This is a genomic window from Mesomycoplasma ovipneumoniae, assembly GCF_030012565.1.
GTDB classification, from domain to species: domain Bacteria; phylum Bacillota_I; class Bacilli_A; order Mycoplasmatales; family Metamycoplasmataceae; genus Mesomycoplasma; species Mesomycoplasma ovipneumoniae_D.
This window is the reverse complement of sequence record NZ_CP124621.1, coordinates 230685-288355: the sequence shown is the minus strand read 5'-3', so window position 1 is coordinate 288355 and position 57671 is coordinate 230685. Positions and strand designations below refer to the sequence as shown.

Genomic DNA, 57671 nt, shown 5'->3' with positions numbered 1-57671 from the left:
AGTTTGTATTATTTTTAAAAAATGTTAAAATTGTATCTATAATTTAACTTAAATTTTATTTTAATAATTTTTTTTATAACACTGATACCGTTGTTATAACCCGAAAAAAACATTCATTTAAAGGAAAAAATGCCAACAATTTCTCAATTAGCAAAAGGATGTCGAGTTAAGAAAACTTGAAAGTCAAAAGTTCCTGCATTGAATATGTTATATAATTCATTGCACAAAAAAGAACTAAAAATTAGCTCGCCCTTTAAACGTGGAGTTTGCACAAGAGTTGCAACTATGACTCCTAAAAAACCTAACTCAGCATTGCGTAAATTTGCAAGGGTAAAACTTTCAAATGGAATTGAAGTTAATGCTTATATTCCCGGTGAAGGCCACAATTTACAAGAACACTCAATTGTTTTAATTCGTGGTGGAAAAGTTAAAGACTTACCAGGGATTCGTTATCACATTGTCCGTGGAACTCAAGATACAACTGGTGTTGCAAAAAGAGCCCAAGGTCGTTCCAAATACGGAGCAAAAAAACCTAAAACTTCAAAGTAAAAATCTGAAAAAAGCTATAAAATACGACATTTTTTAAAAGGAGACAATCATGTCACGAAAAAAACAAGCCCCAGTGCGCGACGTGCTTGCTGATCCAGTTTTTAACTCAAAACTGATCACAAAAGCAATAAATAGCGTTATGTTAGACGGGAAAAAAACTACTGCCCAAAACATTCTTTATTCATCATTTAAATTAGTTGAAGAAAAAACTCAAAAAAATGCTCTTGAAGTTTTTGAACAAGCTGTAAAAAATGTAACTCCCCTAACCGAAGTTCGTTCACGTCGTATCGGGGGAACAAACTATCAAGTTCCAATGGAAGTTCGTCTAAAACGTCAACAGACTCTTGCATTGCGTTGATTAATTCTTTTTGCCAGAAAACGTAACGAAAAAACAATGGTTGTTCGTCTTGCAAATGAAATAATTGATGCTTATAATAAAACAGGTGGGGCCTTCAAGAAAAAAGAAGATACTCACAAAATGGCTGAAGCAAACCGCGCTTTTGCACACTTTAAATGGTAGGAATTTAGAAATATGTCACGAAAATTTGAACTAAAAGATTACCGTAATATCGGAATTATGGCCCATATTGATGCCGGAAAAACAACAACAACCGAAAGAATTTTATTCCACACTGGTAAAATTCACAAAATTGGTGAAACTCATGACGGAGTTAGCCAAATGGACTGAATGGAACAAGAAAAAGAGCGTGGAATTACAATAACTTCTGCGGCAACAACTGCTTTTTGAAAAGGTAAAAGAATTAACATAATTGACACCCCAGGACACGTTGATTTTACCGTTGAGGTTGAACGTTCACTCCGGGTTCTTGATGGAGCAGTTGCTGTTCTTGATGCCCAATCAGGTGTTGAGCCTCAGACTGAAACTGTTTGAAGACAAGCAACAACTTATGGCGTTCCCCGTGTTGTTTATGTTAATAAAATGGATAAAGCTGGTGCTAATTTTGAGGCTTCAATTGAATCTGTGCGCACTAAATTAAATGGTAATGCCGTGGCAATTCAGTTAAATATTGGTGCTGAGTCTGATTTTAGCGGAATTATTGACCTTGTTGAAATGAAAGCTTACAACTACGATGGTCAAAAAGAAGAAGTTGAATATGAAATTCCAATTCCAAGTGAATTACAAGACAAAGCTGCCCTAATGCGCCTTGCACTAGCCGAAGCAGTTGCTGACTATGATGAAAATTTATTTAATGATCTTCTTGAAGAGAAAGAAATTTCAGTTGATCAACTAAAAGCAGCAATTCGTAAAGCAACAATTAGCGGTAATTTTTTCCCGGTTGTTTGTGGTTCATCTTTTAAAAACAAAGGTGTAAAGAAAATGATCGATGCTGTTATTGATTATTTACCTTCGCCACTTGATGTTCCGCCAGTTAGAGCTTTCCGCGATGATCAAGAAATTACAATTCAAGCTGATGACGGTGAAGAATTTTCTGCCTTAGCTTTCAAAATTATGAACGACCCTTTTGTTGGTTCACTAACTTTCTTCCGTGTTTATTCAGGAAGTCTGACAAAAGGAACTTACATAATTAACTCAACTAAAGGTAAAAAAGAACGTGTTGGCCGTATTTTAGCAATGCATGCTAATTCACGTGAAGAAATCAACGAAGTTCGTACCGGTGATATTGGTGCTTTTGTTGGGCTCAAAGACACAACAACAGGTGATACACTAATTTCTGAAAAGTCCAAAACTTTCGTGCTTGAAAAAATGAGTTTTCCTGAACCTGTTATTTCCCAGTCACTTGAACCATTTTCAAAAGCTGAAGTTGAAAAACTAGCTAATGCCCTCCAAAAACTTGCAAACGAAGATCCAACTTTCAAAACTTGAACTGACACTGAAACTGGACAGACAATTATTGCCGGAATGGGAGAATTACACCTTGATATTATTGTTGACCGGCTAAAACGTGAATTTAACGTGCAAGCGCGCGTTGGAAAACCACAAGTTTCTTACCGTGAAACAATTACAAAATCCGCTGAAGTTGAAGGAAAATACATCAAACAATCCGGTGGACGTGGGCAATATGGTCATGTTTGAATTAAATTTGAACCTAATCCAGAAGAAGGATTTGACTTTATTGATAAAATTGTCGGTGGAAAAATTCCAAAAGAATATATCAAATCAATTCAAAAAGGTCTTGAAGAAAAAATGCAAGCCGGAATTTTGGCCGGATATCCTTTAATTAATGTAAGGGCAACTTTATTTGACGGTTCTTTCCACGAAGTTGACTCTTCAGAAATGGCCTTTAAAATTGCGGCTTCAAAAGCGCTTTCACGTGCTCGTGATGCTGTTGGAACTGTTTTACTTGAGCCAATTATGGACGTTTCTGTTTTTGCCCCTGCTGAATATGCCGGAGACGTTATGGGTGACTTATCGCGTCGTCGGGGACTTGTTCGTGAACAAGAAACTAGATCTGATGGAGCAAATGTTATTCGTGGACATGTTCCTTTAGCGGAAATGTTTGGATATTCAACCCAATTACGTTCAATGACATCAGGACGAGGAACTTACCAAATGCAATTTGATCATTATGAAGTTGTTCCAAAAAATATTTCTGATGTAATTGTTAAACAACGGGCAATCAAATCTGACGACTAAAAGTTATTCCCGAGTTTGACAGTTTAATAAGATAATCTTAAAAAGTGTCCTGTTTTTTGGGCACTTTTTATTTTTTTGGTAAACTCAGGAATAATAACTATCAAAGCAAAGGTGCTAAATTTTAAATCTAACACTCATGAAAGAAAAATACAACTACTATTTAAACTCAATGCAAATAGAAAACTCGTTTTTATTTGCAGCGAGCCTAAAAAAACATATGAAGTTTTGAAAGAACAATAACCAAAGCCCTAAATTTATAGATTTCTAAACGGTTAAATTTAAGGCATTCCATCATATTTAAAAATATAATGGATAATTCGCACTATCTTATTTTATTATGACAAAAAACATAACTCATTCCTCCTTAATTCAATATCAAAAATTTATTAATTTATTCTTAAGTGATGCTAATTATAACATAACTTTATTTTAGACCAAGCATTTTTTTTTTTTTTTTTGCAAGGGGTCAATTTTAAAATAATAAAAATTAAGATTTTAACGACTAAAAAACCCGAATTTACGGGTATTTTTGCATATTTGTATTCACTAAAAAGTGAATTTTTGCATCAAACTAGGAAACTCAGGTAAAGTTAATCTCGAGTTTCCCTGTTTTGTAAGATAATCTTAAAAAGTGTCTGTTTTTGGGAACTTTTTTAATTTTTTTGGCAAAAGTTAATTACAATTTTTATTAGTGATTTATTAAGATATCAAAGTAAAAATCATACCTATTTCAAATATCTGGATCACTAGGAACGCCTTCACGATTTTTAAATATCATTTGCTGATCTAAAGTGTTAAATTCAACCCTTTGTCTTAATTTTTGCAACATCGTTACTAAACCAACCTCAGTTAATTGATTGTTTTCAAATAACTTGTTATCACTAATATGTTTGTTGATTTTAAAAATTATAGTTTTTAAAATAACTAGCGAGATAAAACACAAAAGAGTGTGAGCTAGGATATGCTCATCCATTTTTAAAAATACAGGCCGAATATTCAATAAACCTTTTAGACTTCTAAAATTAGCTTCAATATTTTTCTGTTTTTGGTATTTTTCAACTATGTCTAAGACATTCAAATTTAGCATATCTGTTTCATAAACGTAGTAACCATCAAATTGTTTGTCTTTATCAATTTTGCTTTGATCTAATTCAAATTTCATGTTTGAAATTTCCTTAAAATATTTAGGTTTTTTACCAAACAATTTGTTTACTTCAATAAAGCCATCTTTATTTTGTTTTTTAATAAAACTTTGGATTTGCTCTTCACGAGCTTTTCTGTCTTTTATTGCTCTTTTTGTGCTATAAGTAATAATTCTTCTTCTAATATTTTCGGTGAATCTTTTATTTTTATATGATGAATAAAATTCTTCTTTTTTATACTTAAAATCCGCACTTACATTAACATAATCGCTTGGATCTAGTAAATAATTTTTAAATTTTTGAGTCCCTACCTTTGCGCGATAAGAAATAATGAAATTATAGTTTCTAGATTCAAGAAATCGAATATTTGCAGCAGTTGACATGCCGCGATCAGCGATTATTGTCATATTTTTGATATTATATTTGGATTCAACATCTAAAACAAAGGGGATTAATGTACTAGAATCAGCGGTATTTCCTTTAAAAACTTTAATATGAAAAGGAATACCATTTTTATCACACGCTAAGCCAATGACAATTTGGTCTTCTTTGAATTTAGCATCTTTAGAATAACCAGGAATTCTTAATCCATTTCTTTCAAATGTCTCAAAATAGACTGTTGATGAGTCAAAATAAAATTCACTGTCCCTTTTTCCAAGTTCACTTGTTACCATTTTGTTGACACTATTTAAAAGTTGATTTTGTGACTCAAAGACAAGATCTAAGAGTCTATAAAAGCTATTTTTGGAAGCATTTATTTGATTTGAGTAGTCATCCTTTTTATCAAAAGCATTAATAATGCTGCCAGGATCAGTGATCCGTTTTGAAATTAAGTAGTTAAAAATTTCTTTCATATTTTTATGTCTACTTTTAGGAAGTGACTCAAAAATATTGTGCTTTTCAATAAGTTTTTCAATTAATTCCCCACCAACAAAAACCGAACCTTCGATTATTGCGGAATTTTTAATAGAATCAAGTAAAACAGCCTTAACTTTATCTTTGTCATCTAAATTTGAAAACAATTTCAATTTTTCTTTGATAATTTGAACAGCATTTGGATTAATTTTTTCCAAATTCCGCTCATTTCCTAAACTAAATCAACGTTTTGCACCTTTGCCATAACCTTGTGTTCAGCCAACATATTTATATGGTTTATCTTTTGAAGATCCTCAAACATTAAATAAAAACAAATTTTGCTTTTTCATAGTGTATAATTATATTATAAAATTTATTTAAAATGCAATTGATGTAGTTAATAAATTAGGGTTTTACGACAAAAAAACCTGGATTTATGGGTATTTTCCCTTATTTATATTCACTAAAAAGTGAATTTTTCCATCAAACTGAGAAACTCGGGAAAAGTTATTAAAAACTTTTCAACAAAAAAAACTACCGACTGGTAGTTTTTTTTGTTGAATTTAAAATTTAATTGAATAAATAATTTTTAAATTAGATTTTAATAAAAGGAGTAACATTTAAAAAATTAAATAAACTTGGTCTTGATCCTAGATTCATCACTGCTTGAGAAGCTGTTGCAACAGTAGCGGTAGTACCAGCACCTGTTCGCGCAGTTTGTATATTTTTTAATGCTTTTGAAAGTTCTTCAACAGATTGTAGCGCTTTTTGCAATTTTTCTGGCGCATCTTTTAATGCATCAATTTGTGTTTTAAGCGAATCTAGATCTAAATTTGCAAGTTTATCAAAACCTTCTTGAAATTTTTTAATTTGCTCAGAGTCCAATTTTGAAAAAGTTTTTTGAAATTCTTCAAATGACGCCTTGATTTTATCAATTTCAAAACTTTCAATTTGCTTTTTAAATAAAAAGTATAAAGTAGCAATTATTATTGCAAATAAGAGAATATTCCCAACAATAACAGCCAAAACTGTCGATACAAATCTTCCGATTTTACTCACTTAGGCCTCCATAAATTTGTAAATTAAATTTTAATTTTTGGTCTTTTTTTACGATTCACCATCCTTATTTTCATTTACTTCTTCATTAGTTTCATTTTGTTTCTCTGTTGTTTCAGTTTTTTCTTCTTCTATTTTTTCTTCAGTTTTTACTTCTGCTTTTTCTTCAGTTTTTTCGCTATTATATTCAATTAACTTGTCAACAACTTTTTTGTTTGTTATGTTAATTTGAATTTCGCTGTGAGGAATTGTTTCGTTCAATTCTTCGACAGATTTACCTGTGAATTTTGACAACAAGGCAATTTGCTCGTCATAATCTTGTTGGGTTGGAACTAATCCCTCAAGTTTTGCAATTTCGGCAAAAATAAAGGAATTTTTAAGTAATTTTCTTGCTTCGGCGTCTAGTTGATTATGAATATCTTGCTCAGTGAATTTTGTAATTCGGCAATATTCTTCAAGAGTAAATCCTTGTTGTTTTAAAGTTGAATTAAAAGTTTCATTTAAACGACTAACTTCTGCGTTAACTAATTTAGTTGCAAGTGGAATTTCAACTTGGTCAACAATTTCGACAAGTGCATTTTTTTGAAACTCAATTCGCGCTTTTTCAATATTTTCACGTTTTGTAAGATCTTCAAGATAAACTTCCAATTGGCTAATTGTTTCAACATTTGGAATTTTTAATGAAGCAACAAAATCATTAGTCAATTTAGCGGGTTGACTTTCTTTGATTCTGTTGATTTTTACATGAAATCTTGCCTTTTTACTTGCATAAGCTGGAACGTGGTAATCTTCAGGGAAAACCACATGAATATCGGCTTCTTTTTCAATTTCTAACCCAACTAGTTGTTCTTCAAAACCAGAAATAAAGCTATTTGAACCAATTCGAAGCTCAAAGTCTTGTGCTTCTCCACCTTCAAAAGGTTCATCATCAATAAAGCCTTTAAAATCAAAATTAATAATATCTCCCATTTTTACAGGACGATTTACATTAACAAATTTTCCTTTTGATTCTAAAAGTTTTTGTTTTTGGATTTCAATATCATCTTTTGTCACTTGTTTTACAGCGTATTTTGTCTTAAGATTTTGGTATTCAGGAAGCTTAATTTCAGGATAAACAGGGTAAAGAAACTCAATTTCTAAGGTGTTTTTGTCCATTTGAACAATATTAAAGACTGGCGATTCAATAACATTGTCACTATCCATTACATTAGAAAAAGCTTGTTTTTCAAGTTCGGGTAAGTACATTCTAAGTGCTAATTCAAAAACTGCTTGTGGATTTAAATATGGGCGAGCTTTTTCTAATGGCACTTTCCCTTTTCTAAAACCGCGTAATGACACTTTTGCAACTTGTCTTTTTTCAGCTTTATCGTAATATTCAACTCATTTTTGCGGATCAGCTACTAACTTAATTTTAAGTTCGGCACTATTAGGTAAAAATTCACGTGTTATCATTAATAATAATCCTTAAATTGTTATATAAAAATAAAATAAAACTAATTATAATTTAAATTATATAAATTTGTTTAAAATTTAAAAAAATAATAAAAAACTTAGCTTTTTCTCCTAGTATTTTAGACAAATGTATTTATTTAAAAACTAGGGCTAATAATTTATTATTATCTAGGTTTTCATTTTTACTTAAATTATAATTTATTATTGCAAAATTTAAAAAATTTTTATGTTGTTTTTTGAAATTTCTTTTATTTTTTCAATGGCAAAATCCAAACTTGCTTGTATAATTTCAGATCTGCTTCCGGTAAAATTCAGCTCTCAGACTTCATCATTAATCGCAATAAATACTTGTCCGAGCTCGCCGTCTTGAACTGTAGGACCAGCATTTCCGGTTAAGGCAATTGCATATTTGGTTTGAAAAAAATCAAGACCGTATTTAGCCATTTTTAAGGCTGTTTTGGCATTAGTTACACCGTTTTTTGTGTCAATACCAATTTTTTCCTTAATTTCATTTTGATAACAAACAAGTCCGCCAGCAAAAAACTTACTTGCGCCGGGCTTTTTTACAATTTCAGCAGCAAGCGCGCCTCCAGTTAAAGATTCAACCGTAGCAATACTAAATGGTTTATTGGCCATTAATCAGTCCTTTTTATTAAATTTTTGGCTAATTGAGCAAAAATTGCATTTAAATTCAATTTTTTTATATTTTTCAATTAAAAAATCAACATCTTCTTGAATTAAAAGTTTCAAATGTTCTTCAAAATTTGCTTTTTTACAGTTACAAATATAATCCCAATTTTGGAAGTCAACCTGATTAAAACTTGAATAAAAGCTCATGAAATCCGTCATTTTTTCATTTTCTAGTCAGCGTTCTACCTCTTGTATTTCTTCTTCAGAATGATTAGGCAAAAGCTGAATAATTAAGGATTGTGCTTTTGTTATTTTTGCATTTTCATCAAGTTGTATTAAATTTTTTACTACTGAATTAATTTGCTGAGATTGGTGAAAATAATACGCTAAATCACTTATAAAATCACCTTTTTGAAGTTTAACTTGTCCTGAATAATTAGTTTTTTTTGCAAATTGGTTAATTTTTAAAAAACCAGAAGTTCCAATATATGAACTTACAAGTAGGTTTGTGCTGTAATTTTTGAAAACATGAGCCGGAATTTCAAAATTATTTCCTGAAAAACTAGCACGAATTTGGCCTTTCTTATTTGTTTCAAGAACTAATGACTCAACAGTTTCAGAATTAATTTTAACAGAAAATCCAGTTGTTTTTTCCTTAATCAAAGTTGGGAGTGGTCCAAAAACATTAATAAAACTTGCTAAAATAAGCGAACTAATATTGCTTAACTTGTGAATATTAATCGCTTTATTAACAATTTCAGTCATTTCTGAGACAACTATCAGAATATTTTTGTGCAAATAAATCTTAGAATATGATGACATGATTATATTTTTTTATTTTGTTTAGATATTGAATTTGTTCATTTTTCTCAAAGTTGTTTTCACTCTTGTTCATTTTCGCAGCTTAAATACTCAAGAATTTGAGCATCAACTATAGGGTCAAAACTTGGCGAAATACCTAACTTTGTATAAAAATTATACCATTTTTTAATTTTTTCTATATCATCCATAACTTGAGATTCATTAACATCAAAAGTATAAGATTTTATATGTCTTTTTTTTATAGGAAATTCTTTGGGATTTTCGTAGTCATCTTCTTCTAAAAATGTTGCTACAATTGCATATTTTTCAGCATTTTTTAAAAATGCATATAATTGGGCTTGTTTTATGTATTTTTGCGGTAAATTTTCCCCTTTTTTACCTCACCTTTCAAAATTTTTCAGACCGGTTGTTTTAATTTCGATTATTATATTAGTTTTTTTGATAAAACCATCAGGAATTCCGCCAATAATTGGATCATCTCTAAAATAATCATAATTATATTTTTCAGGAGGAAAAGTTTCAATTTCTAGACCTAATTTTTCAGAAATAGCTTTAATGACAAGAGGTTCGATTGCAACTCCCGCGTCAATATATTTAGTGTCTAAAATTGGCATATCCAATTTTGAAATTTTGACAAAAGCTCGAAAAGGGGAGCTAAAACTATCAAGTCCGAGCACTTCTCCAATTAAAGTTCCACCAATTTTTTTAAAACCGGTGTTAAAACCAAACTTTTTGTTAAGTAATTTTTCATGAAAAGCAGGATTAAGAATTAAAACCCGCTTTTCATGGTCAATAAAATATTCTTTTTTATTATAAAATTTACGATTTGTATACATATTTGTCCTAAAGTCAAGGTTGTAAACTAATAAGTGAAAGTGAAACTCCGATAATAATTAACAGAAAAACATTTACCTTCCGTAAATACAAAATAAAAACTGTTATAGATCAAAAAATTGCAAATAAAATAAAAACTCAAAGTCTTCAACCGCTTATAAAATCACTTACTTCTTTTGTGACAAAATATCCATTATTAGAATTAAAAGCATAATTTACAAGTACTAAATTGATAAAAAGTTGAAAAGCAAGCGCTAAAATAATTCCAATAATTGCTGGTCGAAAAATTTGTGCTTTTTTTACAAAATTTGAGCCATTTTTTTGCGAAACTCTTTTTAAAGCCTTTAATCAAATTACAACTAAAAAAATTGCCGGCAATATAAATACCATTAAAAAAATAAATGAAAGAAATCAACCTAAAACTCCAAAATCTGCAATTAAAAATCCAGTAACTGCGGCCAATTTAATTGAAAAAACACCTGGTGTTGAATTTGCGACAGTGAAAATTTGATTAATTTTTTCTTGATCAATTTCAAGACCTAACTCTCCAAGTTGTAATCAAAACCAATTAAAAACAGGCATAAAAACTTGCCCGCCACCAAAGACAATTAAACTAATAACCGCTAGCCCCAAAATTGTTAAACTAATTAGTAAAATCACGTTTTTTCTTTCATTTTTTAAACAAAAATAAAACTGAATATATAAAGATAATTACTAAAATTGGGACAATCGCTAAATTATACGGGCTTGGAACAAACAAAGAATATGCAAAACTTAATAATAAAACGGTGTAATAAACTAATTTATTCATTGAATTTTTGTCTTTTTTTCAATAAATATAACAAAATCCAAGCAAAATTCCGATAATTGTTGAAAAAATTGCTAGGTTAAAAGTGACTAAATATCTTGAAGGTAAATTTTTTACTAAAATAAATAAAGTAAAAAATAATAAAACATGCGGGAAAATTCCCAAAACTGTTGCTATAACACCCCAAAAAGCGCCTAATTTTTTAATGCAAACTAATGCCATCATTTGAAGCGATGAAGGTCCGGGGAGCAAATTGGTCAAAATTAAACCTTGATCAAAATCACTTTTTGAAATTCATCCTTTTTTGACAACTGCCTGACTAAAAATAATAGGCATTAAAGAATTTCCTCCGCCAAAAGAAATTAAAGAAATTTTTACCACAAACCATAAAAGTGTTAAAAAATCTCTCATTTTCATATTTTTAATATTTTTTGTATTCATACTTAATAAAATAATATATTATTTTTTAAAAATGTGGTATAATTAAATCGGCTTAGAGGTGTAGTTCAATGGTAGAACAACGGGCTTCAACCCCGTATGTTGCGGGTTCGACTCCTGTCACCTCTGCCATTTTTTTTATTTTTTAAATTAAAAAATAAAAAAAATGGCAATAAATTCTAAGTTTTTGGCAAAAGTTAATTACCTATTTTAAAACACTGGCAAAAATCAATTTATGGATAAAATAACAAAAACCATAAAAAATAGAACTACTATTTAAACTCAATGCAAATAGAAAACTCTTTTTATTTAAATTGAGCCTAAAAAAACATATGAAGTTTTGAAAGAACAATAATTAAAAGCCTTAAATTTATAGATTTCTAAACGGTTAAATTTAAGGCATTCCATCATATTTAAAAATATAATGGATAATTCGCATTTTCTGATTTTTTTATGACAAAAACATAATTAATTCCCCTTAATTCTAATATCGATTTATTAATTATTCTTAAGTGAGTTTAATTATAACATAACTTTATTTTTGACCAAGCATTTTTTTTTTTTTTTTGCAAAAGGCTAAATTTAAAATAATAAAAATTAAGGTTTTGCGTCAAAAAACACGGATTTACCGGTATTTTTGCATATTTATATTCGATAAAAAGTGAATTTTTTCCATCAAAATGGCAAACTCGGGAAAAATAAAAAAAAAGCAAAAAATTCTAAACTTTTGATAAAAGATTTAGAATTTTTTAAAAGATATAATAAAAAAATTAGTCAAGATAATTTTTACCTTTTTGAACCTCAAAGCAAGACAGTCCGCTAAAATCAAGCTGGCGATAAATTTCGTATGCAACGATAACAACAGAATTTGCTAAATTAAGCGATCTAGCATGAGGTGACATTGGAATTCGCAAGCATTTTTCCTTGTTTGATTTTAGAATTTCAATTGGAATTCCAGTTGATTCTCTGCCAAAAATGAGGAAAATCTCGCTATTTTTGTTAAATTCGGTTTTAAAATCTATTTGCGAATAAACTTTTTGGCCATAACGGGTTATAAAATAAAGATTTTTTGTGCTATATTTTTTTTCAAAATTTTGCCAATCACTGTGAATTTCATGTTGAATTTCTGACAAAAGAATTCCAGCCGCTGGCCGTTTTAAGTGTTTTGGATCTAAATCAAATGCAATTGGCTTTATTATATGCAGTTTCATATTTAAAACAAAGCAAGAACGGATAATATTGCCTGTATTTGGACCTATTTCGGGCTGAAATAGCACAATGTTAATCATTTATAAACTCCAGAGTGGTAAGATATGTTGAAATTTTTGAATCTTCTGAGCCGTTATTTTTGAGAAAAAGGTCATATTCAATGTTAATAAATTCTGAATTTATTTCTAATTTTGTTAAAAGAGTATTGACTATAAGTTCCATTCCATTAGTAATAAACATATTTTCAACATAGTTATTTAATTCAAAAAATAAAGTGTTTTCGCCAGAAAATACTGTTAAATTTTTGTCAAAAATTTCAAATCTTATCATCATGTTATTTTCAGGATTTTGCGTTTCATAAACATCAGTTTCGGTGTTATTAATGATTTGCTTTGAAATGTAAATTGCGTTAATAAATTCGACCATTTTTTTGTCTTGGTCGTCAATAATAGTTCTAAGAGAAAATCTTACTTTCATTTTTTAAGCCTTTTTTGAATTATTTGCGGACCTAAAAGTCAAATTGCCCTTGCTAATTCAGGACCTGATTCAGCTCATGTTGTTGCCAGTCGTAAAGGCAACAATAAATTTTTACCTTTTATATTTAAGGTTTGGCCAATTTCCTTAATTAAATTTTCAATTTTTGAAAATTGCCAGTCATCATAGTCAATTTTTTGTGCAAAAAGTTGAATTGGTTGCTGATTTGATTGGTCCAGTAAATCGATTATTTTTTGGCTCATTGAGTCCTGAGGCTTTGTGAAAAAATCTAGATTTTCAAAAAAGTCGCTGTATTTTACAGCACTTTTTTGAAATGTTTCAACAAAAAAGCGATTTCATTCAGAGTTTGTTTCCAGATTTAGATGCGGTAAAATTTGGTCTGTTTCCATTTTTGAAATGTAAGATTTTGAAAACCAGTTTAATTTTTCAGTATCAAAATATGAAGGCGCTTTTGAAAGTCTCTTAAAATCAAATGCTTTGATTAATTCTTCGTGTTCAAAAAATTCACGAGAATCAGCGCTAGTTCAACCTAAAAGTGCTAAAAAATTAAAAACAGCATGACTATGATAACCTTGATTTTTATAGTCCTCAATAAATTGGAAAAGTGATGAGTCTCTTTTTGACAGTTTTTTGCCATTTTTATCGGTAATTATTGTAAGGTGACCAAATTCTGGCTTTTCAAATGAAAAGGCCTCATAAAGCGCAATTTGTTTTGGAGTGTTTGAAATATGCTCTTCTCCACGGAAAATATGAGTGATTTTCATATCATAATCATCGACAACAACAGCAAAATTATATGTTGGAAATCCGTCAGATTTTATAATAACTCAATCACTAATGGCAGAACCTTCAAAGCAAATTTTTCCTCGAACTAAATCATTTCAGCAATAATTTTTGTTTTTGTCAACGGCAAATCTGATAACAAACTCGTTATTTTCTAGACGTTTTTGCTTTTCTTGTTCAGAAATTTTAAGTCAGTTTTTGTCATAGCGAAAACTAAAAATACCTTGTTTTTCTTGCTCTTTTTTTTGCTCTTCAAGTTCGCTAGCATTGTCAAAAGCATAATATGCAAAGCCTTTTTGAACTAGTTCTTGGGCTAATTTTTGATAGCGGTCAATTTTTTCTGACTGACGGTATGGACCATATTCTGAAATTGTGCCTGGTTTTTCGTCTGGAAAAATTCCAAGCCATTCTAAATTTTCAACTTGGGAGCGCTCACCGTCTTTGATATTTCTTTGGGTGTCTGTGTCTTCGATTCGTAAAATAAAATCACCACCGTGATGTTTTGCAAAAAGGTAATTAATAAGCGCAGTCCGAGCTCCACCAATGTGCAAAAATCCAGTTGGCGAAGGGGCATAGCGTGTTCTAATTTTCATTTTTTCCTTTCAATTTTTAGATTGCAAAACTCAAATTATCCTATAAATTTATAGGATAATTTGAGTTTTTTTGCCAATAAGCAAATCTTGGTTTTTGATTTATATCATTTTCAATTTTGAATTCAGGGAAATTTTTTTTGAAAAAATCGACACTATCTTTGTCAATTTCAAAAAAAATTCAACCTTTATCATTAAGAAAATTATCGATTTTTTCCATTATTTTTTGATAAAATGAAAAAGGCTCGGGTTCAGAAAATAATGCACTCTGAGGTTCAAAATTAATAACTGACTCATCAAGTTTTTGCCTTTTAAGATAGGGAGGATTTGAGACAATAATATCAAATTTTTGGCCAATAATATTGCTAAAAAGATCAGATTTTACAGCACTTACATCTAAATTGTTGTATTTTGCGTTTAATTTTGTTTGCAAAATTGCCTCATCACTAATGTCAACCAAAGTAATTTTTGCGCCGCTAAATTTGGCAAGAGCAAGGCCAATAAATCCTGAACCACAACACAAATCAAGAACAAAACTGTCTTTTTTTATGACTTTTTTTACTTTTTGCAGTAATTCTTGTGTTTCATAACGGGGAATAAAAACTTTTTGATCCAAAAAAATTCGAACATCTTCCATTTCGATAAATCCGATGATTTTTTGGACTGGATAGTTCATTTCTAACTTTAAAAGTTCAAGTTTGGAGACTTCTAAGGGCAAATTATAGCGTTGTTTTTCCTTTAAAAGTTCCAATTTTCTACTATTTATCTCCATAGCTTTGCAAGATTAACTCAGCTCTTTCTTGAGATAATAAGGCTTCAATTATTGGATTTAGACTTCCTTGGATGACCGGTTTTAATGAACAAGAAAATCCTATTCGGTGGTCGGTGAGTCTATCTTGAGGGTAGTTATAAGTTCTAATTTTTTCAGAACGAGCCCCTGATCCGGCAAGTTTACGAAAATTAGCTTGTGTTTCAAGTCTTTTTTGCACTTCCAAGTTATAAATTTTTGACCTCAGAATTCCCATTGCTATTTCTTTGTTACCAATTTGGGATCTTTCATCTTGAGAGGTTACAACAATTCCGGTGGGAATATGGGTAATTCTAACCGCCGAATCGGTGGTATTTACAGACTGACCGCCAGCCCCTGAGGATCGATAAGTATCAATTTTAAGATCTGAAGGGTTAATTTCGACTTCAATTTTACTATCAATTTTTGGCATCACGGTAACTGTAGCAGTTGAGGTGTGAATTCTGCCCATTGTTTCAGTTTCAGGAACTCGTTGAACACGGTGGACGCCTGATTCAAATTTAAGTTTTGAGTATATATTTTGACCAGAAATTTGGAAAAAAATCTGTGAAAAACCGCCGGCAAGTGCAAGTGATGAGCTAAGAATTTTAACTTTTGCCCTTTGGGAATCAGCTCATTTTTGGTACATTCGAAAAAGATCGCCAACAAAAATATTAGCCTCGTCTCCCCCGGCAGCTCCGCGGATTTCAACAATTACGTCTTTATCGTCATTTTCGTCTTTTGGAAGCATTAAAATTAGGAGTTTTTCCTCAAGTGCTTCAATATTTTTATTGACAGTTGCAATTTCTGATTTTGCTAATTGTTGTAATTCTGGGTCTTTTTCTTGACTAAGAAGTATTTTTGCATCTTCAAGTGTTTGCTGGTTTTTTAAAAGTAAATCAAATGTCAAAGAAATTTCTTCAATTGAAGAAATTTCTTTTGCGATTTCTAAATATTTTTTTTGATTATTTATTACCTCATCAGTTAGTAAAAGCTGACTTAAGTCTTGATATTTTTTGTGAATTTTTTCTAAAGAGTCTAAAAATTTTTTTTCCATTGTTAGTCCACCTACGTTTTTATTTTTAAAATTTTAAATTTTTTTCTAAATTTTAAAAATAAAAGTTAAACATCGGCGGTTGCTTGAGGATTTTGATTGCTAGAAAATTTAAGCCAACGCGCTGAGTGAGCTAGTCTTTCAATTTGGGCTGGATCCTCAAGGGAAAAAACTTTTTCTGAAGTTTTGTCCAAATCAGTTTGAATGTCTTTTGTTTGAGCCAGTCATTTGGCTAAAACTGTTGGATTATTGTCAATTTTTACACCAATTGGGTCAAATTGGCCAATTCCTTTAACAAGTTGACTTCTCCCTGGAGTGGTCTGCGGGAAATATCCTCCCCAAAAAATACCGATAACTTGGTTATATTCATTTACAACGAGCGAACCAGACATTCCACGACCACCACGAAGTCCAGGAAGAGAAATTGAAGTCGCCCCTTGGAAAGATTTAGGTGAATTATCTTGTTTAAACTGATTTTCTTTTTTTAGCTCATCGACTGTAACAAATGAATTTTTATTGTCAGTAATTCAGGTAAATCCACCTAAAAAACCACCTAAATAAGCATGCAGTGGCAGTGCTGATTCAATTTTTGAGGTTTTAAGTTGGATTGCTTTTGTAAAAGTAGGAACAAATTTATTTGTTACTAAAACATCAAGTGGCGCTTCGTTGTAATGTCGAACAGCATCGGGAATATTTTTTATGTATGAATCTTCACCATCACCTAAAAAATCTAAAAAGGGAATACCAATATTAAATGGATTTTTTATCTGTTCATCATCAGGAAAAGTTACTTCAATTATTGCAATATCGCGAAATTCTCCCTTTACGGGCGTATCTAGACCAATTGGATTAATTTTTAAATTGTTTCAGAATTTTTTTGATTCAGAGTTTATATACTGAAATCCTTCAGGAGGTAAAAAATCTCTGTTTGCTTCAGTTTTTGAAATTCGATCAAAACGACGGAATAAATTAGTATCATCAAAACTAATCTCATTTAATTTTTGCAAATTTCCATCGAGTAAATAAGAAAATGAATAAATTTGATCCGGTTTGTTAATTAAATCTGAAACAACATGCAAATTTGTGGCAAGATAATAAGTGTTAGTAGGTAAAAATTTTCCTGGATTTTGAGGGTCAGGTTTTAATTTTCGATCAAAAACCCAAGCTGTTCCTGAGGTAATTCGGGTTGTATTTGAATTAGTTCTTGGGTCAAAAGCATTTGAACGTAACTGAATTACCATTGATCTTGAACGTAATGAGTCATTAATTATATTTTTTTCAAGAACTTTTGCACCAAAATCTTCAATAATATTTTTACTTTCATTAGTGTTGGTAAATTTTACGTTAATTTTGTAATAGTCTTGAACTGAATTACCAAAGTGAAATGAAACTCCTGACTCATCAATTTTAAAATCAGCTAATGAAGCAAAACTATAATTTAATTTTTCAAAATTACTTAATTCCCCAGTACTTTTAAAAAGCGTCGGTTCTGATAGTGTTTTTTTGATTGCTTGACCAAAAAGTGGCCATAAAAGTGCATCACTTGAGGAATTTAAACTTTGTGAAATATTTTTTAATTTTTCTGAAATATTTGTTGTAGTAGGTAATTTATATCAAGAATCAATAAAGTTAAAATTTATTTGACTTGTAAATTCGCTTGAGGCAAATATCTTATTATATGAGTTAAACCCTTCAACTTTAATAATTTGACCAGGGCTTGTTGGGCCTGAAGTTAAATCATTTTCTTTTGGAGTTAAAATTAGGTAAAAATCACCATTTTGATCATTTGAAAGTGAGGGAACCTTTTTGATGTGATACATTGAGTGATTTAAATTACCAAAATCGATATATTTAGATAATGTATCGCCTGAATTTTCAGAGGAATTTATTAAAAAAGATGGCAAAAAGTTAGAATACTCATCTTTAAGTTTGAAACTTTTAATTTCAGTTAATTTTTTTAGATTTTGATTTGGCTTAAGTTTTAGTTTTACAATTTTTGAAACAAAATTATGGTATGTATCATGATAAATCGACAAGACAACATCGACAGTTCCAGTTTGGGAATCGTATGAGTCTTTTAAAATTGTTGCTTTTAAATAATAGAAATTTTTAACCTTTAAACGATAAGGATTTTTGGCAATATTTTGAATGCTTGGGACTGCCTGTTGTTCACTTGGAACATCAAATTGATCTGAATTTCTAAGCGTAGTTATGTCAGTTTTTTCAAAATTTGACGGTAAATTGATATGTTCCCAAATATCTGAGTCAGATTTTAGTGAGTCAATATCAAAAGTGTTTTGATTTTTTAATTCTAAAGTTTCTATTTTTTCAAAAGCAGTTTGAATTCTTTCTTTATAAGCATAAATTCCGGTTTGATCGGTTTGAAAGCCGTTAACAACAAACTCTTTTGATTGAACCAAAGTTTTTGAGTCTTTATTATAAGAGTCAACCTTAACTTTAATTGAACCGTAAAAATCATTAGCAGAATTTGTAACTGGGGTAATTTTTAATTCAAATTTTGCATTTAAGTCAAAATTATCAACGCCTGGGATAAAAGTTCAAAGAATTGCTGAATCTAAAAATGAACTTCCTCTATTGAACATGCGGTGAGTTATTCCATTCAAATTATCATCTAAATCTAAGGTTGAATACTGTTTTAAAAAATCAGACGCCTTAAGGTTGTTACCTAAAGCAACTTTACCTGAAATTATTGAATCTAAAGGGTTCTTTAGATTTAGTTCTTGATCTCAAGGGTTTGATTGGCCAATTTCGAGTGTTCGCTTGAGAATTCCATTGACCGCACCAAGCGGTGTGCAAGAAGCGATAAAAAATGTAGTTGAAATTCCAACTAGCGGGAGAATTTTAATTAGTATTTTTTTCAAAGATTTATTTTGTTTTTTTGCCATGATTGATATAATTATATTATAATTATCTTTAAAACAATAAATTTTAAAAACTTTTTACGGCTCATTGGTGGAATGGTAGACACGGCAGACTCAAAACCTGCTGCAGCAATGCGTATCGGTTCGAGTCCGATATGAGCCACCAAATATAGTATACCTCATCATATTATAAAAATTTAATTATAAATAATTTAAAGAAAAGCACTCTGATTTGGAGTGCTTTTCTTTAAATTTGAACTGTTAAATTCAACCCTTTGTCTTAATTTTTGCCATTAAACTGCAAAACTCAGGAAAAATAACTATCAAAACAAAAACACTAAATTTTAAATCTAACACTCATGAAAGAAAAATCTACTTATTAATCAAATAAAGCAAACTAAAAAAGTTAAAATTTTAACTTAAAAAGCAAAATTATGAAATTTTTAAACACTACTTTTTTAGTTTAAAACACTGGCGAAAATCATAAAAAAACAACTACTATTTAGACTCAATGTAAAAAGAAAACTCGTTTTTATTTGCATCGAGCCTAAAAAAATATATGAAGTTTTGAAAGAACAATAACCAAAAGCCCTAAATTTATAGATTTCTAAACGGTTAAATTTAAGGCATTCCATCATATTTAAAAACATAATGGAAAAGTCGCACTATCTTATTTTTTTATGACAAAAAACATAATAATTCCCCCTTAATTCAATATCAAAATTTATTAATTCATTCTTAGTGATGGTTATTATAACATAATTTTTTCTTAGGCCAAGCATTTTTTTTTTTTTTTTTGTAAAAGCTTAAATTTAAAATAATAAAAATTAAGATTTTACCGTAAAAAACCGGATTTACCGGTATTTTTGCCATCAAACTGGCAAAACCCAGTATTTTAAAGAATTTAAAGAAAAGCACTCCGATTTGGAGTGCTTTTCTTTAAATTTTAAGTGTGTGACTTTGAAAACTAAAGATTTTTCATAGCGTCTTTGTAAATGGTATCGACAATTTCGACTGATTTTGCGAATTTTTCTTTTTCTTTATCATTGAGTGTAATTTCAATGATTTTTTCAATACCATTTGCACCAAGGACCGCTGGAACTCCAATATTTACGCCATCAAAGCCGTACTGACCACGTAAATTCGCACCGACAATTAGAATATTCTTTGTGTCGTTGATAATGTTGCTTACAATTCGCGCTAATGCAGCACCAATTCCGTAAAATGTTGCTCTTTTTCTGTTAATTATTTCATAAGCACGACGTGAAACTGGATATTCAAGCTCTTTTTCGTAATTTGAGCCGTTAATTCCGGTTAGTTCTGAAAAATGACAGAAGCATTCACCTGCAATTTTAATATTTGAATATGCAACAAAAGATGAATCACCATGCTCACCCATTACGTAAGCCTGAACTGAATTTGGGGCAATTTTTAATCTTTTGGCAATTTCAAACTGAAGTCTTGCAGTATCAAGAATTGTTCCTGATCCAATAACTTTTTGGTCAGAAAATCCTGAAGCATCACGGTAAGCGCGAGTAATAACATCAACAGGGTTTGAGGCAATAACAGTAATTCCGCTAAAGCCACTTTCTTTAACTTTAAAAGCAATATCACGGATAATTCGAATATTATCTGCAACTAATTCAAGACGAGTTTCACCTGGTTTTTGAGGTCTTCCTGCTGTAATTAAAATAAAATCTGCATCTTTTAGGTCGCTATACTCATAACGGCGAACTGAAAAAGGACGCAAAAGTGAAGCGGAGGCATCCTCAAAATCAAATGCATTTCCTTCTGCAAAATCAGGGTTTATATCGATAATTCCGTATTCAGATGCAAGACCTTGATTCATTGCTGCATAAAGAAATGAATTTCCAACATTTCCTGCGCCGATTAGAGCGATTTTGATTGGCTTCATATTGTATCTCCTAGTTTTTTAATAATGGTTATAACAAAAATATTAAATATCTATGTTACGTTTAAAATTTTAATACATTTTTGAATAAAAAACAAGCAAAAATATACTTTTGCTTGTTTTTTACAAATTAATTTAAAAAAATGAAATTTTTTTCAGTATTAAATACGTTCAATATCTGAGAGTTTACGGATTTTTAAGAGTTTCTTATAGTTTGGATGAGGTTCTTTTATAAAGGCAAGCCCAATTGCAGAAGCAACTGAAAATCCAATAATTACAATATAAGCGCCTAAGGCATATCCATCAACATTTTCGGCACTAACTGCTGTTTTTAGATCTACCCCTGGAGGCGTATTAATTAATGAAGTTATTATTGTTGCTAATGTAAAGGCAGTATACCCTAGTCCTCAAATAAGACCAAATTGGAATCCGACTCTTTTAGGATTTGAGCCTGGATATTCGTGAGGTAAATTAAGAATTACTCCTTGAATACCTCAGAGACAAATTCCCATAAAAAGACCAAAAATTAAAAATAATCAGGTTCAACCATCTTTGTAAGTTTGTGCACTGAGAGGGTCTTTTCCTACTTTTGTAACAAAAACAACGGTAGCAAGAACATAAAAAAGAACACCAAGGGAAATAACTGTTGTTATATATTTACGTCTTTGAAGTTTGTATTTTGAAAACAGTCCAACTGTAAATGGACCGACAAACATTCCTGATAAGAAAACAATTAGGAAAACTGAGATTTTTTGGCTAAAAGTATTGGCACTATCACCAATTAGACGAGCAAAAATTGGCTTAGAAAATGTAAAGGGGAAAACAACCGCAATAAGTCATGATCCATAAACAATTGTTCAATATCAAGTATCTTTTTGTTTAAAGAAGCTTGATAGAGTTAGTTTTTCTTGTTTAGCTTGATTTGCTAAAGCAGAAGGATACAGGTCAAATTTTGCTCCTAAAATTATGTAACCAATTAAAGGAATAAGTGTTAAAAGTCCAATTACTAGGAAAATTGTTTGTCAATGTGAACGAACAGAATCTTGAATTACATCATTCAATATAAAAGGAATAAGTGTAATTATTGTTCCAATTGGGTAAAAAAACGGTGAAAACTGTGAAATTACCGCTTTTTGACGTGGATTTAAATAATTTGAAACAACTGGTTGAATTAAAACAATTTGCATTGTTCCACCAATTGCAAAAATAGTTCTTAAAATTATAAACCCTGCATAAGTTGGTGAATAAGGCGCTGCTATTCCAAAAAGCATCAAAATAAGCGACAATACAACAGTATATTTATGTGAAATTTTTACAATAAATCAACCTACTAGAATCGATCCAATTCCACGACCGATTGTAATTCCTCAGTTAACTGCTTGATTAACTACAGTTCCAGGCGCAGCACTAGCATCTGGAAAAAAATGTCCTAAATATCCACTTACACCAGCTTTTCCGTTGAGTCCAGCTGATGCAAATCCTCAATTTATGACAAAAATCATATAAGCAAAAACAATTAACGCTCACAGAATTAGGCCGGTACTGAAAGTTAATTTTTTTTCTTTTATGTTTTTTGAAGCAAATTTTAAAATAAAATTATCATTCATATAATTTAGTTCCTAAATTTTAAAAATGTGATACAGAGTTAATAACTCTGCTTAAAATTATATATTAAAAATTTAAAAAAATATCAAACTGGAACATTTTGTTTAAAAATTTAAAAAAATTTCAGTTTTTTCTGTGTTTGCCTGTTTGATGAGATAATCTTAAAAAAGTATCCTTTTTTTGGGACTTTTTTAGCACCCATGAAGGAAAAATCTACTTATCAATCAAATAAAGCAAACTAAAAAAGCTAAAATTTTAACTTGAAAAGCGAAATTATAAAATTTTTAATTACCTTTTTTAGTTTAAAACATAGGCAAAAATCAATTTATTTTAAAATAACAAAAATCATAAAAAATACAACTGCTATTTAAACTCAATGCAAAAAGAAAACTCCTTTTTACTTACATTGAGCCTAAAAAAATATGTGAAGTTTTGAAAGAACAATAATTAAAAGCCATAAATTTGAAGATTTTTAAACGGTTAAATTTAAGGCATTCCATTATATTTAAAAACATAATGGATAATTCGCACTATCAGTGCACATTAGACAAAAAACATAACTAATTCCTCCCTAATTCAATATCAAAATTTATTAATTCATTCTTAGTGAATGTAATTATAACACAATTTTATTTTAGACCAAACATTTTTTTTTTTTTTTTTGCAAAAGGTTAATTTCAAAACTATAAAAATTAAGGTTTTAGCGTCAAAAAACACAGATTTACCGGTATTTTTGCATATTTGCATTTACTAAAAAGTCAATTTTTGCTATCAAACTGTCAAACTCAGAAAAAATTTCATTTTTTAATTTAAGACTAAAAAACAGCAAAGATTTTTTAACAGTCTTAATTATGACTATCAAAAAATCTTTGCTGAATTTAAAACAGTAGTAAAAATACTCAACTAAAAAAACAAAAATTAATTAAAAAGTGAAAATTTAATTAATTTTTGTTGCATCAAAACGGTCTGTTGTTTGTAAGATTTTAGTTGCTGAATACCAAAAATTAACGTTTGCTTTTGCAATTTCTTCTAAAATTGCGTTTTTTTCAATTATGTAAATAATTGTCTCAACTCTTCATTGTTTTTGGCCGGTGTATCCAGAAACACCTTCTCAAATATTATATGAGTGCCAATATTTTATTGATTTAAGATGTTCAACAATTTTTTCTGGGTGATTAGTGTAAATTTGTAAAAGAATTTTTCCGTATTTTGGATAAATTCGGCTAACAATTGACGAACTTACAATTAAATAAATAAAAACAGCTGCTAATTTTCGACCCAAAAGTTGACCATCAACTTGTGAAGGTTCAAGAAAATAAAGGATAATAATTGAAAAAAGTCCAAAAAATATCGAAATACTAAACATCACTTTGCCAATAGGCTTGCGATATTTTAGCGCGATATAATAAGTTATATAATCAGTTCCACCAGAAGAACCACCGAATTTTCAAGCCATTCCGATAGATCAACCAGACAAAATGGCGCCAATAATTGTATAATAGAAAATAGTCCAAGAACCTTGTTGGCCTTGAATTAAAATATTGTTAATTAAAAATGTCCTTATTGGGGTATCAAGAGAAAAAACCTGGTTTCAGACGATTTGAAAAAAAAGTCAAATGAAAGTAAGATAGCTAAAACTTTTGTTCGAGACTTTAACTAAAATAAAAATTATTAAAGGAATATTAATAACAAAGTAAATTATTGCAAAACTTCAGCCAATACTTACCTCATATTGAGAATTAATTATTATTATAGTAAGTGCTGGAATTGCCGCGACACCTGTTGGGACAGTTTTTGCAACTCCTAAGAAAAAAATAACCCCTAATGTAAAAAATAATGCTGAAATAGCCATCATTGTGATTGAAAGGGTACGCTTTTTCCAGAAATTTTTCAGGTTTATTTTGCTTTGATTATGATTAAAAATTTCACGTTCTGCACGTAAAACAAGTTGATTTTTTAAGCATTTAGCTAAATTATGGTTATTCTGATTAGAACAAGAACAATGCGCATTGCTTGATTTATTAGATTGTCGAGAAGACATAGTGTTTTTGTTTTTTTACCTTTTCAAAGATTAAAAAGACCACTAAACACAATACTTCTCGATATGGCTGCTATATTTCTATCCTGACCAGGTTACAAGGTTATTATTTTAGTGGCACTAACATTATATCACTTTTTATTTTTTTTGAAATAAAAAAATCAAAAAAAGTTTTTTATTTTATAATTATTTTTAAATATACAAAAAATTATTTTAAATACATATTTTAATACACAGAAAATCATAAAGGAGATCAGAAAATGTCTAATTCAATTTGACCTTACCCTTTTATTATTAATCAAAGTCCGCACAATAAAATTAATATTGTTTTTTGCCACGGTTTTAACTCAAGCCATAAAATTTTTGGTGGCGTAATTGAGTCAATTAGCAAAGAAATTGGGGTAAATTTTTATGCCTACACTCTTCCAGGAAATAATTTAACACCCGCAAAAGACAATCAACTTTATGTTGATTATTATGCAGATTTGACAGTTGAATTTATTAAAAAATTAAATATTAAAAACGTTGTTTTAGTTGGTCACTCAATGGGAGGCGGATATGGAGCTTTAGTTTATAAAAGAATTCCCGAATTAATTTCAAAAATGGTTTTCATTGGCCCAATGAATAAAGCTAATTTGCCATTAAAAGATTTATTTTACGAAAAATTCTTCCCAAAAACACCTGAAGAAATGCTAGAATTTTTGCCAATTTATGAGTATGATAAAGAAAAATATAAAGATCCTAAATATTTAGAATGAGCAAAAGCCACCTTTAATTACGAATATTTTAATAATTACTATATTGTAACTCTCAGTAAAAATTTACTAAAAAATAATATGATGGATCAAATTGAGGACGGTATTAAATCAATAAAATGTCCAACACTTCTTGTTTTAGGTGAAAAAGATGGAATTGTTCTACAACAAGAAACTAAGTCATATTTTGAAAGTCTAATTCCACACGTCCAAACCGAAATCATACCAAAAACTGGTCACTTGATTTATACAGAAAATCCTGAATATTTCAACAGAATTTTTATTGATTTTCTAAAAAAATAGTTAATTTTTGGTTTTTCAGTTCAAATTCTTAAATAAAAAAAGGTGATTTTCACCTTTTTTTATTTAACTGTTTTTAAATTATTCCAAACTTTTTTCCACTAAAAGTTGTAATTTTGCATTTAATTTTTTAGCGGCTTTAGAAGTTTTAAGTCTTCGTGCTTCTCGCCTTTTTTGCATTTGAAGTTTTCTAATTTTACGCATTTTATACCTTTTCTAAATTAATTTTGATTAATTTTGTTAATTTTTTGAGCTAATTCGTTTGTTCTTTCAACTGAGGTCGAAACTACTTCGGTTATATCGTGAGCTTGAATTTTTCCGTCTAAATAACCAATTGCAAGCCCTGATTTACCTTCATCAATTAACTCAATTGCTTTCATTGCCATCTTAGTTGCTAATATTCGGTCAAATGCCGAAGGTCTTCCCCCTCTTTGAATATGTCCAACTTCAAAAGCTCTTGTTGTTATATTAGTTAATTTTTCAATTTGAGCAGCAAATTCTTTTAAATTTGGTAAAACATACTCTAAAACTGTGATAATAACGCTCGGTTTACCTTTTTTAAATTGCTCAAGAACAATTTTTGATGCTTCTTCTGCGCTTAGACGATTTGTGTTAGTAATAACAAGTTCACTTCCGGTTGCAATTGTTGAATACAAAGCTAAATCTGGACAATGGCATCCCATTACTTCGACAACAAAACAACGTCGATGGGAATTAGCAGTATCTCTTAATTTGTCAACACTTTCTACAATTGTATTTAAAGCTGAATCAAATCCAATTGTATAATCAGTAAATTGAATATCATTATCAATTGTTCCTGGTAGAGCGATTACTTTAATTCCTTGCAAATGAAGTTTATAACCACCTTTGTAAGTTCCATCTCCACCAATAACAATTAAAGAAGAAATACCCATATCTGTTAAGATTTTAGCAGCTTTTTTTTGAATTTCTTCGTCTTTAAATTCCGGAAAACGGGTAGAACCAATTGCTGTGCCACCAAAACTAGAGATACCGTTATACGGAAATTCAGAGGCTAATATAATATTTTTATTTAAAATTCCAAGGTAGCCTTCTAAAATTAAATATGGTTCAAATCCTGAATTAAGTGCAGATTTAACAAGAGCACTTATAGCAGAATTCATTCCTGGTGAGTCACCACCAGAAGTTAAAATTGCTATTTTTTTTGACATTTTAAGCCTTTTTTGATTAAAAATTATAAAAAACGATGGACAAATAAATTTGAAATGGTACGCCCTAGAGGATTTGAACCTCTGACCCAATGATTAAAAGTCATTTGCTCTACCTGCTGAGCTAAGGGCGCTTTTGGTGCTCGAAACTGGACTCGAACCAGCACGGGATTACTCCCAAGGGATTTTAAGTCCCTTGTGTCTACCATTCCACCACTCGAGCACTAATGGTTTGTTCAGTTAAAAGCATATAACATTATATCACAAAAAAAAGAAAAAAAGTTTTTTTTTAATATTTTTTTAATTTGCTTAACCAACAACCAAATTAAAATTAGTTATATTTAGATTTTTTCCCAAAAAAAGTAAAAAAATCGCTTTTTTCACTGTTTTAAAAAAAATAGATAAAAACAACGAATATAAATTATAATGCATAAACTCAGAAAAAATATTAAAATTTTATTTTTTTTCAAATTAACCTGGATTTTGCCTGTTTTTTTATTTACAAGTTGCTTTAAAATTAATATAAACTCGATCCATTCACAAAACAAGGGAAAAATAAAAAGTAGCACAGACAAAGTAAAACCGTTTGTTTTTGAAACAATTATGAAAGGATTGCCAAAAAATCAAGAAAAACCAAGCACAAAATTTAGCGGAATTTTAAGTCAAAGCAAAATTGAACAGCTAAAAATTGGGCAAATTGATGAAAAAGATTATTTTGGGCTTGAAGAAATTCTAGTTCAATTTTTTAATACATATTATAGTAACATTGATTTTGGCCAAAAAAAGGTTCTTTTTCTTAGTTTAAAAGAAAAAATTAAAAATATTGACCTAAGTTTAAATCTTGGCGCAAATGATGATGGCCAATATTTTGATGAAAATTTTGGAACTATTAATATAACAGACTTAAATATTAATAATTTAGATGATCAAAAATTTTATGAAGAACAAATAAACATATATAAATCAAAAAGTTTAGATGAATTTTTAAAAAATAAGGAAAAATACCTTTTTATCGAAGAAAAACTAATTGCACAAAAAAGGCAATGAAACCCGGTAATCAAATTAATTTTGCACATAAATATTGCTAGATTTTACTTGCATTTTCTTAATTTAAGTCAAGAACTTACAAGAAATATTATTATTTCAATCATTGATTTTTCTGTAAAATCAAATGACTCAAAAAAGGAAGAAAATAAAATAAGTCAGCAAATTAAAGAACTTTTTGAACAAAAAGAAAAATTAAAAACTAAATTTGAAAAAGAAGAAAAAACTAAACCTGCAAAAAGTGATTTTTCCACCTTAGAGCAAAAAATTGACCAAGAAATTCAAGCACTTAAGGAAAAACTAAAAACTGTTAAAGAAAATAATTTTTTAACTTTAAAATCACTTGCCAACGAAATTAATCAATTTTTGAAAGAGTTTTTTGACCCTAAAATTCACTATTCGATGAATTCTGACTATGTTTTTCTAAATGAACCCAAAATTTATATAAATAACCAGTTAGCTTATGCCAAATTTTTCCAATTTTTTACAGAAAATTTAAAAGATAAATATGATGAATTTGGGATAGATTCACCTTTTTCAATTATGGGAGAAGACAAGACAAATTTAGTGAAAAAATATTTTTTACCGTTGATTAAAGAGTAAAAAAGCTTTAAATTTATAGAACTTTTTGAAAAATATGATATAATATCATCCAACTTCAAGAAGGGAAAAATATGGCAACAGGAACGCTTGGAAAGAACAAGTCTCAGAAAATCACCTTTTTCGGCGCTCTTTTAATCGTCCTTGGCGCAAGTATAGGTGCAGGAATCTTTTTTAAATCCAAGGCCGTTATCGAAAATTCAGGTTATAATCTTGGACTTGCAATTGGAAGTTGAGTTTTTGCTTGTTTTGCAATTGTTGCCATGGCAATTGCATTAATTGAAATTTCATCTGCGACAAAAAAATCAAATTTATCTGTCATTATTTGAAATAAACTCTTTAATTCTGAGAGTTTTTTTCAAATTTCAAAAAATTTCATAATTTATTTATATTTACCCTTTACTTATTTTGTTTTGCCTGTTTATTTTATGCAAATTTTGCAAGATGCAATTGCAGCTTTTGGCCTTGAATCATCTAGTGATTGAAATATAAAATTTGACTGAGTTATTGTTTTGGTTGTTTCAATTGCTATTGTTATTTACTTTTTTATAATTAGTCTAAACACAAAAGTTGCTGAATTTCACAATAAAATTATTTTAATTGCAAAATTTATCCCTATTTTTGTGACAGTTATTGTTGGATTTATTTTATATTTTCAAGGCGGTTCAAACAAACTTCTTTCACAACCTGAATTTGCAAGTGTTGAAAAAATAAAAACTGAAGGAGTTTCAATTTCCTCAAGTTTGCCTGGCGTTGGTGTTTTAATTTCAATGGCTGGAATATTTTTTTCATATGAAGGATTTTTTACCGCCGCTGGTTTGCAATCAGAAATGAAAGAACCTAAAAAAACGCCAATTGCTATTCTTTTAGGAATTGGAATCACCACAATAATATATCTTTTTATTGCAATTGCAACTTCAATTGTTGGCGATGGTTCAATTTCGTCATTTATTAATATTGCAAAAAATGAATTAAAATGGCATCCACTTACAATTAAATTAATTTTAGGGACAACTTTTTTACTAATTGGAATTAGTCTTCTTGGAATTATTAATGTTTTTACATTGTGAGGCCCACGCGCACTTGAAGAATTAATTTACAAAAACGAGTTTTTTTTGCTCAAAAGGTGAAAAAAATATGTAAATTTAAATAAACCTGTTGTTTCAACTTATTTTTTAATTATTTTTTCAGTTTTGGCGCTAATTATTTTTACACTAATTGGTGTTTTTGGCTTTGATGATCAAGAATATGGAACTTATGGCCAAAAATTAAATAATTTATATTCATTTGCTGATATTACTGGAAATTGATCGGCTTTGATTAGTTTTTTACTGATTGCTGCTGCTATTTATGGATGTATTAAAAATCGAAAAACAAAAAAAATTGCTGTCGAAAAACAAAAATACTTCCTGTTTTTTGGTTATATTTCCGTAATTTGCATTTCATTAATTTTATTATTCGCAGTTGTTGTACCAATTGTCGATCTTTTTACAATTTTGATTTATCAACCTGAGATTGAAAATTTTAACTTAATTCTAAAAACTAGAGTTACAAAAGTTATTGTTCTTATTTTATTTATAATTGTCCCTGTTTTTCCGGTATTTTGAACCTATTTAACAAAAAAAATAAAAAAAACTGTTAAAAAAAGCAAATTATAAATATAATATAAGAAAGTTATGAAAATTAACTTAGAAAATTATATTCGCACAGTTGATAATTTCCCAAAAAAAGGGATTAGCTTTAAAGATATTTCGCCATTACTTGCCAATGGTAAAGCTTTAAATTATGCAATTGTTGAAATGGCATCGCTTGCTAAAGATGTTGATATTATTGTTGGACCAGATGCTCGAGGGTTTTTATTCGGAACACCAACAGCCGCTTTTCTTTCAAAACCATTCATAATGGTTAGAAAAGCCGGAAAATTGCCAGGTGATGTCGAAGAATTTGCCTATGATTTAGAATATGGATCTGCAATTTTAGAAGTTCAAACCGGAATGATCAAACCAGGCCAAAAAGTGGCTATTATTGATGATGTGCTCGCAACTGGAGGAACTGTAAATGCCATCACAAAAATGATCGAAAATGCCGGAGCTATTGTTTCAAAAATTATCTTTTTAATTGAGCTTGAACAATTAGAAGGTCGAAAAAAATTAGAAAATTATGAGGTTACTTCACTCATTAAAATAAAGTAATTTTTAGCCTTAAAAAATAAATAACAATATTTTTAAATTTTGTTATAATATTAATATAAGCTCAAATTAAAAAAAATTTCTTGTTTTTTTTGAGTTTATAATTTAAAATATTAAAAAAATATAAAAAAGGAGATTCATGGAAAAATTTCGTTACGTCAAACCTGACCAAATCATGGACAAAGACCATGAAATGATTAGGTATCTCGATATTGATGGAAATCTCTTAACTTCGACTGTTTTTGGCGAACTTGATGAGAAAAAAGATATTAGATTATCTGCTGATCAAATCAAAAAAGCCTATGAATTTATGGTTTTATCACGTCAACAAGACGTTTATATGACCCAACTTCAACGTCAAGGTCGAATGTTAACTTTTGCCCCTAACTTTGGTGAAGAAGCTCTCCAAGTTGCTTCAGGAATGGCACTTACAAAAGAAGACTGATTCGTTCCTGCTTTCCGTTCAAATGCAACAATGTTATATCTTGGTGTTCCAATGATAAATCAAATGCAATACTGAAACGGGAGTGAAAAAGGAAACGTAATTCCTGAAGGTGTTAATGTTTTACCAATTAACATTCCAATCGGAACTCAATTTTCACACGCTGCCGGAATTGCTTATGCTGCTAAATTAACCGGTAAAAAAATTGTTTCAATGAGTTTTATTGGTAATGGTGGAACTGCTGAAGGTGAATTTTACGAAGCTCTAAATATTGCAAGTATTTGAAAATGACCTGTTGTATTTTGTGTAAATAATAACCAATGAGCTATTTCAACACCTAATAAATACGAAAATGCCGCTTCAACAATTGCTGCAAAAGCAAAAGCTGCCGGAATGCCTGGAGTTCGTGTTGACGGAAATGACCTTTTAGCTTCCTACGAAGTAATTCAAGAAGCAGTGGACTATGCTCGTGCCGGAAATGGTCCTGTTCTTGTTGAATTTGTTACTTGACGTCAAGGTGTTCACACTTCTTCTGACAACCCAAGAATTTATCGAACTGAAGAAGAAGAAAAAGAACACGAAAAATGAGAGCCAATGCACCGTATTGAAAAATACATGTTTGATCGTGGCATGTTAACTGAAGAAGAAAAACAAAAAATTTGAGATGATTCTTTAGCTGTTGTTAAAGAAACTTACGAAAAATCTCTAATTGGTTTAGATTCAACAATCGAAGAAATTTTCGATTACACCTATGAGACCTTACCTCCAGAACTTGAAGAACAAAAACAAGAAGCAATCGAATTTTTTAAAGGAGCTAAATAATGGCAAATTCAGATAAAATCGCTCTAAATAATATCGGTGCAGTTACAAATGCTATTGATTTAATGATGGAAAAAGATCCTCGCGTTGTTCTTTGAGGAGAAGATGCTGGATTTGAAGGTGGAGTTTTCCGTGCAACTGAAGGATTACAAAAAAAATACGGAATTGATCGTGTTTGAGACGCCCCAATAGCCGAAGCATCTATTTGTGGTGTTGCAGTTGGAGCAGCCATTGCCGGGCTACGTCCAATTGCAGAAATGCAATTCCAAGGTTTCTCATTCCCTGCCTTTCAACAGCTTTTTGCTCACGCAGTCCGTTATCGTAACCGTTCTCGTGGTCGGTTTACTGTGCCAATGGTTTTAAGAATGCCAATGGCAGGTGGGGTTCGTGCTCTAGAGCACCACTCAGAAGCAATTGAAGCAATGTTTGCCCACATTCCTGGAGTAAAAGTTGTTATGCCTTCAACTCCATATGACACAAAAGGTCTTTTAATTGCCGCAATTAATGACCCAGATCCGGTTGTATTTCTTGAGCCAAAAAAAATATACCGTGCATTTAAACAAGAAGTTCCTGCTGGAATTTATGAAGTTCCAATCGGAAAAGCTAATGTAATTAAAGAAGGAAGTGACTTAACACTCGTAACTTACGGTGCACAAGTTCACGAATCAATCGCCGCTATTCAAGCTCTTAGTTCAACTCCTGGACTTGAAGATGTTGATGTTGAATTAATTGACCTAAGAACAATTAAGCCAGTTGATACTGAAACTATTATCGAATCAGTTAAGAAAACTGGACGTATTTTAGTTGTTCATGAAGCTGTTAAATCTTTTTCAGTTTCAGCCGAAATTATAACTCGTGTTAACGAAAAAGCATTTGAATATTTAGAAGCAGCTCCTGCTCGTCTTACTGGATATGACATTACAGTTCCGTTAGCAAAAGGTGAAAATTTCCACACAATTACAAAAGAAAAAATAATCGATAAAATTCGTCAAATTATGAACTCTTAATAATTTGCATGTTTAAAAATTTTTCCTAATTATTAAGCAAACCCTCAAAATCAAAGGACTTTATGATTTTGAGGGTTTTTTATTATAACAGAAAAAATCCCGAGTTTCACAGTTTGATGGCTAATCTTAAAAAGGTGTTTGGTTTTGGGTACTTTTTTTAACTTTTTTGGTAAAAGTTAATTACCTATTTTAAAACACAGCAAAATCAAGTCATCGATAAAACAACAAAAACCATAAAAATACAACTACTATTTAAACTCAATGCAAATAGAAACTCGTTTTTATTTGCAGCGAGCCTAAAAAAACATATGAAGTTTTGAAAGAACAATAACCAAAACCCTAAATTTATAGATTTCTAAACGGTTAAATTTAAGGCATTCCATCATATTTAAAAATATAATGGATAATTCGCATTTTCTGATTTTTTTAGACAAAAAACATAACTAATTCCCCCTTAATTCTAATCTCTATTCTTAGTGTGAATTATTATAACACAACATTATTTTTGACCAAGCTTTTTTTTTTTTTTTTGCAAAATCTTAATTTTAAAATAATAAAAATTAAGATTTTAGGAAAAAAACCCATATTTACCGGTGTTTTTGCATATTTATATTCACTAAAAAGTGAATTTTTGCCATCAATCCGGGAAACTCAGGCAAAAATTGTAAAAATATAAAAAACTAGACCGTTTAGAGTCTAGTTTTGTTCTTGGTCTACTAAAGAAATGGGGCGGATGACGGGGATCGAACCCGCGTATGTCGGAACCACAACCCGATGCGTTAGCCACTTCGCCACATCCACCAAATTAATTAAATATTATAACATATTTTTAATTAATTTTTTTATTTTTTTGCTAATTTTAATTGCAAAAAAATAAGGTTTTTATGATTCTTCTTCTCGAGAAAGTGTTTTAAATCCTTTTTTAGTTACAAGAACAACATCCTCGATTCGAGCACCACCAAGTCCGGGGATATATATTCCAGGTTCAACAGTTATAACCATTCCTGGTTCTAAAATTGTATCACTATTAGTGCTAACAACAGGCAATTCGTGAATATCAATTCCAACTCCGTGACCAGTTGAGTGAACAAAATATTGTCCATAACCTTTTTGGTCGATATAATCACGGCAAGCTTTATCAATTTCTGATGCTTTAACACCAGGGGCAACTTTTTTACGACCTAATTCTGCTGCTTTTTTGACTATTTCAAGAATTTCCTCTTTTTTTGCCTCAAGTTTTCCAAGATATGAAGTTCGAGTAATATCAGCACAATAACCATTATAAAGAGCACCAAAATCAATTTTTAGAAGATCATTATCAAGAATTTTTGCCGAACTAGCTCTTCAATGAGGCATTGCTGAATTTGGACCGGTTGCAATTATTGAATCAAAAGATTCTTTTTCGGCACCAAGTAATTTCATTTGATAATTTAGTTCAATATCAACTGATTTTTCAGTTAAACCTGGTTGAATTTTTGGCAAAATTTTGGTGTAGGCTTCAAGTGAAATATTAACTGCTTTTTGGATGTTTTGAATTTCTTCTTCAGTTTTAATAATTCGAAAAAGTTGAGCTGATAAATTAATAATTTCAGAATTAGGGAATCACTGTTTGATTTTATTAAGTTGTTCAACCGTTAAATATTCAGCCTCAACTCCAATTCGGTGATATTTCTTTTGGGCTAAAAAGTTTTCAAGATTTTGCTTGGTAATTAGTAAAACTTGACAATTTTTAGCATTTTTTTGGGCTGCTTCAATATAACGACCATCAACAAACAAATAAGAATCGCCCTTTTGAATAAATAAAAGTCCATCAGTAGCTGAAACTTTTGTCAATCAAAGGCGAGTTTGGTAAGAAAATGAAATTATAACATCTAAATTATTTTCTTCAAAAGCTTTATTTAAATATTTAGGATTCATATTATTTTTTCTCACGGTGTAAAGTGTGTTTGTTGCATTTGTGGCAATGTTTTTTTACTTCAATTTTTTCAGGTTTTGTTTTTTTATTTTTTTTAGTGATGTAATTTTCCATTTTGCAATCAATGCATCTTAATGTTAGACCTTCTCTTGGCATTTTGGCTCCTTTTAAAAAAATATAAATCTTAGTAAATATGTAATTATAACATAATTTTGCATTTTATTATAACAAATTGCAAAATTATTGAAGTTCATCTTTTAAAATTTCTTTTGCTTTGGAAAGTTCAACAGAAAAAATTGAACTAACTCCTCGTTTTTGCATTGTAATTCCTAAAAGTTGATCAACGCGCGACATTGTTCCATGACGGTGAGTGATAATTAAAAATTGTGTTTTTTGTTTTAGTTGCTTTAAAAATTCAACATAACGAATTACATTTGACTCATCAAGGGCAGCCTCGACTTCGTCAAGAATACAAAGTGGAATTGGCCGGGCTTTTATAATTGAAAATAATAGTGAAATTGCGATTATTGCTTTTTCACCACCTGAAAAAAGACGGATATTTTTGATAGTTTTGCCTGGTGGTTGAGCACTTATTTCAATTCCAGAATTCAAAATATCATTTTTGTCACTAAAGTAAATTTTAGCACTTCCACCACCAAACATATTTTGAAAAACTAAGTTAAATTCTGAATTTACAAGGTCAACAATTTCCTGAGTTTTTGCAATTATAATTTTGTCAAGATCAGAAATTACTTCTAAAATTTTTGATCTAGCCACTTCAAGTTCATGATGACTAGTTTTTAATTTTTCAAGTCGATTTGATGTGGTCTCAAAATCTTCAATTGCATCAAGATTTATATTACCTAGCGCTTTTATTTCCGAATTTAAACTATTAACAAGATCGTGGGCATCTTGAGTTTCAATTTCTAATTGGTGTGTTTCAAGCGCTGATTCAAAGGTTAAATTATATTTTTGCGACAAAGTGGTTTTTAGATTTGATAAAAGAAACTCATATTTGTCTTTGTTTGTTTGATTTTGATTCAATTCGGCATTAACATTTCGTTGACTTTGATAGAGTTGCTGAACTAAAACTGTTAATTTAGAAATTTGGGAGTCATATTCTTGTTTTTCACGATTTAAAATTTTTAGTTCAGATTCAAGGGCTGCAATTGAATTTTCAAGTTCGATTTTTTGTTTTAAAGTTTCGTTGACTTTTGAATTAATTTCATCACTTTGAGATACAGCTTCAATTCCTTGATTTTCAATTCTAATTTTGTCAAGCTCATTTTTTGCAGCATTATATTTATTTTCTAATTCATCAAGAGAAATTTGTGTTTGCTGCAAAAAGTAAGATTCTTTATTAATGCTTTGTTCAAGATTATTAGATTCTACCTTAAATTCTTGAATTTTTTTCTCAAAAAAATTCACTTTATTTTTAAGGTCATCAATTCTTAACTCCAAAGAATGAACTGAATCATTTTTTTGTTTAAAACCACCGGAAATTATTCCACTTGTGCGGACAATATCACCATCTAAAGTGACAACAACAAATTTATGATCAACAAATTTAGAAATTTTATTAACATTGTCGATTGTATCATTAACAATAACGCCACCAAGTAAAAAATCAGCTAGAATTTGGTATTTTTTCTCATAATTTACCAAATTAGAACCAATTCCGATAAAACTCTCTTGAGTTTGAAGGTGAGTTAAATACAAATCAGGAATAAATCGTGGTTTTAATGTTGAAAGTGGAATAAATGTTGCACTTCCGGCGTGATTTTTTTTCAAGAAATTAATCGCCTCAACGGCATTTTCTGGTTTTTCAACAACAATTTGTTTCAAACTTGAGCCAAGAGCAGTCTCAATTGCATCTGTATATTTTTGTGGAATTTTAATTAAATCAGAAACAAGACCGCAATAACCTGAAAAAAGATGACTATTTTCAACGATTACTTTTGTGCCTTTGGGCAAAAATGACCTAGATTCAAGTGTTTTTTGCAGTTCAAAAATTTGTGTTTGACTTATTATTTTTTCAGAATTTAAACTGTTTAATTTTGAGTCAATTTCTGATTTTTTGGCACTTAAATCAGCAATTTTTTGAGCAACTTCTGATTTTGTTTGTTTGTTTTGACTAATTAGGTTCAAAAAATTGTCTTTTTCAACTAGAATTTGATCATACTTTTGCTTTAAAGCGGCTATTTTTTGCTCAAAATTAACATTAATTTGCTGGGATAATATCATCTCCTGAAGTTGTGTCATTTTAGCATAAGTTAGGTTTATATTGTTAATTTCGCTTTTAAGATTACTTATTTGATTGCTTTTTTCAGTAATTTCTAGATCAGTTTGTGTTCTTTTTTGGACATTGTCATTTATTATTCTTTCATTAGATTCAATTTCACTTACAAATTTAGGCTCTTCAAATTTAAGGCGTGATAATTGCTCATCAATTTTTTCTAATTCAGCTTGATACTTTTTGATATCACTAACAATTAATCCAACTTCAACTGATTCTAATTGTTTTGATTTTTCTAAATATATTTTGGCATTTTTTGCTTGTTTTTCAAGTTGTTTTGCTTGAGTTTCAAGCTCTTTTACACGAATTTCAATCTTTTCAATACCCATAAGGGTCTGATCAAGTTTTACAATAGCTTCTTGTTTGTCATTTTTGTACTTGGAAGTTCCGGCAACTTCTTCAATTACAAGCTTTCTTTGCTCAGGAGTTGACTCGGCAATTTCAGAAATTGTACCTTGAGAAATAATTGCAAGTGATGACTTTGAAATTCCAGCCTCGATTGCTAAATTACGGATATCTTTATACCTAACTGGTTGATCATTATAAAAATATTCATTAGTGCCCTGACCTCTTTTAATAAGTCGTGAAATTGTAAAAATTTGGGCAGAATCTTCGCGGCTTTCATCACTAAATGTTAATTTTACCATTGCTTTTTCAACAGGAGCGACTGTTTTTGAACCAGCAAAAATAACATCGTCCATATTGTATCCACGTAGCTGTTTTGCTGATTTTTCACCTAAAACCCATTTAATCGCATCATTTATGTTTGATTTCCCAGAACCATTTGGTCCAATTATTCCAACAATAGAACCGTCAAATTTGATGCTGACGGGTTCGGCAAAGGATTTAAAACCTTCAATTTCAATTTTAATTAATTTCATAATTTGGTATTTCTTGATAAATTAAATTTTTAAAATAAGTAAATTATATTAAACTTATGCTAAAAAACGCTAAAAAAAGCATTTTTTTGCATTTGTGACTCATAAAATGATTCATTGCTTCTTTAAATTTTAAATTTTTGCTTGTTAAAAAATAATTAGGACTTAGAAACTTTAAAAATAAAACAGTATAAATACTAATTCAAGAATAAAACTCTAATTTTTTCCCCGAGTTTCCCTGTTTGATGAGATAATCTTAAAAAAGTCTCGATTTTGGGTACTTTTTTAACTTTTTTGACAAACTCAGGAATAATAACTATCAAAGCAAAGACACTAAATTTTAAATCTAACACTCATGAAAGAAAAATACAACTACTATTTAAACTCAATGCAAATAGAAAACTCGTTTTTATTTAAATTGAGCCTAAAAAAACATATGAAGTTTTGAAAGAACAATAATTAAAAGCCATAAATTTATAGATTTCTAAACGGTTAAATTTAAGGCATTCCATCATATTTAAAAATATAATGGATAATTCGCAATATCTAATTTTAATATGCAAAAAACATAACTAATTCCTCCCTAATTCAATATCAAATTTATTAATTATTCTTAAGTGAGATTAATTATAACAGAATTTTTTCTTAGACCAAGCATTTTTTTTTTTTTTTTGCAAAATCTTAATTTTAAAATAATAGAAATTAAGATTTTAGCCTTAAAAAACACGGATTTACCGGTGTTTTTGCCTATTTATATTAAATAAGAGGTGAATTTTAGCCATCAAACTGCCAAACTCAGGAGTTTTTATATTATTTTCAAAAAGCTAAAGAATAATTTTTAATCTAAAAAGCATAAAAAAACCTATGAATTCATAGGTTAAAATTAAAATAATTTTGGAAACAAGTAAGTTTGAAAAATACAAAAATAAAAATTTTAAATAGCTTTTTCGAGAAACTTCTGATGTCTTTTTTTGAAAATAATTGTGTTGACGATAAGGAAAATTGATGAAAACAACATTAAAGACATTGAAAAAACTGGATTTATAAAACCTAGAAATGCCAAAGGTATGAAAAGCGAATTAAATAAAATTGCTCACAAAAAATTTAATTTAACTAATTTATTAGTTTTTTTGATAATTTCAATTGACTTATAAACCATAACAAGATCTGTTTCAAATAAGGAAATATCAGCAATTGAATTACTAAGGTTAGAACCACTTTCAAAAGCAATTGAAAGATCGGCGGATTTTAAAGCTAAAATATCATTTAGGCCATCGCCGACAAAAATAATTGGGGTATCTTTTTTTAACTTTTGCACTAATTCGAACTTGTCATTAGGCTTTAAGTTTGCATAAAATTGCTTTATTCCCAATATTTTTGCTACATTTTCAACATTTTTTGGATTATCTCCTGAGGCAATAATGCAATTTATCCCTTGAGATTGAAATTTTTTAACAACTTTTTTTGCACTTTCTTTAACTTGATCAATTATTAAAAAAACAGCAATAACTCTATCATTTTTAGCAAAAACTGTGTAATTTCCTATCTTCTCAAAGTTGAAACTATTATCAATCAAAAAATTATTATTTTTTGCAAACTCATGAGAAATAAGGCTATATTTATTTGAATCTGAATCAATATGTTCCAAACCTTGACCGGGAGTTTCGCTAACCTTAAAATTGTCAAATTTTTCTTGATGTTCTGGTAAAAAATTATGAATTGAAAGTGAAATTGGGTGTTTAGAATTTTGGGATATTTCTTTAATTAAAGGTCAAAAACTTGAATCACCTTGAAATTCAACAACTTTTGGCTTTCCTTCAGTTAGAGTTCCGGTTTTGTCAAAAATTACTGTTTTTGTGGTAATAATTTTTTCATAAATCTCTGAATTTGCGAATAAAATTCGATTTTTTGAGGCCAAAATCGAAGAAGAATAAATGGCCATTGGCGCTGCTATTCCAAAAGCACAAGGACAAGAAATTACCAAAACAGCAACTCCGATATGAGCGCCAACATAAAGTGGATGAGAATTTCGTGGAGGTGTAAAACCTGTATAAATTTTTTCAAAATCTCCAAGTGAATAACCGATTATGACTCAGATTGCAAAAGCCAAAAATGACAAAATTAAAACAGTTGGAGTAAAAAGTGAAACTATTTTAGTTGAAACTCTTTCAATTTTGGAAGGAGTTTCAAAAATGGATTCTAATCTGTTAATTGTTTGCATTAAAAATGAGTCTTGGGCTTTTTTTGTTGAGGTTAGATAAATCGGTTCGCCAATATTGATACTTCCAGACAAAATTTCTTGATTTTTAACAAATTCAATCGGCAAAGACTCACCGTTAATTGACGAGTAATCAATAGTTGCAAAATCAGAATTTAGAGTTGAATCAGTTGGAATAACTTCACCTTTTGGAACAAAAACAATATTGCCAGGAGTAATTTTACTAGTTAAAATTTGTTCTTTTTTGCCATCAACTATTATATGTGAATAGCGATTTTTTAATTTTAGTATGCCTTGAAAATCTGAACTTGATTTTTTCTGTAGTTTTTCCTCAAGATATTTACCGGCATTAAAAAATAAGAACAGAATAATTGAAACTTCAAAAAATTCCATACTGATTTTTTCACCGGTGCTTATTTTATACAAAAATGAAATTGCAGAATAAATAAATGAAACATGGCTTGCAATCGCTATTAGCAGTTCCATTGTAAAAATTTTTCGTAAAAGGTTTTTGTATGCTAAAAAATATTTTTTTTCTAAAAAGATAACTAAAAATGCAAAGAAAAACAAAATTGACGCTAAAATTAGATGAATTTTGTGATCGTGACTAAAATTTAGAACTTTGTAATTATTTAAAGTATCAAAAATAAAAGAAAAAAAGGCAAAAATAAAAATTAATAACTCAATAAATATTTTTATTTTTGCCTTTTGTTTAGAGTCAGCGAAAAATTTTCTATTATTCGTCGATTTTTTCACTTGTATAACCAACAGAAGCTAATTTTTCACTAATAAATTCGTCAGGATATTTTTCTTCGTCAGCAGTAATTTTCAAAACTTTTGCACTGATATTTGCAGTCCATTGAAAATCTTCCAAATTTGCAAATAGTTTTTCAAAAACTACTTTGCAGCTTGCACATTTAATGTCAATACTAAAATATCTTGTTGTTTTCATTTTAATTCCTTTATTTAAAATTATTGATTAGGATATAATTTTACAATAAAAAACATTATAAATGTATTAAATTTTTTATATTTTTTTAAATGCTATAAAAATTTTTTTGTCAAGATTATTAGCGAATTCTACTACCTGATAATCGCAATTTTTGCAATTTTTGAGTTCTTCAAAAATTTTTGGGCCTTTAATAAATGCAAATATTGTATTTTTAACCTTGATTTTATTAACAATTTTATCAAGTTTTTCTAGATTTGCAACTGCTCGGGCTGTCACAAGGTCAAAATTCTCGTTTTCAATTTCTTGAACTGATTTACAAACTAAATTAAATTTAATCCCCAGAGTTTCAGATACTTTTTTTAAAAATTGGCACCTTTTTTGCATAGACTCACAAATGGTCAAGTCAATTTTTGGATCAAAAATTAAATACGGAATTGAAGGAAAACCTACACCAGCTCCAATATCTAAAATTTTTGGTTTTTCTGAAATGTTTTCTTTTTTCAATAAATTTCTTATAAAATTCATTGTAACAATGGACTCAAGGATGCCTTCTTTTCAAAGAATATCGCCTGAAAAACCGGTTAAATTAAATTTTTGATTATAAAATTCGATTAATTTTACGTATTGTTCAAGTTTTTCAAATACATCTAAATCAACAAGTAACTTTACTTTTTCTTTATACATAAAAACATTGAAAATATTTTAATTTTTGTTTGCTGAAATTAATTTTTCCTTGATTTCCTTATAAATACTTGTAATTGATGTTGAATGGATGCATGCTAGTATACTTTTTGACAAAAATTCAGCTAAAGATGTAACTAGTAATTTATCATATTTTGCTACAAGTTCTCTATTATCGATTGAATCAGTAATTATTACTTTGTCAATATTTTCATTTTCTTGAAATTTGTCAAATCCGTGGCTAAAAACACCGTGTGTTGCTGCTAAAATGACGGATTTTGCACCTTTTTGTTTAACAACATTTGCAGCATTTATTATAGTTCCACCTGTATCAATAATGTCATCAATTATGATGCAATCTTTATTTTCAACGTTTCCAATTAGTCCTAGAACTTCAGTTTGATTTGTGCCGGTTCTTCGCTTGTCAATAACGGCAAAATTTGTTTGTTTTCCTAGAATTTCTGCTAAAATTCTAGCTCTAACAGCGCCACCATGATCCGGAGTTACAACAACATAATCCTTGTTTTTGCCGACAAGTTCGTTTGCAAGAATATATTGGCCATGAAGTTCATCAACTGAAATGTCAAGAAATCCTTGAATACTTGGATTGTGAATATCAACTAAAATTAGTTTAGTTACACCTGCTTTTTCAAGTAAATTAGCTACTAATTTTGCAGTAATTGGTTCTCTTCCAGATGATTTTCGGTCTTGTCTAGCATAACCATAATATGAAAGAACAACAACAATTTCTTGGGCATAAGCTCGCTTTAAAGAGTCAATGAAAATTAAAAGTTCCATTATATTTTCATTAACTGGTCTTGATGTATTTGCAATAACAAAAACGGTTGAATTTCTAACAGTTTCATTAGATTTTAGCAAAACCTCACCATCAGCATAAACTATTCGTTCAATCCCTGAGAGCGGAATTCCGGTTAGAGTTGAAATTTTTGTTGCTAAATCTAGTGAATTTCTCATTCCAAAAAGAATTACATTTTTCTTTGTATCTATGTTCATTTTTTCGCCTTGTTTATTTTTATATTTAAAATATTATTATATAATAAAATATAATTAATTTTAATAATATTTTGAAAAGTTACAATGTATTTAAAAATCGAACAATTTTCACCGCGACATTTAAATTTGCTTCTAAATGCGATTAAAAAATTTAATTTAGAAGTAAATTTAAAAACTAAAAATGGTAAAACTAATGTTGCCAATCTGGATTATTTCCAAAATTTTGAAAGTAATCATGAATTTACTGTTATTGATTTTGACAAAAATTTAGACTTTAGTTTAGCACATTTTATTATTTCGAAAAAAGAACAGACTTTTTATTTAAGTTTGGTTTTTTTTAGTGAACTTTTGGATTCTAACTGAATTAATATAATTGGAGAATTTATACTTGATTTTATCAAAAAACACTATAAATTACGTGATTTTTACCTTAAACTTGACCAAAAAAGTATCGTTTTTAAAGATTTTTTTGAACCGGCGTTTCAGGGAACAAATTCTTCTTTTTTAACATTCCAAATTAAGGAGATTGAAAAATATAACTTTACCGATGTACACTGCCATCCTTTTTTAGAATATTTTCAAAATCCAAAACAAGAAATTAGCAAATGATTTGATGATAATATTGGACTTTTGTTTGTTGTTGGAACCTCTTGAGAGGATCTTGAAGAAATTAGTCAAGTTAGTTTATATTCTGATAAAATATATAAAATTATTGGAATACATCCAAATTTAATAAAAACAACAGATAATTATAATAACCTTTCGAAATACATTGACAAAAATGTAGTGGCAATTGGCGAAGTTGGGCTTGATTTTTATTATGAAAATAACTCTGGTCAACAAGAACAAATAAATGCACTTTTGGCCCAAATTGAAATCGCAAAAAACAATAATATCGCTGTAATGTTGCATATTCGCGACAAACTTGACGAATTTAAAGCGATTAATGAAATACTTTTAATAATTGACAAATTTCCTGAAATTAACTTTATTTTTCATAATTTTTCAACAAATTATGAAAAATTCATAGAAATAATCAGCAGAAAAAATTGCTACTTTTCATTTTCAGGAGTAATAACCTTTAAAAAAAGCGTCGAACTAAGAAAAATAGTATCTCAAACTCCGATTTCAAGAATTTTATGTGAAACTGACACACCATATTTAAGTCCTGAACCTAATCGTCAAGTTTGGCCAAATACATCTCCGCAAATTGAAAATACCTATCAAACAATAGCTAATTTGAAAAATTTAACAAAAAGAGAGCTTTCTAAAATAGTTTATGAAAATGCACTAAAAATTTTTAAGGTAAAAAATGCTGAAAATATCACCTAAAAAACATCTAGGTCAAAATTTTTTAAAAGATGAAAAAATTGCACAAAAAATTGTTGATAGTATTGACTTAGCAGACAAAAATCTTGTTGAAATAGGACCTGGAACCGGTTTTTTGACTAAATATTTAGTCCAAAAAGCTAAATTTTTGACTTGTTATGAAATTGACAAAAATTTAATTCCACTGCTGGAAAATAAATTTAAAAACAAGAATATAAAAATAATTAATGAGGATTTTTTACTTTCAGATCTAAATTTTTCTGAAAAACAAACAGTTATTGGCAATCTTCCTTATTATATTACATCGAAAATTCTGTTTAAAATATTTGATAATTTTGAAAAATTTGATGAAATCTTAATAATGGTCCAAAATGAGGTTGCTGATAGAATTATTGCAACGCCAGGAACACCATCTTACTCAAAATTGTCACTAGCCTGCCAATATGTTGCTGATGTAAAAAAGTTTTTCGTTGTCCCACCAGATTCTTTTTTCCCGGTTCCAAAGGTAGATTCTGCTATTGTTTATTTTTCAATAAGAAGAAATTTAAACCCTGAAAAAGTAGCACAATTTTTTAAATTTACAAAATTGTGCTTTCAGTTCAAGCGAAAAACATTATATAATAATCTCAAAAATTCTTTGTCGCAAGACGAAATTGAAAAAATTTTTAATTTTTTCAATTTTGACCAAAAAATACGCCCACAAGAAATAAATGTTGAAACTTACGCTAGAATTTCAAATTTTTATTTTGACAACATTAAAAATAAATAATTTTTATTTTTTTAGTTTTGAATTTCAAAAAATAGTGTATAATCTTAAAAATCTCCCTCCCTTAGTCGTTACATTATTTTTATATAAAATCTTTTTAAAAATTTATAGAAAGGTAGACATGAGACAAACTACATTTATAAAACCACATGAAGTTGAAAAAAAATGGTTTGTTATTGATGCAGAGTCACAAATTTTAGGGCGTTTAGCCGCGTTTGTTGCTAGCCGTTTGCGCGGAAAACACTCTCCGCTTTTTACTCCTAACGTTGATATGGGAGATAAAATAATTATAATTAACGCTGAAAAAATTTTACTAACAGCAAAAAAAGAAGACCAAAAACTATATTATAGACACTCTGGTTATCCTGGTGGTTTAAAAGTTAGAACTGCTAGAGAACTTCGAGCAAAAAAACCAATTGCTTTAATTGAAAAAGCGGTTTATGGTATGCTACCTCACACAAAACTAGGGGACAAACAAAGAAAAAATCTTTATGTTTATGCCGGAACTGAACACCCACACCAAGGTCAAAACCCTGAAAAATTAGAGGTCAAATATTAAAATGAATCAAGAATTAACTTATTATGGAACAGGAAGAAGAAAATCTTCAGTTGCCCGTGTTATTTTAAAACGTGGAAATGGTCATTTTAAAATTAATAACCGAATAGCAAAAGAGTACCTAAAATCTGATATTTTAATTAAAGACGCTCTACAACCACTCGCTATTACAAATACAATTTCTGAATTTGATATTCGCGTTAATGCTCATGGTGGTGGAATTTCTGGGCAAGCCGGTGCGATTAGATTAGGAATTGCAAAAGCTTTATTAGAGATTTCTGCTGATTATCGTCCAAGTCTTAAAATGTCTGGAATGTTGACACGTGATGCTAGAGCTAAAGAACGTAAAAAATTCGGATTGAGAAAAGCCAGAAGAGCGCGTCAATTTTCAAAACGGTAATTTTTTCTTCCTTTTTAAAAAAATATGATATAATTATAACAATGTAATTATATCACCTTCGGGAGCGTAGCTCAGACGGTTAGAGCACACGACTGATAATCGTGAGGTCGATGGTTCGATCCCATTCGTTCCCACCATATCTAATTGACTTTAAAAAAAACCTTTATTTCCAAAGGTTTTTTTTATATTTTTAAAAATAAATTTTAGGTTCGAACTCAAGTTTTTAGATCAATATCATAAATTTTTGAGGGGCAACCTGAACCATGGCCAAAATCATAAAATTTTGTGATTTGTCAAAATAATTGGCGGGCTTCTTTAAAATTAAGTGGTTTTTGCCCAGAAATATTGGCACTAGTAACAAAAGCAGGTCCATTTTTTACAAATAATTCTTGCGACTTTTTTAGTCCAGGAATTCTAAATGATTTTTTTTCAATTATAAAAGTAACTGCGCCAGGTCAATGTTTTTTGCTTTTTTGTTTAAGAATTTTGTAATTACTTGGACTAATTAATGGCTTTATTTGCGATATTTTGCCAACCAAAGTTACGATTTTTTTGCTAACATCACGGTTTTTTATTTTATAAATTGCCTCTAGATCCAAATCATGATAAAATGAACCAAGTCCAACAACAGTATCTGTAGAACAAATAAATAGTTTAGAATTTTTATGAATTTGTTCCTTAAAAACGGCATAGTTTTGGCTAAATGAATCACTAAATTCATTATCATCTTCAATAAAAATGACAAGACTGTTCATCTGGTATTTTCAAAACAAAATGTGGAAATTATTCAACAATTTTAGAACAAATATTTTGTTTTTAGAAAAATTAAGTCCATTAAATAAATTTTTTTCTGAAATTAAATTTTTACTTGCAAGTCAAAATAAAAAATTATCAAAATAAGAACTTTTTAAATTAAAGCAAAAATCAAATCTGATAGTTTTAGACTCTAAATCTGAAAAAAATGCTGTAAAAACAGATGTTTTTACTTTCGTTAGCATTTGTTTTTGACTATCATAAAAACATAGCGATGAGAGCGATTTATTATAAAATAATTCCAATTTCATTTTAACACTTTATTTTTAAAATTGATCTGATTTTTGTTTAATTTCAGCAATTAGATCACGAATTTGAATAGCTTCTTCAAAACGGTTGGCATTAGAGGCGTTTCTCATTTCTTTTTCCAAAATTTGTATCTGTTTTTCAATCTCTTTTTTATTCATTTTTTTCTCATGAAGAACTTTGCTTAATTTTAGAGCATTTGGATTTATACTTTCAGGAATTGGTTTTTTTATCGTTTTTGGAATTATTTTATTTTCCTCATTGTGTTCGATTTGAATTTTTCGTTTAGCCAAATTGTCATCAATAACTTCTTGAATTATTTTTGTAATTCCGTCGGTAAAAAGGACTACTTTTCCTGATTGATTTCGAGCAGCACGTCCAATTATTTGAATTAATGATGTTTTTGATCTTAAAAAAGAAGTAAGACCTGCATCTAGTACAAGAATCAATGAAACTTCCGGAATATCAACACCTTCACGAAGCAAATTTATCCCAACAATTGCATCAAAAATTCCTTTTCGTAATTTAATAATAATTTCATCACGTTCAAAAGTTGTCATTTCTGAGTGCAAATAATAAACGTTGTGTAATTTTTTTTCTTGCAAATATTTGCTAATTTCCTCAGCGTTTCGTTTTGTTGTTGTTAAAATTAAAGTTCGTTCCTTTTTTTGTTTTTGTAAATCTAAATATTTAGAAATTTTTGCCATTTGATTATCAGTATTTTCAATTATAATTTCAGGATCAAGCAATCCAGTTGGTCTTATAATTTGACTAACAACTTCGCCATCAGTTTTTTCAAGTTCATATTGAGCTGGCGTGGCTGAAACAAAAATTTTAGGCTGTCTAAATTGTTCAAACTCATATAATTTTAAAGGACGATTATCAAGCGCAGAAGGAAGACGGTAACCATAGTCAACAAGAGTTTGCTTGCGACTTCGGTCACCTTTGTACATTCCATCAATTTGCTTGACCATCTCGTGAGACTCGTCAATAAAAATTAGGGCATCTTGGGGTAAATAGTCAAGCAAAGAAAATGGCTGTTCATCTTGTTGACGACCGTCAATATGACGGGCATAATTTTCAATTCCAGAACAAATTCCAAATTCACTCAAAGAGTCAATATCATTATTAACTCGGTCTTTTAGCCTTTGTTTTTCGACAAGTCTATTATTTTGCTCAAAAAAAAGTAAGCGCTCTTCAAGCTCAATTTTAATAGACTCAATTGCTCTATCAATTATAGATTTTTTAACGCTATATGCAGTGGCAGGATAAATTGTATAGACTGAATAGGTTTTTATTAGCTTTTTTGAGACTGGCTGAATTGTGCTAATTTTTTCGATTGTATTGCCAAAAAATTCAACCCTGATATTAAAAGTTTCATCTCAAGCTGGAAAAATTTCAATTACATCGCCTTTTAGTGAAAAAAGTCCGGGTTTTTGCTCAACAGAGTTATTAAGATACTTAATTCGCGTTAGTTTTAGGGCTAATTCTTTTGGTTTTATTTCCTGACCCACATTTAAAAGCAAAAAATTATCATGATATTCATTCGGATTTAGAGTTCCATAAATTGCCGAAACTGAAGCAACAACGATAGTATCATTTCGTTCAATTAACGAATTAAGGGCTGACATTCGCATTGCTTCAAGATCAGCATTTGTTTTACTTGTTTTTTCAATATAAACATCTTTTGAAGGAAGGTATGATTCAGGGCGATAAAAATCAAAGTATGATACATAAAATTCAACCCGGTTTTCGGGGAAAAATTCCTTAAATTCTGTATATAATTGAGCAGCAAGCGTTTTATTGTGTGACAAAACTAACACTGGCTTGTTAAAGTGCGCAATTACATTTGCCATTGTAAAAGTTTTTCCAGAACCAGTTACACCCATCAAAATTTGCGATTCTTTGCCAGTTTCAATGTTTTGAATTATGCTTTTTATTGCTTTGGGTTGGTCGCCACTAGGTTTATAATTTGCTCTAAGGTTGAATTTATTAAATTTTTTTTCACTTATCATTTGAAATCAGACCGTTTTTTTGGAGAATAAGAGAAATTTTAGCACAAATTTCCCCTATTCGATTATATTTATTTTTGTGGACCTTTGTCTGATTAATTTTTTTGGCTTTTAGACAAAAAAAGGGAAAAAATTAAATTTTAAATACTTATTAAAAGCAATAATTTCAGCAGTTTGTGGTATAATTTTTTATTTAGGAATGAGGAAAATGGAAAAAATAAAAAATTTTAAAAGAAAAATAAAATTTTTAACACTTCAGACAGGTTTATTTGCATCAGTGCCTGTTATTTTTGTTGCATGCACTGATAGCGAAATTCCTGAAATTTCAATTCAGAATATACAGTCAAAATCTGTCGAACTTTTGCTAAATAATATTGCACTAACTCCACAAGACAATATAGCTAAAACATTCAAAGTTGAATTGAGAAAAGAAAACACCGAAAACTATGAGCAGGTTAAATTTTCAGCTTTTCGCGCACTTCATGACAATAAGCCCAAAATTTTGCTAAAAATTAACAATTTAGACGCAAAAACCAAATATGTTGTCAGAATTACTCGCATTAACGGCCAAGAAGAAGAGCAATTATTTGTTCGCGGAAATGTTTTTCAAACTAATCCAAATCCAACAATAATTCCTGGTTCATTCCAAAAACTAGATGCAGCTGACCCTTCAAGCCAATATGATTTTAAGGTTTCACTTTCTGATACAACTTTGAGCTCACAGCCAATCGATGTTCAATATAGAAAAGCAAACGCGCTTCGATCTAATCCTGAAACACAAACTTTTACACATAACTTAAGATCTGATCAGTCATTATATGTAAACCTCAAAAATCTTGAGCGGGACACAACTTACATAATTTCGGGACTTTATGATCAAAAAGGTAACTTGCTAAGTTTTGATGAGAATTTATTCCCATTAACTTTTAGAACAGATGGTGATATCGTTGGTGTCGAGGTTTCTAATAGTAAATTTCCAGGCCAAATTCATAGTGATCTTCAAAATATTGACGTTGATTTTAAAGTTAAATTTAGTCCTGGAATAGTTAAAATTAACACTGTAAATAATTATAGTCTTGTTTTTAAACGTGAAAATACAGCGGTTCAAACTGGGTTTGATCAAATTAACAATAAAGATATTGAATATTTAGCAAATTATTTAAGACCTGTAGAAAATGAAGATAATACTTTTATTTTTAGAGTAAAATTACCTTGAAGATCACAAAATAATTTTTATAAAATTGTTGGCGGATATAACAAACTTTTTACTGACAGTCATATTTTTGATCAAAATCTTATTGATTCACCAAATATTTTGAAAATTAACCCAGCAATTTTAGACCAAAAATTTCAAATAGATACTTAATTATCAAGGGTTTTGTATTTAAATGGAAAGAATTAATTTTTCTCGTTACTTTAAATTGCATACTCAACAAAAATATTTTATTTGAAACAATCCAGATGCACAAAATTCAGACGAAATTGAAACAGATGATAATGATGATTTTGGTCAAGAACTTTGAGATTTTGACTCTTTTCATGAAAATGAAATAAAATTTCCCGAATTACATGAAAATATTTTTAAAAGTTTTAACAAAACATTTTACTTTTATATAAAAGAAAAGTTTGCTGACAAAAAAGTTTGCCTTGTTTCTAAATTTTCAATTGATGAAAAAATTGAGCAAACCATTGATTTTTACAAAAATCAAAAATGCGATATAATTTTCAATCCTGCCTTTGAATATAAAAATGCATCGGCTAATCCGTCAGTTTTTTTTGTTTCTAACAAAAAATTAAGTATTTTGAAACTTTCTACCTCAACTAAAGTCAAAGATTATTTAAGAGCAAATTGAGATTTTTGAATATCAAATTATATGCTTCGAGAAATTAGCGGTGATTTAAACCCGATTCATGAAGTATCTTATTTTTTAATTAACACAGTTGAACACCCAATAAAAAATAAAATTGAATTTCATGAAACATTCTGAATTTCAAGGTATAAATCAGCAAAAACTGTATCCAAAGCTGATTCTGAAAGTGGTAATATTTTCCTTGCAAAAAAAATTGCAAAGCAAAATGGGCTTAGTTTAGATGAGTTTTGGGATAATACATTTTTAGAAAACAATAAAATAATAAAAAACTTATTCAGAAATCAAATTGAAAAAATTTCTAAGGTTAAAGATAAAAAAGTTGTTCACATGATCCCTGTCAATATTGCTATTGATGAGATAATCGATGCTAAAAATGTAACAAAATTTACTAAACCTAGCGAAATCGATAACAGCGCCTTTGAAAAAAGTGCTAACTTTGCTTTTCTTGTTGAACAGTTTTATCCTCAACTGACTGGTATTAGCGGAACACTTTTAAATTCTAGAAAAATTTTATCACTTGTTAATGATGAATCTAGGCTCATTTCTTTTGAAACAAATTCATATTGATATAATTTTTTCAAAAAAAGTAATTCAATAATTATTAATGAACTTGAAAATTTAGAAGCCTTCATTAATAAAATGAATGGAAAAAAAATCGTTTGGTATGATTTTGAAGCTCTTTCCTTGCCTTTTCCAGCTATTGATTATGCCCAACCTTTTCAACAAATTGTTACCCAAGTTTCAATTGTTGTTACTGATAATGGCGAAATTTTGCCTCAGGATTTTAACGAAACTAATGTTGTTTTTGATCCTAAAAGTTATAGTTGGGATAATTTTTGCAAAATAATTGATAAAATTTATCTCGAAAGCGCTGATTTTTACGTTGTTTTTAACAAATCATACGAACTTACAAGACTTAAAGAAATGGTTAACATAATTTTTATGCATTACCAAGAAAATAATCTATATCATGAGGCAATTGAAAAAATTCAAACATATCGAAAAAAAGTTGATGAAATAATTGCTAAAACTATTGATTTAAAAGACCCATTTTCAAAATATTGAATTGTAATTTCTGATCTTAAAGGTTTTTATTCGATTAAAAAAATTGAAAATTTTATTAATAAATATAATTACAATTTAGATCACTTAATAACACCTTATAAAAAATTAACCGTAAAAAATGGTCTTGAGGCAATGATTAAAGCCGTTGATCGTTATTTCAATTACATTGGAGACATTGAGTGAATAGAAGTTAGAAAAAATTTACAAATTTATTGCCAAAATGATGTCATAGCAATGATAATGGTTTGAGATTTCTTGAAATTTGTTTATGAAAATAGGGATAAATTAGCACATATTGAAACAAAAACACCTAAAAAGGTTGCGCTTTTTTAGGTACCCCGAGTTTCCCAGAAAAATAACTATCAAAGCAAAAACACATAATTTTAAACACAAGCCTCATGAAAGAAAAATCTACTTATTAATCAAATAAAGCAAACTAAAAAATCTAAAATTTTAACTTAAAAAGCAAAATCATAAGAAAATACAACTACTATTTAAACACAATGCAAATAGAAAACTCGTTTTTATTTGCATCGAGCCTAAAAAAACATATGAAGTTTTGAAAGAACAATAATCAAAAGCCTTAAATTTGAAGATTTCTAAACGGGTAAATTTAAGACATTCCATCATATTTAAAAACATAATGGAAAATTCGCATTTTCTAATTTTTTTACGGCAAAAACATAACTAATTCCCCCTTAATTCAATATCAAAATTTATTAATTATTCTTAAGTGAGACTTATTATAACACAATTTTATTTTAGACCGAACATTTTTTTTTTTTTTTTTTTTGCAAAGGGTTAATTTTAAAATAATAAAAATTAAGATTTTACGTCAAAAAACCCGGATTTACGGGTATTTTTACATATTTAGATTCAATAAAAAGTGAATTTTTGCCATCAAGCTACCAAACTCAGGAAAATAGGGCTAAATTAGCACATATTAAAACAAAAACACCTAAAAAGGTTACACTTTTTTAGGTGTTTTTTTCATCTTTAATAGTTAAATCAGTTAAATATTGCTTACCTTTTGGAGTTATTCGGCGACCTCTAGGAGTTTTTTCAATTAATTCTTTTTCAATCAGTGGCGGCTCAATTATGTTAATAATTGTTTGTCGATGTTCCTTTAATACATTAGCAAGAACGTCGAGTGCGACAGGTTTTCCTTTAAAAATTTTGAATAAGGTGTTCAAATATTCAATGTTTATTTGAGAAAGACCTTGGTTATAAATGCCAATGCTGTCAAAAGTTTTGTTGACAATTTCACGGTCAATTTTCTTTTTATTCAAAACAAGTGCAAAATCACGAATTCTTTTTAATAAATTATTTGCAATCCGCGGAGTGTTATTTGAAAAACTAGCAATGTATTTAATAATTTCCTTGTTGACTTCCAGTTTCAAAATTGCTGCCGAATTTGAAATAATTTGAACCATTTCATCAGTTGTATAGTTGACAATTTTAGCAATATAGCCAAATCGATTTTGCAAAGGTGTTGAAATTTGCGCTAGTTTTGTTGATGCAGCAATTAGTGTAAAATGTGGCAATTTCATTCGCATAATTTTTTGCTCACCATCAACGCCAATTTGTAAATCAATAACAAATTCTTCCATTGCTGAATATAAAAGCTCTTCAATATTCTTATTAATTCCGTGAATTTCGTCAATAAAAAGAATTGTGTCTTGAGAAATATTTGCTAAAACAGCAAGAACATCGGCCTTTTTTTCAAGCAATGGTCCTTGTACATACTTAATTTTGGATTCAAGAACATTTGCTACAATGTTTGCTAAGGTGGTTTTCCCCGTTCCAGGAGGTCCATAAAATAAAATATGATCTAAGGCTTGTTTGCGTTTTTGAGAAGATGAAATTAAAATTTTCAGTGTTTCAACCAATTTTTGTTGGCCAATAAAATTATCAAAATTTATTGGCCTAACTTCTAAATTCTCTGGCATTTGAAATAATCTTGATAGCTTGTTCTATTAAGTTTTCGAAATTTTCATTAGGCTCAACTTTTGTCAGTGCATAATTAATTTGGTTAGGTTTAAAGCCAAGCATTTTTAGTGTTTCTTCAAGTTCTGATGATGTTTTTTCTTCGACTGAATTATTTTGGAGAATTTCATCATTCAAATCGTCAGTTTTCTCAACTTCTTTAGAATCAGTTTCAAGAATATTTTCCTGATTTTGTTTTTTGTCATTCTCAAGAAATTTTTTGTATTTTCCGTGAAATTCAAAAACAATTTGTTTAGCATTTTTTTCAGAAAGATATGGAATTTTTGCAAGACCTTTTCAATCATTTGCAGCTATTAAATTAATTGCGTTTTGCAAGCCACCGTTAAGGACAGAAATAGCCGTTTTTGGACCAACCCCTTGAATTGAAATTAGATCTTCAAATAAAATTCTTTCACGGAAGCTTGCAAATCCGTAAGTTATTTTTGAATAATCATTTTCATATTCGTAAAGATAAATTTTTCTATTTTCATCGGTATTAAAACGGTCAATCCGCGGAACATACAGTAAATATCCGCTTCCTTGATTTTCAATAATTAAATAATTTTTATTTTTTGAGACAATTTTTCCATATTGATAAATTTGCATTTTTGCTCCCTTATAGTAATTTGTTGCAACCTAAATTAATTTTTTAACCGTTTTTGGCCAAAAAAAGGAAAAAATTAGGAAAAAGAAGCAAATTTTACTATTTTTTACCAATAATAGAGCGGAAAATTCTTATTCCCAAAGTTAAATTTTGTTATATCTTGCTTTTTAAAAACAACTTTTACTTTTTCGCGACGAGCATATTCGCCAAGTGATGAAACAACTATGTCATTTCCATCGCTAAAATCGGTAAAATCATTAAGATTCTTAATGAATAAAAAAGGCGGTTTATTAATTGCTAGATAATAAAAAAGCTTAGAATCAACTATTTTTTGATAACAAATATTAGGAATATGACTAATATTTGTTTCAGGTATATTAATTTCTGTTTCAATTAAAAATGTTAATTTTCCAAAATCAATTGGAAAATTACGCAGTTTTTGTGCGATTATATAGTTAATTTTGTAAATATTTTGCGAATGATCATATGACGGGTTTTGGGTTAAAAATTTTAATATTTCATCGATTTTTTGGTTACTATGAAAGTCTAAATCAAAGACGCTATAAACAGGGTTTTTATTATCAAATTGGTAAATATGGGCAAGAAAATGGCTTTGTATATTAAATGTTTGCTGAACTTGACTTTTATTGTCAATAATTGACTTAAACTGCCCGCTACTTGAATTTACCTCAAGAAATGAGGCTTTTTTTGCTGTTATTAAGTTAAAAAATTTTTTTATTTCTATTTTTCAGTCATAATTTATTTGACTGTCTAAATTTATAATCACTCAAGACAAAAAGTTACCTAAATTATGGGCTTTTGCAAAATTTTTGTATGAATTTCTAATTTTTTCCAGCATTTTTGGTGATTTTGCAGATATTTGCATAATCAAAATATTTTCAAAATAAAAAATGGAAAAATTAGAAATTTTAACAAAAAACGGCAAGATTTTGTTGTACGAAATATAAAAATTTTTAGCAAAATCAGCACTTATTTCAAAAGGAAAACTAAAGCTTACCAGAAAACTTGGACTTGCAAAGTCAAGAATTAGTTTGTCAACTAGTCGATTTTTAAAGGTTTTTTTGTATTTTGCAATGTCAAAAATTGATTTTTGGATTTGGATTAGAACAAAACCGTTTTTTGAGCTATCCTGAAAAAAAACTTGAAAATTATTGTTAAAAAGAAGCCTTTTTTGAAATTTGATAGTAATTGAACCTTTTCTTCAATGGTCAATCCGTGAAAGAAATAATTTTTGGTATGGCTCTTCAAGAAGTGAAATAAAATCAGATTGACTCACCCAAAGTCCTGTTAGTAAATTGTTGTTTTCAACAATATATTTCAAACTAGGAAGTGAAAAAACATCGCTAACACGGATTCTTTTTAAATCAGCATCATAAGTAAAAGGAATTAAAGGGAGAATTTTTGTTTTTTTATTATTGGCAAAAAGTAAAACTATGATCAAAAAGCAAACAAAAAAAATACTAATTAGCAAAATTAGCGCAACTATTAAATAAGTTTGAATTTGTGCAGACATTTTTACGAAATTTTTTCAATGGACTTATGAGTTTTAACAAGTGTTTTTATCCCTTTATCACCAGGAATATCGAAAAATTTGACCAAAATTGAGTCAGCGCGCACTTCCAAAATGATTCCTTTACCAAATTTTAGATGGGATATGTGATTTCCAGGGACAAATTCAACATTTTCTGAATCAGTTTTTTGGTAATTAAGCTTTCCAGTTGCATCAAGTTTGCGAAATTGATAAAACTGTTCAGCCTTAATTTTCATCTCTTTAATAAACGGTGAAATTGAATTTTGATTAGATTTTCAACGGCGACCATAATCATTATGAAAGCTACCACGAAATCCGTTTGTTATGTATAAAACTTTTTTTGCCCGGGTTACTGCGACAAATGCTAGCCTTCTTTCTTCTTCGTATTCGCTCTCAAGATTTTGGTCAAGAACTTTTTGCGAAGGGAAGACTCCTTGATTCATCCCAACTAAAAAAACATACTCAAATTCAAGTCCTTTTGAAGAATGAACAGTTAATAAGTTGATTCGATTTGGGCTTTCAGTTTGTTCAAAATGCGAAATAACTGCATAATCAAGGTAATCAGCTAATTTTTTGTTAGGATTTTGGATTTGTCAATTATCAAGTGATTCATAATATTTTCCTAAAAGTTCTTTTGTGTCTTCTTCTTGTTTAGGGTCTTTTATTGAGCTAAAGTAGTTAATTTTTTTCAAAAAAGAGTCAAGAACTTGTGAAAAAAGTTTAAAAACTGTCGGGTTTTTTTCTTCAATTTCAATCTTGAAACGTCTTGCAGCGGTTATTCGTTCAAAAAGATTTTTAATTTTGGCTTGATTTTCAATAGTTAGCGGAATTTTACCGTGAGTATCTAATAAATTGATTTTTCCTGAATAGTATTTAAATAAAAAATCGTACAAATTAAGTTCAAATTTAGCCGCTAAATCATTTAGTTTGTTAATTGTTATGGCACCGATTTTTTTTGCAGGTACATTAATAATTTGCTCAAAAGCATAAGGATCAGAATTTTCGATGACTTTTAAAAAATAAATAGCTTCACGAACTTCTTTTTTTGCAGCAAGAGGCGAATTTCCGTGTTTTATATAAGGGATATTGTAGGCATCAAATTTGTTAATTATTTGTGCAAAATAAAAATTTGAGCGTGCTAAAATTGCAATATCGCGATAATTTACTTTGTTTTTTGTAATTAAATTTTGGATAGTCTCATAAATTCAATCAACTTCAGCGCCTCTTTCATTGCCAAGATCTTCAAAATGAATATCAATTTTTTCGGTTGAATGAGCTACTAAATTCTTTTTTATTCGGTTTTTATTATTTGCTATTAAATGGTTGGCCGCATCAAGAATATTTTGTGTTGAACGGTAATTTTTGTCAAGAATTACTGTTTGTAAATCAGGATAGTCATTTTCTAAATTAAGAATAAGCGATGGATCAGCTCCTCTTCAGGAATAAATAGTCTGATCAGGATCGCCAACAACAAATAATTTTGTATTATCTTTGATAAAATATTTTAAAATAGAATACTGAATTAACGAGGTGTCTTGAAATTCATCAACAAGTACAAAGTCAAATTTTTTCTGTCAACGACGGGCAATTTGTGGACTTTTTTCAAATGCTATTTT

General features: G+C 29.3%; 47 protein-coding genes, 6 tRNA genes and 1 other RNA gene (2 of these 54 cut by a window edge). 19 read left to right on the top strand and 35 right to left on the bottom strand.

The genetic code is table 4. The annotated features are described in order from the left end of the window. The 4 genes from QJQ40_RS01165 to fusA form a co-directional block, all read left to right on the top strand. Nucleotides 1–2, top strand: partial view of a DUF4231 domain-containing protein gene (locus QJQ40_RS01165; protein ID WP_044284508.1) — a 2-nt sliver only. The gene continues 379 nt to the left of window position 1, outside the view; a 2-nt sliver of its 381-nt coding sequence is all that appears in the window; its start codon lies off the left edge, out of view; its stop codon straddles the left edge of the window (only 2 of its three bases are visible, at nt 1–2). Nucleotides 3–129: 127 nt separating this feature from the next. After that, nucleotides 130–549, top strand: coding sequence for a 30S ribosomal protein S12 (gene rpsL, locus QJQ40_RS01160; protein ID WP_010321104.1), 420 nt, complete (start codon nt 130–132; stop codon nt 547–549). A 49-nt stretch (nt 550–598) separates the two neighbouring features. Beyond that, a complete protein-coding gene (gene rpsG, locus QJQ40_RS01155; protein WP_044284507.1) occupies nt 599–1069 on the top strand; it encodes a 30S ribosomal protein S7 in 471 nt (156 codons plus the stop codon). Nucleotides 1070–1081: 12 nt separating this feature from the next. Continuing rightward, nucleotides 1082–3166, top strand: coding sequence for an elongation factor G (fusA, locus tag QJQ40_RS01150; protein ID WP_044285902.1), 2085 nt, complete (start codon nt 1082–1084; stop codon nt 3164–3166). Nucleotides 3167–3854: 688 nt separating this feature from the next. On the opposite strand, the gene QJQ40_RS01145 is transcribed toward fusA, so the two are convergent. The 7 genes from QJQ40_RS01145 to QJQ40_RS01115 all read right to left on the bottom strand — a co-directional run bounded on the left by QJQ40_RS01145 (nt 3855) and on the right by QJQ40_RS01115 (nt 11182). Continuing rightward, nucleotides 3855–5513: an IS1634 family transposase gene (locus QJQ40_RS01145; RefSeq protein WP_282861467.1), complete on the bottom strand. Its 1659-nt coding sequence runs from the start codon at nt 5511–5513 to the stop codon at nt 3855–3857. 244 nt (nt 5514–5757) lie between these two features. After that, the gene (locus QJQ40_RS01140; RefSeq protein ID WP_282861466.1) at nt 5758–6222 is read right to left on the bottom strand and encodes a hypothetical protein; all 465 of its coding nucleotides are present in this window, start codon (nt 6220–6222) and stop codon (nt 5758–5760) included. A gap of 48 nt (nt 6223–6270) precedes the next feature. Beyond that, nucleotides 6271–7671, bottom strand: a complete 1401-nt coding sequence (gene tig / locus QJQ40_RS01135) for a trigger factor (protein ID WP_282861464.1) — start codon at nt 7669–7671, stop codon at nt 6271–6273. A gap of 213 nt (nt 7672–7884) precedes the next feature. After that, on the bottom strand, nt 7885–9123 hold the full coding sequence (locus QJQ40_RS01130; protein ID WP_282861463.1) for an Hsp33 family molecular chaperone HslO: 1239 nt from the start codon (nt 9121–9123) through the stop codon (nt 7885–7887). Between the two features lie 2 nt (nt 9124–9125). Next, complete coding sequence (locus tag QJQ40_RS01125; protein WP_282861462.1) at nt 9126–9959, bottom strand: MAGa7180 family putative nuclease; 834 nt, start codon at nt 9957–9959, stop codon at nt 9126–9128. 7 nt (nt 9960–9966) lie between these two features. Then, nucleotides 9967–10617, bottom strand: coding sequence for a chromate transporter (locus QJQ40_RS01120; RefSeq protein WP_044285895.1), 651 nt, complete (start codon nt 10615–10617; stop codon nt 9967–9969). After that, nucleotides 10601–11182, bottom strand: coding sequence for a chromate transporter (locus tag QJQ40_RS01115; RefSeq protein ID WP_044285894.1), 582 nt, complete (start codon nt 11180–11182; stop codon nt 10601–10603). Before QJQ40_RS01115 ends, QJQ40_RS01120 begins: the two co-directional genes overlap by 17 nt. 78 nt (nt 11183–11260) lie before the next feature. On the opposite strand from QJQ40_RS01115, the gene QJQ40_RS01110 reads away from it, so the two are divergent. Next, nucleotides 11261–11335, top strand: a tRNA-Trp gene (locus tag QJQ40_RS01110). A gap of 638 nt (nt 11336–11973) precedes the next feature. On the opposite strand, the gene QJQ40_RS01105 is transcribed toward QJQ40_RS01110, so the two are convergent. The 6 genes from QJQ40_RS01105 to QJQ40_RS01080 all read right to left on the bottom strand — a co-directional run bounded on the left by QJQ40_RS01105 (nt 11974) and on the right by QJQ40_RS01080 (nt 19027). Next, entirely contained in the window at nt 11974–12492 is a 519-nt protein-coding gene (locus QJQ40_RS01105) for a tRNA (cytidine(34)-2'-O)-methyltransferase (RefSeq protein ID WP_282861461.1), read from the bottom strand. After that, on the bottom strand, nt 12485–12889 hold the full coding sequence (locus tag QJQ40_RS01100; protein ID WP_282861460.1) for a hypothetical protein: 405 nt from the start codon (nt 12887–12889) through the stop codon (nt 12485–12487). Before QJQ40_RS01100 ends, QJQ40_RS01105 begins: the two co-directional genes overlap by 8 nt. Beyond that, nucleotides 12880–14283 (bottom strand): glutamate--tRNA ligase, encoded by a 1404-nt coding sequence (gene gltX, locus QJQ40_RS01095; protein ID WP_282861459.1) that lies wholly within the window; start codon nt 14281–14283, stop codon nt 12880–12882. The genes QJQ40_RS01100 and gltX overlap by 10 nt, the downstream gene beginning before the upstream one ends. A 40-nt stretch (nt 14284–14323) precedes the next feature. After that, on the bottom strand, nt 14324–15052 hold the full coding sequence (locus QJQ40_RS01090) for a peptide chain release factor N(5)-glutamine methyltransferase (protein ID WP_282861458.1): 729 nt from the start codon (nt 15050–15052) through the stop codon (nt 14324–14326). Next, nucleotides 15039–16124, bottom strand: coding sequence for a peptide chain release factor 1 (gene prfA / locus QJQ40_RS01085; RefSeq protein WP_044285890.1), 1086 nt, complete (start codon nt 16122–16124; stop codon nt 15039–15041). Before prfA ends, QJQ40_RS01090 begins: the two co-directional genes overlap by 14 nt. Nucleotides 16125–16189: 65 nt before the next feature. Beyond that, the gene (locus tag QJQ40_RS01080) at nt 16190–19027 is read right to left on the bottom strand and encodes a DUF31 family putative serine protease (protein WP_282861457.1); all 2838 of its coding nucleotides are present in this window, start codon (nt 19025–19027) and stop codon (nt 16190–16192) included. Between the two features lie 58 nt (nt 19028–19085). On the opposite strand from QJQ40_RS01080, the gene QJQ40_RS01075 reads away from it, so the two are divergent. Further along, nucleotides 19086–19169, top strand: a tRNA-Leu gene (locus QJQ40_RS01075). Between the two features lie 801 nt (nt 19170–19970). On the opposite strand, the gene QJQ40_RS01070 is transcribed toward QJQ40_RS01075, so the two are convergent. The 4 genes from QJQ40_RS01070 to ffs form a co-directional block, all read right to left on the bottom strand. Next, on the bottom strand, nt 19971–20918 hold the full coding sequence (locus tag QJQ40_RS01070) for an L-lactate dehydrogenase (RefSeq protein WP_282861456.1): 948 nt from the start codon (nt 20916–20918) through the stop codon (nt 19971–19973). 158 nt (nt 20919–21076) lie between these two features. Then, nucleotides 21077–22522: a hexose phosphate transporter gene (locus tag QJQ40_RS01065; protein WP_282861455.1), complete on the bottom strand. Its 1446-nt coding sequence runs from the start codon at nt 22520–22522 to the stop codon at nt 21077–21079. 935 nt (nt 22523–23457) lie between these two features. Beyond that, nucleotides 23458–24561, bottom strand: a complete 1104-nt coding sequence (locus tag QJQ40_RS01060) for a YitT family protein (RefSeq protein WP_282861454.1) — start codon at nt 24559–24561, stop codon at nt 23458–23460. A 25-nt stretch (nt 24562–24586) separates the two neighbouring features. Beyond that, nucleotides 24587–24684: signal recognition particle sRNA small type (gene ffs, locus QJQ40_RS01055), an RNA gene on the bottom strand. Between the two features lie 134 nt (nt 24685–24818). On the opposite strand from ffs, the gene QJQ40_RS01050 reads away from it, so the two are divergent. Further along, nucleotides 24819–25616, top strand: a complete 798-nt coding sequence (locus tag QJQ40_RS01050) for an alpha/beta fold hydrolase (RefSeq protein ID WP_282861453.1) — start codon at nt 24819–24821, stop codon at nt 25614–25616. 78 nt (nt 25617–25694) lie between these two features. Here the strand turns inward: QJQ40_RS01050 and QJQ40_RS01045 are convergent, their stop codons facing one another. From QJQ40_RS01045 to QJQ40_RS01030, 4 genes are all read right to left on the bottom strand, one after another. Next, the gene (locus tag QJQ40_RS01045; RefSeq protein ID WP_282861452.1) at nt 25695–25817 is read right to left on the bottom strand and encodes a hypothetical protein; all 123 of its coding nucleotides are present in this window, start codon (nt 25815–25817) and stop codon (nt 25695–25697) included. Between the two features lie 17 nt (nt 25818–25834). Then, nucleotides 25835–26803 (bottom strand): 6-phosphofructokinase, encoded by a 969-nt coding sequence (gene pfkA, locus QJQ40_RS01040; RefSeq protein ID WP_282861451.1) that lies wholly within the window; start codon nt 26801–26803, stop codon nt 25835–25837. A 55-nt stretch (nt 26804–26858) separates the two neighbouring features. Next, nucleotides 26859–26934, bottom strand: a tRNA-Lys gene (locus QJQ40_RS01035). Between the two features lie 3 nt (nt 26935–26937). Beyond that, nucleotides 26938–27023 (bottom strand) — tRNA-Leu (locus QJQ40_RS01030). Nucleotides 27024–27403: 380 nt separating this feature from the next. Here QJQ40_RS01030 and QJQ40_RS01025 point away from each other — a divergent pair. The 5 genes from QJQ40_RS01025 to QJQ40_RS01005 all read left to right on the top strand — a co-directional run bounded on the left by QJQ40_RS01025 (nt 27404) and on the right by QJQ40_RS01005 (nt 32901). Next, nucleotides 27404–28447 (top strand): hypothetical protein, encoded by a 1044-nt coding sequence (locus QJQ40_RS01025; protein WP_282861450.1) that lies wholly within the window; start codon nt 27404–27406, stop codon nt 28445–28447. 71 nt (nt 28448–28518) lie between these two features. After that, entirely contained in the window at nt 28519–30102 is a 1584-nt protein-coding gene (locus tag QJQ40_RS01020) for an amino acid permease (RefSeq protein ID WP_282861448.1), read from the top strand. An 18-nt stretch (nt 30103–30120) separates the two neighbouring features. Next, nucleotides 30121–30636: an adenine phosphoribosyltransferase gene (locus QJQ40_RS01015; RefSeq protein WP_044284485.1), complete on the top strand. Its 516-nt coding sequence runs from the start codon at nt 30121–30123 to the stop codon at nt 30634–30636. A 136-nt stretch (nt 30637–30772) separates the two neighbouring features. Further along, nucleotides 30773–31897, top strand: coding sequence for a pyruvate dehydrogenase (acetyl-transferring) E1 component subunit alpha (gene pdhA / locus QJQ40_RS01010; protein WP_282861446.1), 1125 nt, complete (start codon nt 30773–30775; stop codon nt 31895–31897). Beyond that, nucleotides 31897–32901: an alpha-ketoacid dehydrogenase subunit beta gene (locus tag QJQ40_RS01005; protein ID WP_044285882.1), complete on the top strand. Its 1005-nt coding sequence runs from the start codon at nt 31897–31899 to the stop codon at nt 32899–32901. The genes pdhA and QJQ40_RS01005 overlap by 1 nt, the downstream gene beginning before the upstream one ends. Nucleotides 32902–33626: 725 nt before the next feature. Here the strand turns inward: QJQ40_RS01005 and QJQ40_RS01000 are convergent. The 8 genes from QJQ40_RS01000 to QJQ40_RS00965 all read right to left on the bottom strand — a co-directional run bounded on the left by QJQ40_RS01000 (nt 33627) and on the right by QJQ40_RS00965 (nt 42855). Then, a tRNA-His gene (locus QJQ40_RS01000) sits at nt 33627–33702 on the bottom strand. Nucleotides 33703–33783: 81 nt separating this feature from the next. Then, nucleotides 33784–34818 (bottom strand): aminopeptidase P family protein, encoded by a 1035-nt coding sequence (locus QJQ40_RS00995; protein ID WP_282861445.1) that lies wholly within the window; start codon nt 34816–34818, stop codon nt 33784–33786. 1 nt (nt 34819) lies between these two features. After that, a complete protein-coding gene (gene rpmG / locus QJQ40_RS00990) occupies nt 34820–34972 on the bottom strand; it encodes a 50S ribosomal protein L33 (protein ID WP_010321078.1) in 153 nt (50 codons plus the stop codon). 84 nt (nt 34973–35056) lie between these two features. Beyond that, nucleotides 35057–37993, bottom strand: coding sequence for an AAA family ATPase (locus QJQ40_RS00985; protein WP_282861443.1), 2937 nt, complete (start codon nt 37991–37993; stop codon nt 35057–35059). A 931-nt stretch (nt 37994–38924) separates the two neighbouring features. Further along, nucleotides 38925–40964, bottom strand: a complete 2040-nt coding sequence (locus tag QJQ40_RS00980; RefSeq protein WP_282861442.1) for a heavy metal translocating P-type ATPase — start codon at nt 40962–40964, stop codon at nt 38925–38927. Further along, nucleotides 40945–41160, bottom strand: a complete 216-nt coding sequence (locus QJQ40_RS00975; protein WP_044285877.1) for a hypothetical protein — start codon at nt 41158–41160, stop codon at nt 40945–40947. Before QJQ40_RS00975 ends, QJQ40_RS00980 begins: the two co-directional genes overlap by 20 nt. A 75-nt stretch (nt 41161–41235) precedes the next feature. After that, nucleotides 41236–41844, bottom strand: coding sequence for a 16S rRNA (guanine(527)-N(7))-methyltransferase RsmG (rsmG, locus tag QJQ40_RS00970; protein WP_282861441.1), 609 nt, complete (start codon nt 41842–41844; stop codon nt 41236–41238). A gap of 18 nt (nt 41845–41862) precedes the next feature. Beyond that, nucleotides 41863–42855, bottom strand: a complete 993-nt coding sequence (locus QJQ40_RS00965; RefSeq protein WP_069099658.1) for a ribose-phosphate pyrophosphokinase — start codon at nt 42853–42855, stop codon at nt 41863–41865. Between the two features lie 84 nt (nt 42856–42939). Here QJQ40_RS00965 and QJQ40_RS00960 point away from each other — a divergent pair, with 84 nt between their 5' ends. From QJQ40_RS00960 to QJQ40_RS00940, 5 genes are all read left to right on the top strand, one after another. Next, a complete protein-coding gene (locus QJQ40_RS00960) occupies nt 42940–44187 on the top strand; it encodes a TatD family hydrolase (RefSeq protein ID WP_282861439.1) in 1248 nt (415 codons plus the stop codon). After that, nucleotides 44168–44953 carry a 16S rRNA (adenine(1518)-N(6)/adenine(1519)-N(6))-dimethyltransferase RsmA gene (gene rsmA / locus QJQ40_RS00955; protein ID WP_282861438.1) on the top strand — a complete coding sequence of 262 codons (786 nt, stop codon included), beginning with the start codon at nt 44168–44170 and terminating at the stop codon, nt 44951–44953. The genes QJQ40_RS00960 and rsmA overlap by 20 nt, the downstream gene beginning before the upstream one ends. Nucleotides 44954–45071: 118 nt before the next feature. Beyond that, entirely contained in the window at nt 45072–45509 is a 438-nt protein-coding gene (gene rplM / locus QJQ40_RS00950) for a 50S ribosomal protein L13 (protein WP_044284471.1), read from the top strand. Nucleotide 45510: 1 nt separating this feature from the next. After that, a complete protein-coding gene (rpsI, locus tag QJQ40_RS00945; protein WP_010321069.1) occupies nt 45511–45906 on the top strand; it encodes a 30S ribosomal protein S9 in 396 nt (131 codons plus the stop codon). Nucleotides 45907–45966: 60 nt separating this feature from the next. Next, a tRNA-Ile gene (locus tag QJQ40_RS00940) sits at nt 45967–46043 on the top strand. 66 nt (nt 46044–46109) lie between these two features. On the opposite strand, the gene QJQ40_RS00935 is transcribed toward QJQ40_RS00940, so the two are convergent. Together QJQ40_RS00935 and uvrB are read right to left on the bottom strand one after the other, a co-directional pair. Next, nucleotides 46110–46970 carry an L-threonylcarbamoyladenylate synthase gene (locus QJQ40_RS00935; protein WP_282861437.1) on the bottom strand — a complete coding sequence of 287 codons (861 nt, stop codon included), beginning with the start codon at nt 46968–46970 and terminating at the stop codon, nt 46110–46112. Nucleotides 46971–46985: 15 nt separating this feature from the next. Next, nucleotides 46986–48980: an excinuclease ABC subunit UvrB gene (uvrB, locus tag QJQ40_RS00930; protein WP_282861436.1), complete on the bottom strand. Its 1995-nt coding sequence runs from the start codon at nt 48978–48980 to the stop codon at nt 46986–46988. Between the two features lie 205 nt (nt 48981–49185). On the opposite strand from uvrB, the gene QJQ40_RS00925 reads away from it, so the two are divergent. Beyond that, nucleotides 49186–50343: a hypothetical protein gene (locus QJQ40_RS00925; protein WP_282861434.1), complete on the top strand. Its 1158-nt coding sequence runs from the start codon at nt 49186–49188 to the stop codon at nt 50341–50343. Between the two features lie 22 nt (nt 50344–50365). Next, on the top strand, nt 50366–52246 hold the full coding sequence (locus QJQ40_RS00920) for a DUF2779 domain-containing protein (RefSeq protein ID WP_282861433.1): 1881 nt from the start codon (nt 50366–50368) through the stop codon (nt 52244–52246). A gap of 644 nt (nt 52247–52890) precedes the next feature. Here the strand turns inward: QJQ40_RS00920 and ruvB are convergent. The 4 genes from ruvB to QJQ40_RS00900 form a co-directional block, all read right to left on the bottom strand. After that, nucleotides 52891–53862: a Holliday junction branch migration DNA helicase RuvB gene (gene ruvB / locus QJQ40_RS00915; protein ID WP_282861432.1), complete on the bottom strand. Its 972-nt coding sequence runs from the start codon at nt 53860–53862 to the stop codon at nt 52891–52893. Further along, nucleotides 53840–54505 (bottom strand): Holliday junction branch migration protein RuvA, encoded by a 666-nt coding sequence (gene ruvA / locus QJQ40_RS00910; protein ID WP_282861431.1) that lies wholly within the window; start codon nt 54503–54505, stop codon nt 53840–53842. The genes ruvB and ruvA overlap by 23 nt, the downstream gene beginning before the upstream one ends. A 104-nt stretch (nt 54506–54609) precedes the next feature. Continuing rightward, nucleotides 54610–56037: a hypothetical protein gene (locus QJQ40_RS00905; protein WP_282861430.1), complete on the bottom strand. Its 1428-nt coding sequence runs from the start codon at nt 56035–56037 to the stop codon at nt 54610–54612. 2 nt (nt 56038–56039) lie between these two features. Next, a protein-coding gene (locus tag QJQ40_RS00900; RefSeq protein ID WP_282861429.1) for an ATP-dependent helicase crosses the window boundary here: on the bottom strand, nt 56040–57671 show its 3' portion. 627 nt of this gene lie beyond the right edge of the window; 1632 of the gene's 2259 nt are visible here — the last part of the coding sequence; the start codon falls outside the window, past its right edge; the stop codon is at nt 56040–56042.